Here is a 57671-nt window from a genome sequence, read left to right as displayed (position 1 = left end):
AGCAGGAAGAGCAGGCTGGCGCTCCACACCGCGACCTTGTTGACCCACAGCAAAAAACGGAAGCCGTAGATGCACACCGTCAGTACCAGAATCGCGAACAGACCGTAGGCCAGGCCCAGGGTCAGGTCGGTTTCCGGCAGACCGATCAGGCGTTTCGCCCCACCGATCAACGCATCACCCGAACTCCACACCGACAGCGAGAAAAAGGCGATGGCGGTCAGCAATGACAGGAACGAACCGACGATCCGTCCGTGTACGCCAAAGTGCGCACCGGACGACACGGCGTTGTTGGTGCCGTTAAGCGGGCCGAACAGGCCCATGGGCGCAAGAATCAGCGAACCGAGCAGCACACCGGCCACAATCGCCGCGACGCCCGCCTGGAAAGACAGGCCAAACAGCACCGGAAAGCTGCCAAGCACGGCGGTGGCAAAGGTGTTGGCGCCACCGAAGATCATCCGGAACAGGTCCGTTGGGCCGGCGGTGCGCTCGTTGTCCGGGATCTGTTCGACCCCGTGGGTTTCAATCTGCGTAAGGCTTGGGTCGTTGTTGTTGTTATTCATGATCTGCTCCGATCATAAAGGCGCGCTCATCGTGTGTGAGCGTCACCTGTTTGGCTAAGGTGTGGGCAGCCCTTCCGGCATCGCGGATAAATGTTCGTGACAGGCCAGCCACAAGCCTTGTTGTTCTTGGCCAGACGCTTGTTTTTTGAAAACAATCGTCTCGCGTTCCTGGCTGAAGTGTTGCTCCCCTTGCATGCGCAGCTCGGTGGCCACGTCATGGATGAAAATCGCCACATCACCCTGCAGGCTGACGAAGGCGTTGCTCGAAGTGCACGACACCACCTCGAAGCCATCCTCGGCGCGCCAGCTGTCCCACATCGCCTGGTAGGCATCGCGCGACAGCAGGGGCTGTTCGAGGGTGTAGAACACGAAGCTGGCATCAACGCTGAAGGCGCCGAAATAAGCTTCGCGATCATTGCGGGCAAAGGCGGCTACCAGGTCGGCGGCCGCTTTCAAAACCTGATCATGTTCAGTCATGGCCGGTCCTCAGCGATGGACGACGCCGGGCAGTACGCAGAGCATTTCGTACAGCAGGTTGGCGGCCAGCAGCGAGGTGTTGCCGGTGGTGTCGTAGGCGGGCGAGACTTCTACCAGATCGCACCCGATGAGGTCGAGGCCCTGGCAGCCACGGACGATTTCAATCGCCTGAATGGTCGTCAGGCCACCGATTTCCGGGGTGCCGGTGCCAGGCGCCCAGGCGGGGTCGATGCCGTCGATGTCGAAACTGAGGTACACCGGCCCGCCACCGACTTTCTCGCGAACCTCGGCCATCAGCGGCGCAAGGGATTTGTGCCAGCACTCTTCGGCCTGGACCACGCGGAAACCCTGGTTGCGGCTCCAGTTGAAGTCGTCGGCGGTGTAACCCTGGGCGCGCAGGCCGATTTGCACGACGCGGTCGGGGTCGATCAGGCCTTCCTCGACGGCGCGACGGAAAGTGGTGCCGTGGGCGATTTTCTCGCCGAACATGTGATCGTTGACATCGGCATGGGCGTCGATGTGCACCAGGCCTACCTTGCCGTGCTTTTTATGGATAGCACGCAGGATCGGCAGGGTGATGGTGTGGTCGCCGCCCAGGGTCAGCGGGATCACGTCGTGTTCAAGGATGTTGTCGTAGGCTTCTTCGATGATGCGTACGGCATCCAGCAGGTTGAAAGTGTTGATCGCCACGTCGCCGATGTCCGCCACCGACAGCGAGTCGAACGGGGCAGCGCCGGTGGCCATGTTGTACGGGCGTATCATCACCGATTCGGTGCGGATGTCGCGCGGTCCGAAGCGGGTGCCGGGGCGCAGCGAAGTACCAATGTCCAGCGGCACGCCTACGAAGGCAGCGTCCAGGCCGGCAGCGGTCGGTACATGGGGGAGTCGGAGCATGGTGGCGATGCCGCCGAAGCGCGGCATTTCGTTGCCGCCCAGTGGTTGGTGGAGAATCTTGTCCACGGGTAAGGCCTCATCGTCGTTGTTTTAGTTATGGCGGTGGCACAGGCCGGGAAGGCTCGGGCACCGTTGTGGGCCGATTCTGCGAAATGGTGCGGGGCGGAAGAATCGCTACGGGCAAATACTTAGTTCAGATTTTTCTAAACTAATGACGGGTGGGGCGATAGACTTCCCGCCAACGCAATCTGCGCTCCCACAGGTTCCGCGCTCGGACAGGAGCTCCCATGGCCAATGCTTTACCCGACCTGAAATTGTTGCGCATCTTCGTCAGCGTGGTCCGTCACCAGGGGTTCGCCAACGCCCAGCAGGAGTTGAACCTCTCGACTTCGGCGATCAGCACCTACATGAGCCAGCTCGAAGCCGCCCTGGGCCTGGTGCTGTGTCATCGGGGGCGTGGCGGTTTCAGCCTGACCAGCAAGGGCGAACTGTTTCATCAGGAAACCTTGCGCCTGCTTGGCGAACTCGAGGGCTTCGAACAATACGCGGCGGCCTTGAAAGGCGAATTGCGCGGCACCTTGAACCTGGGGGTGATCGATTCCACCGTTAGCGACAAGGCCTTGCCTTTCGCCGAAGCCATCGGCGCCTACAGTCAGGAACACCCGGCAGTGCATTTGCACCTCTCGGTCATGAGCCCGTATGAGCTGCAACTGGGGGTGCAGGACAACCGCCTGGACCTCGCCATCGGTGCTTTTTCCACGCGCATGAGCGGGCTGGTCTACATGCCGCTGTATCGCGAGCAGCACTGGTTGTATTGCAGCAACCGTCATCCGTTGTTCAACGAGCGGCGCATTCCGGAGCAGGTCATTACGCAGCAACGCATGGTCGGGCGTGGGTATTGGAGCCAGGCTGAACTGGCGCGTCACGGTTTCAAGCACAGCGCCGCCACGGTGGAAAGCATGGAGGCACAGTTGATTCTGGTGTTGTCCGGCGCTTACATCGGTTACCTGCCAGAGCACTATGCCCAGGCCTGGGCGGACAAGGGTGATCTACGCGTTCTGCTGCCGGCGACTTTCGGTTACCAGGCACCGTTCTCGATGATCATTCGCCGGGGGCGTAGTCGCGAACCATTGATCCAGACATTTCGCGACCTGCTCAAGGCGCAACTGAACCAGGCCGCTTGAGGAAGCAGAACGATGTCCAGACTCCAGTGCCCGCGCTGCCTGCGCCCGCAAACCCACTGCCTGTGTGCGTTGATCCCGAGCCTGGACAGCCGCACCCGGGTCTTGCTGCTGCAACACCCCAGCGAAGTGAATCACGCGTTGAACACCGCACGGCTGGCGGCGTTGGGATTGACCAATGCCGAGTTGATCGTCGGTGAGGTGTTCGAGGATTTGCCGCGGTTGTTGAACCCGCCGGGTTATCAGGCGCGATTGCTGTTTCCGGGTGACGGTGCACAGCCGATACGGGCCTACCGCGCGGGTGATCAGCCAATGCTGCTGGTGGTCCCGGACGGCACCTGGCGCAAGGCGCGCAAGATGCTGCACCTCAATCCGCCGCTGGCAGCGTTGCCCCGGGTGACGCTTGCCGAAGGCGGGGTGTCACGCTACCGGCTGCGCAAGGCGCCGGGGCCGGGGGCCTTGTCGACGGTGGAGGCGATTGTGCAGGCGTTGCAGGTGCTGGAAGCGCCGGGCGATTTTGCGCCGTTGCTCAAGCCGTTCGAGGCGTTGATCGAGGGGCAGATTGCGGCGATGGGGGAGGAGGTTTTTCAGCGTAATCATGGGCCGAAATAGTTGTTGTCAGTGCCGGACCCATCGCGGGCAAGTACTGACAACACACATCAACGCTCGCGCATCGCCTCGGTCCGCGCCTTCAACACCGGTTTCAACAGGTAATCGAGCACGCTCTTCTCGCCGGTAATGATGTCCACGGTCGCCACCATCCCCGGAATGATCAGCAGTGGTTTGACATCCCCGCCCAGGTGATTCTTGTCGGTACGTACCTGGATCAGATAGAAGCTGTTGCCCTTGTCATCGGTGATCGTATCCGCGCCGATCAACTCCAGCTTGGCGCTCAAGCCGCCGTAGATCGTGTAGTCATAGGCGGTGAACTTGACCATGGCTTTCTGTCCCGGGTGCAGGAAAGCCACATCCTGTGGACGCACCTTCGCTTCGATCAGCAGGTTGTCTTCGATCGGTACGATTTCCACCATGTCGCTGCCCGGCTGCACGACGCCGCCAATGGTATTGACCTTCAACAACTTGATGATCCCGTGCACGGGTGACACCACGGTGGTTCGGCTCACCCGGTCATCGATGGCGATGCTGGAGGCTGTTATTTTTGACAGGTCGGTGCGTTTCTCGTTGAGTTCCTTCGCCGCTTCGGAGCGGAAGGTTTGCTCCGACTCATCGATCTTGCTTTTAATTTCGGCAATGGCGGCTTCAGCCCGGGGAATCGCCAGTGTCGTGGCATTGAGGGAACCGCGAATTTCCACGGCGCTGCGTTTGAGTCGCAGGATTTCCACTGGTGATACCGCGCCGGTGCCGACCAGGGGCGCGGACATGTTCATTTCCTGTTGCAGCAAGGCCAGGCTGGAGCTGTATTGACCCTGCTTGGAACGAAATTCCGCCAGTTCCTGGGTTTTCTGCCGCAGTTGTTCGGTCAGCGTGCGCTGCTCGCTGGCCAGTCTGCGTTGCCGTTGTTCGTACAGCGAACGTTCGTCCTCGGCCACTTGTGGCGCCTTGTCGATCACTTCCTGGGACACCTTGAACGGCCGTCCTTCAGCCTCGGCGGACAGGCGTTCGACCTGCGCAGTCAGCGCGTAGCGGTCGGCCTCGCTTTCCCCCTTATTTGACAGAAAACGCGTATCGTCCAGGCGCAGCAAGGTGTCGCCCTTGTTCACCATCTGCCCTTCGCGTACGAAGATCTCGGTGACGATGCCGCCCTCGAGGTTTTGGATCACCTGAATCTTGCTCGAAGGAATCGCCTTGCCTTCGCCCATGGTGACTTCGTCCAGCACCGCGAACTTGGCCCAGACCACTGCACTGATGATCAACGCCGCCGCCAGCCACACGGTGATCCGCGACCAGCGTGGTGAATCCTGTAACGAAGCGCCGGCGGTTTCCGGCATGTACTCGCTTTCGGCGCTTTTGCTGAAGCTGTCGAAGTAACCGCGTGAACTTTGTGAAGATGCCATGGCGGCCTCCTAGACGGCCGCAGAGCCGACACGGCCCTTGCGCAGTGCGTCGATGACCGCTTCTTTCGGACCGTCGGCGACGATCCTCCCGTTGTCCAGCACCACCAGCCGATCCACCAGGCTGAGCATCGACGTGCGGTGCGTCACCAGCAGCAGGGTCTTGCCCTGGACCAGGCTCTGCATTTTTTGCCGCAGTACGTCTTCGCTGCTGTTGTCCATGGCGCTGGTCGGCTCGTCGAGAAGCATGATCGGCGGGTCGAGCAGCAGCGCTCGCGCCAGCAACACCGCCTGGCGCTGACCGCCGGACAGCAGCTGCCCACGCTCGCCCACCGGCCGGTCGAACCCTTGAGGATGCTGGCGTGCCAGCTCGGTCACACCGGTCAGTTCGGCCACTTCGAGCATGCGCGAATCGCTGATGTAGCGTGCGCCCAGCGTCAGGTTGTCGCGCAGGCTGCCAGCCAGCAGTGGCAGGTCGTGCGCCACATAACCGATTTGCTGGCGCAAGTCGGCGACATCCAGTTGCCGCAGGTCCAGGCCATCAAGCAGCAGTTGGCCTTCATTGGGTTCAAAAAAACCCATCACCAATCGACCCAGGGTACTTTTGCCCGAGCCGCTGCGGCCGATGATGCCCACTCGCTCACCGGGTTTGAGGCTGAAACTGATGTTGTTCAACGCCGGCGCGTTCTGGCCATTGTAGTGAAAGGTCACGCCGCTGACGTCCAGTGCGCCTTGCAGTTGCGTGCGCTCCAGTGGACGCTGCTTGACGTCACGCTCCTGGGGCAGGCCCATCAGCGCATCGGTGCTTTTCATGGTCAGTTGCGCCTGCTGATAGCGTGTGATCAACCCCGCGATCTGGCCCAGTGGTGCCAGCACGCGGCTGCCGAGCATGTACGAAGCCACCAGCGCACCGACGCTCATGTTGCCGGCGATGATGCTGTAGACGCCCGCAACGATGGTCGCCATCCCGGAGAATTGCTGGATGAACAACGTGCCGTTGGTGGCCAGCGCCGAGAGGTTGCGCGCATGGCTGTCGAGGCGGGTGAGGGCGCCGTGGGTGCTTTCCCACTTGTGCTGGCGTTCGCTTTCGGCGCTGCAGGCCTTGAGGGTTTCCAGGCCGCCGAGGGTTTCGATCAACAGGGCCTGGCGTTCGGCCCCCAGGGCAAGGCTTTTTTGCACGGTGTCTCGCAAGCGCGCCTGAATCACCATGGCAAACACAATGGTGATGGGGAAGGCGAACAAGGGGATCACCACCAGCCAGCCGCCTAGCAGGCCGATCACCGCGAGCATCAGCACCACGAAAGGCAGGTCGATCAGGCTGGTCAGGGTGACGGCGGTGAGGAATTCACGCAGGCCCTGGAAGTCATGGATGCTCTGGGCAAACCCACCGATGGTGGCCGGGCGCGCTTTCATGGACATGCCGGTGATGCGCTCGAACAGGGTCGCGGACAGGATCACGTCGGTTTTCTTGCCGGCGGTGTCCAGCAGGTGCGCGCGCACCACCCGCAACGCCAGCTCGAAACCGGTGCCGATCAGCAAGCCAATGGACAGCACCCACAGCGTTGAGGTGGCTTGGTTCGGCACCACTCGATCGTAGGTCTGCATGACGAACAGCGGCACCATCAAGCCCAGCAGGTTGATCAGGAAACTGGCGAGGATCGCGTCGCTGTACAGCCATTTCGACAGTTTGAGCGTGTCACGAAACCACGCCTCGACCCTCGGCACCAAGGGCGAGCGCAAGTCTTCGAGTTCGTGTCGTGGCCGGGCGAACAACGCCTGGCCGCTGTAGTCCTCCGTGAGTTCTTCGCGGCTGACCCATTGCTCGCCGCCGTCGGCTTCGCTGGGCAGGATCAGCAGGCGGCCATCCTCGCCAAAGCGGCGCAGGATGGCGGTGCGCCCGTTGTTGAGGATCAGCATCACCGGCAGGTTGAGCGGGGAAATATCTTCCAGGTCGCGGTTCAGCAGGCGCGCCTGCAAACTGGCCCGGGCCGCTGCACGAGGCAGCAGGTCCGGGCTCAGGCGTTGGTGTGCCATTGGCAGCCCGGCACTGAGGCTGGCGCGGCTGACGGTCGCGCCATGGAGTTTGCAGAGAATCAGCAGACCGTCCAGAAGGGGGTCATCGAAGCTCAGTCGCGGATCGACACCGGAGTTGCCCGGCTCCATGCTGGTCACAGGGATCGTTCCATTGCGTTATCTCAACTCAGGCAGACGGGCTTCACTCTTCACTTCGCTGCTGGCAATCGCATCGGCGGGCAGCACCACGCGTTGTTTGCTCAGCAACTCGCCCATGTTTGCCAGGACACGGTACATCGAGAACTCCTCGGTGTAGCGAACCTCGGTGTAGCGGCGGTTGGCATTGTAGAGCTCGTTTTCACTGTCGAGCACGTCGAGCAGGGTACGTTGGCCCAGGCCGAACTGATCCTGATAGGCCGCCCGCACGCGGGTGGTGGTCTCGGCATACTCACGAGCGGTCGGGGTCTGTTTGCGCGCGTTGAGCATGGCGTTCCAGGCCAGGCGAATGTTCTCGTTGAGCTGGCGCAGAGCGTTGTTGCGGATGTCCAGCGCCTGATTGATTTTGTGCGCGTCGGAGGCCAGTCGCGCCTTGTCGCTGCCGCCGCGGAACAGGTTGTAGTTCATCACGATGCCCACGCGCCACTCGTTGTCGTGGCCTTCTTCACCGGCGATGTTGTTGTTGGCACCCACCGCAGCCTCGGCGTCGAAGCGCGGGTAGAACGGCGACTTGGCGACTTCGTACTGGCTCTCGGCCGATTGCACGTCGGCCTGGGCCGATTTCAGGTACGGGTTGTTCTCCACCATGCTCTGCTGGGCGTCAGGAAGAGAGGGAGGCAGCTCTCCGCGGATCGACGGCGGCGCTTCCAGTTCGTCGGGCATGCGGCCGACGACGGCGTAGAAGTTCGCTTCCGCGTCGGCCAAATCGACTTCGGCGGTGTCGAGGTTGTTCTCGGCCAGTGCACGACGGGCGACGGATTGGTCGGCGTCGGCGTTGCTGCCGATGCCGCGCTGGGTGCGCAGGCCGATCTGGTCGTTGACCCGCAAGTGCGCCTGCAGGTTGTTCTTGGCCAGGGTCACCAGCTCGCGGCGCTTGAGTACTTCGAGGTAGACCTCGATGGTGCGCAGCGCCAGGTCCTGGGCCGTGCCTTGGGCGTAATAGGCCCGGGAGTTGACCACGCCCTTGGTGCGCTGGACTTCGTTCGACGTGTTGAAACCGTCGAACAACATCTGCCGCAGACGCAGCTCAGACTGGGTGTAGTTGAGAATTTCGGTGTGGTGATTGCCGAAGGCTCGGGTATTGGTGTTGTCGCTGTACCCGCGCCCGTACGAGGCATTCAGATCGACCGATGGGTAAAAACCGCCTTTGGCGACTTTCACGTCTTCATCCGCCGACAGACGGCTGTCGACCCGCGACGCCAGTTCCGGGTGAGTGGCGATGGTGCTCTGGATCGCCTCGGTGATCGTGATGGCTTGAGCCTGAGAGATGCAGGCCATGGCCAAAAGAATCGAACTGCAGAGCGGGGTCAACTGGCGCATGGGTACATCTCCCTGAATCCTAATGGTGCTTTATCAGTCGCCAAATATTTGACGGCATTTATGGGTAAAACCGTTTCATACTTGTAACATCAGAGCTAAGAACATTATTCTAAGAAGCTTAGAAGTTTTTTTCATAATTGTTATTCTAAAAAAAACTTATGCACTCCGAAAAATCCAGCACATTGTTCTCAGCGAAAACCCTTGATTTATGTGCGTTACGGAGCCTATCTACGGTTCAGATAAAGTTCCAACAACTTTTCGACATAGGGCGAAGAAGTGCTGGAGGGGAGGGAGGCGGGACGATTTTTGAGCGACGGTTTTTTGTCGTTCGGTGCTTCAAAATCGTTACGCATCGCTCGCAGGAGGGATGGATTCGCAATAGCACCCCAATGTGATTGATTGCATTGGGTTTTAGGCTGAGGCGCACATCCCGGACGCGAGCGAATCGCCTGGCGAGTTCGTCGCCGGGGCGGCGGCTTGCTGGATCAGGCCGCGGCCCGGCAGACGTTCCGCCGATGACATGCCCAAGCCACAAGCCGTTCTTCGCAAACAACAGGATGCCAACAGCCGTTGGCAGCGGAGGAAATGCATATGGCTACGCTCATCGGTATCGTCAGTAAGGTCATTGGTCAGGTGTTCGCCGAGTCCGGCGACGGCACTCGCCGCGCGCTGATCGAGGGGGATCGACTGTTTACCGGCGATCAACTGGTGACCGGGGCCGATGGCGCCGTGGCCGTGCATTTGCAAAATGGCCAGGAACTCACGCTTGGGCGTGGCAGCAGCCTGCAGATGAACACGCAGTTGCTGGCGGACCGCGTGCCGCATGTCGACACCAATGACGCGGGAACGCCGACCCAGGCGCAACTGACCGACGTCGAGCAAATCCAGAAAGCCATTGCGGCCGGCGATGACCCGACGCAAAGCGCAGAGGCCACGGCAGCAGGCCCTGGTGCTCCTGGCAACCCCGGGGGGGCGCCCTGGGCGGCGGCCATAGTTTTGTGATGCTGGAGGAAGTCGCCGGGCGGGTCGATCCGACCGTCGGTTTCCCTACGGCGGGCTTCAACGGCATTCCCGAGTTTCCCCGCGGACTACTGGCGGGTGATCCGGACAACGGCGGCCCGGATGCACCGATTGCCCCGATCGTGCCTGATGCTCCGGACAATCCCGTCACCCTTACGGGCTTGACCGTGGAGGGCGGCGAGCTGACGCTCAATGAAGCCAACCTGGAGAGCGGCACCCTCAACAATCCGGCAGCGTTGACCCAGAATGGCACGTTCTCGGTGTCCGCACCGGACGGGTTGAACAACCTCAGTGTCGGCGGGATCAACGTGGTCAGCAACGGCGTGATCGCCGGTTTTCCTCAGGTGATTACCACGCCGTTGGGCAACACCCTGACCGTGACCGGTTACAACCCGGCTACCGGCGTCGTGAGTTACAGCTACACCCTCAACGGCAACGAAACCCATTCGGCGGGTGACGGCCCGAATAACCTGAGCGAGCACTTTACCGTGGTCGCCAGCGACAGCGATGGTGATACCGCCACTGGCTCGCTCGACGTCAACATCACTGACGACGTGCCCAAGGCAATCGACGACAGTAACGCCGGTACGGCCACGTCGAATCACCTGACCCTGGAAGGCAATGTGCTGACCAACGACGTGCAGGGCGCGGACCGAGTACCGACCGGCCCGACAACTGGGCCGATCACCGCGGGTACGTTCGTCGGCACTTATGGCACCCTGGTCCTGAATGCCAACGGCACCTACACCTACACGCTCAACACCAGCGATCCGCAATTCCAGGCACTGCACGAAGGCGGCAGCGGCACGGAAACCTTTACCTATGTGCTCACCGATGCCGACGGAGACAGCAGCACGGCCAACCTGGTGCTGAACATTCAGAACCACGGCGTCAGCCTGGGTGGCCTGGACGTCACAGGCGGCGAGATCACCGTCTACGAGAAAAACCTCACCGAAGGCACCGACCCTGATGCGACGGCGCTGACCCAGACCGGCACCTTCACCGTCAATGCAGCCGATGGCCTGCAGAGCCTCACCGTGGGCGGCATCGCGGTGATCAGCGGCGGTGTTGCCGCAGGATTTCCGCAGACCATCGTGACTGACAGCGGTGCGCAATTCATTATCACCGGCTACGACCCGGCAACCGGGGTGGTGAGTTACAGCTACACCCTGAAGGACAACAGTGCTCACCCGAATGCCGATGGCACCAACAGCATTTCTGCGAGCTTCGACGTCGTTGCGACGGATACCGATGGCAGCACGGCCACCGGCCAGATCAACGTTAACATCGTCGACGACGTGCCCACCGCCCATGCGGACAAAGCGTCGGTCGGTGAGGGCGGGATCATTTCCGGCAACGTGCTGGACAACGATGTGCGCGGCGCCGATGGTCTGGCGGCGGGCGGTGGCGTGGTCGGCGTGCGGGCTGGTTCGGACACCTCGACGCCGGCCCACGGAGGCCTGGGCACCCAGATCAACGGCACCTACGGTTACCTGATCCTGGATGCTCAGGGCAATGCCGAGTACCACAGCTATCCAAACGCGGTGAACGGCTCCGGTGAGAGCGATACGTTCACCTACACCATCCGCGATGCCGATGGTGACGAGAGCACGACCACGATCACCGTCGACGTGATCAACAGTTGCCTGACCGTGGTGGGCACGGCTGAAACGACGGTCTTCGAGAAAGCCCTCGACCTCACCAAGGACGGCCAGGACCTGGCTCCAGGCACTGTCGAAGGCAGTCAGCCGGGGCACACGGGCGAAACCGCGACCGGGACCCTGGTCGGTACGGTGACCGGCGGCGCCGGTCACACCTATGCATTGGTGGGCAGTGCAACGGGCACTTACGGTGAGATTCTGATCAACCCGGACGGCACTTACACCTACACCCTGACCTCGCCGGCCAGCACTTCGCCGCAGGCGAACGACGGTCCCAACACCCTCTCTGAAACATTCACCTATCAGGTCACCGACTCCCAAGGCAACACGGTCACCAGCACCCTCACCGTCAACATTGTCGACGATGTACCGACCGCCCACGCGGACCAGGCGTGGGTCGGCGAGGGCGGCATCATTTCCGGCAACGTGCTGGACAACGATGTCAGCGGCGCCGATGGCTACGCCGCAGGTGGTGGCGTGGTCGGCGTACGGGCTGGCTCGGACACCTCGACACCGGCCCACGGCGGCCTTGGCACCCAAATCAATGGTACCTACGGCTACCTGATCCTCGATGCCCAGGGCAATGCCGAGTACCACAGCTATCCAAACGCGGTGAACGGCTCCGGTGAGAGCGATACCTTCACTTACACCATTCGTGATGCCGATGGTGACGAGAGCACGACCACGGTTACCGTCGACGTGATCAACAGTTGCCTCACCGTGGTGGGCACTGGCACCGCGACCGTCTACGAAAATGCACTGGACCTCACCAAGGACGGCCAGGACCTGGCACCGGGCACCGTCGAAGGCAGCCAGCCGGGGCACACGGGCGAAACTGCGACCGGCACCCTGGTCGGCACAGTCGTCGGCGGCGCCGGTCACACTTATACGCTGGTGGGCAGCGCGACTGGCACCTATGGCCAGATCCTGATCAACCCGGACGGGACCTACACTTACACCCTGACCTCGCCGACCAACACTGCGCCACACGCGAACGATGGCGCCAACACGGTCTCCGAAACCTTCACCTACCAAGTCACCGATTCCCAGGGGAATACGGTCACCAGCACCCTCACCGTCAACATCGTCGATGACGTGCCGACCGCTCATGCCGACAAGGCGTGGGTCGGCGAGGGCGGGATCATTTCCGGCAACGTGCTGGACAACGATGTCAGCGGCGCCGATGGCTACGCCGCCGGTGGTGGCGTGGTCGGCGTACGGGCTGGCTCGGACACCTCGACTCCGGTCAGTGGCGGGCTCGGCACCCAGATCAACGGCGCTTATGGGTATCTGATTCTTGATGCCCAAGGCAACGCGGAATACCACAGCTATCCAAACGCGGTGAACGGCTCCGGTGAGAGCGATACATTCACCTACACCATTCGCGATGCCGATGGTGACGAGAGCACCACGACCATTACCGTCGATGTGATCAACAGCTGCCTCACCGTGGTGAAAGGCAGCGAAGTGACCGTTTATGAAAATGCCCTCGACCTGACCAAAGATGGCCAGGACCTGGCACCGGGTACCGTCGAAGGCAGCCAACCGGGGCACACGGGCGAGACCGCGACGGGCACCCTCGTTGGAACCGTCACCGGTGGCGCCGGCCACACCTATGCATTGGTGGGCAGTGCAACGGGCACCTACGGTGAGATTCTGATCAACCCGAACGGGACCTACACCTACACCTTGACCTCGCCGGCCAGCACGACGCCGCACGCGGACAACGGTGCCAACACAGTGACTGAAACCTTCACTTATCAGGTCACGGATTCCCAAGGAAACACGGTCACCAGCACCATCACCGTCAACATTGTCGACGACGTTCCCACCGCCCATGCGGACAAGGCGTCAGTGGGCGAAGGTGGGATCATCTCCGGCAACGTGCTGGACAACGACGTCAGTGGCGCCGATGGCTACGCGGCGGGTGGTGGCGTGGTGGGCGTGCGTTTCGGTTCGGACACCTCGACTCCGGCCCACAGCGGTGTCGGTACCAAGATCAATGGCACCTACGGCTACCTGATCCTCGACGCAATGGGCAATGCCGAATACCACAGCAACCCGAACGCGGTGAACGGCTCCGGTGCAAGTGACACCTTCACCTACACCATCCGTGATGCCGATGGTGACGAGAGCACCACGACCGTCACCGTCGATGTGATCAACAGTTGCCTCACGGCTTCGGTCGATAACGAAATCACCGTCTACGAGAAGGCGCTGGACCTGAGCAAGGACGGCCAGGACCTGGCCGCCGGCACGGTGACCGGCAGCGACCCGGGCCACACCGGCGAAACCGCTTCCGGCACCCTGGTCGGTTCTGTCACCGGCGGCTCGGGGTCGATCACCTACACCCTGGTGGGCAATGACCACGGCACTTATGGCCAGATTCAGCTCAACCCCAACGGCACCTACACCTACACCCTGACGTCGCCAGCCAGCACCAACCCTTCGGCCAACAACGGCGCGAATACGCTGAGTGAAAGCTTCACCTACAAGGCAACTGATAACCTGGGCAACACCAGTATCAGCACGATCAAGGTCAACATCGTTGACGATGTGCCCAAGGCTGTCCCGGCCGAGCGCTCCGTGTCGGCGGCGGAGGTCGACACCAACCTGCTGCTGGTGATCGACGTGTCGGGCAGCATGAAGGACGCATCCGGCGTGGGTAACCTGTCTCGCCTGGACCTGGCCAAGCAGGCGCTCAATGCCTTGCTCGACAAGTACGACGATCTGGGGGACGTGAAGGTGCAGATCGTCACGTTCAACCACGACGCCTCGGACAAGACGCCAGTCTGGGTCGATGTGGCCGGTGCCAAGGCGATCATCGCCGGCCTGACAGCAGGCGGTAACACCAACTACGATGCCGCGGTTGCGACGGCCAAGGATGCGTTCGACACCAGTGGCAAACTCACCGGGGCACAGAACGTCAGTTACTTCTTTTCGGACGGTAAGCCCAACGAGGGCGATATTGGCAAGAACGACGAAGCGAACTGGAAATCGTTCCTCGAACACAATCACATCGAAAGCTACGCCATTGGCCTGGGCAGCGGTGTCAGCAATTCCAACCTCGATCCGCTGGCCTATGACGGCAGCGCCGGCGTCGGTCAGGGCAGCAACACCAATGCGACCGTCGTGACCGACCTCAACCAGCTCAACTCGGTGCTTTCGGGCACAGTGACCGGCGCGCCCGTCACCGGTTCGCTGCTGGGCGAGGGTGGTTCATTCGGCGCCGACGGTGGTTTCGTCAAGTCGATCACCGTTGATGGCACCACCTACACGTTCGACCCCAAAGGCAACAGCAACCAGGGTTCGCTGAATGTCAGTGGCGGTGCCAACCACGGCACCTTCAACACCACCAACAATACCCTGAGCATTGCCACCGGCGGCAAGGGCACCCTGGTGGTCAACCTCGACACCGGCGAATACACCTACACTTCGCAGACGGCCACGACCAAGGTCATCACAGAGAACATCAGCTACACCCTCAGCGACAACGACGGCGACCTGGCCAGTTCCACCCTGGTGGTCAAGGTGGTGCCGAACGCGCCACCGGTGGCGATGGCCGATCACGTCATCACCAACGTGCTGTCGGGCAATATCACATTGCCGGGTGACGCGCTGCTGGCCAACGACACCGATCCAAACGGCAATGCGCTGAGCGCCTCGCCGACCACGTTCAACACCGGTTGGGTCGCCAAGGGGGCGGACTTCACCGGCAGCAATCCGAACGTCAGCTTCACGAATGGCAATGTGCAATCCATTGCGCTTGCCCGCAGTGCCTTCGTCGCCAATGCCACCGCCATGACAGCGATGCTGGTGGTCAGCGGTGCACTGGGTGCCGTAAGCAATAACAACAGCAATGACGTTGACCGCATCACCGTCAACCTGAAACAGGGAGAGACGCTCAGCCTGGATCACAATCTGGCTGCCGGTCACGTGACGCTGGAATATTCGCTCAACGGAGTCGACTACCAGTTCATCGGCAATGGCCAGTCGATTACCGCCCAGGCTGATAGCACTTACCAGATCCGTGTCACCAACATCGACGACGGTGGCAAGTACGGCAAAGGTGCAGAAAACTACAAGCTGACCATGACGGTCGATTACTCAGGGGCCCATGACGTCACCCCGGACTACCACGGCACCTACACCGCCAACGACGGCCACGGCGGCAGTGATAGCGCCGCTGTGAGCATCTCCTACCAGGACGGTCACACGCTCACTGGCACCACCGGCGATGACGTGTTGGTGGCGGGTGCTGGCAGCAACGTGATCAACGCCGGCGACGGCAACGATGTGCTCACCGCAGGGGCCGGCAACAACGAACTGCACGGCGAGGCCGGCAACGACCTGCTGTACAGCGGCGCTGGAAACGACCTGCTCGACGGCGGCACCGGCATCGATACCGCGAGCTACGCCCACGCCACCGCCGGGGTCAAGGTCGATCTCAGCCTGCTGACCCCACAAAACACCGTGGGCGCCGGCATCGACAAGCTGACTGGCATCGAAAACCTGATCGGCTCCGATTACAACGACACACTGATTGGCGACCACGGCAACAACGTACTCGTTGGCGGCCTCGGTCACGACGTGCTTAACGGTGGCGGGGGCGATGACCTGCTGATCGGCGGCATGGGCAACAACACCCTGACCGGTGGTGCCGGTGCCGACACCTTCCAGTGGCTGCAGGGCAACAGCGGCCACGACGTGGTCACCGACTTCAACCCGGGCATCGACAAGCTCGACCTGTCGCAGTTGTTGCAAGGGGAAAACGGCACTGCGGCGTCGCTGGATGATTACCTGCACTTCAAGGTCACCGGCAGCGGCGATTCACTGGTCACCTCCATCGACGTCAGTGCCATGGCCGGCGCCGCGCCGAACCAGACCATCGACCTGGCCGGTGTGGACCTGGCCAGCCATTACGGCGTGACACCTGGTGCCGGTGGGGTGATCAACGGTGCGGACACGGCAACCATCATCAACGGCATGCTCAATGACCATTCGTTGAAGGTCGATACGGTGTGACCTGAGGCCGAGACGACAAAACCCGCCATCCCCGATATGGGGATGGCGGGTTTTTTGTGCCTGCAAAGGATCAGGTCAGCGTTTTCTGCCTGAGAATGTAGATCGTCACCAGCACTGCGCTGGTCAGCATGAAGCCGCGTGCCCAGGGCAGCGGCACCAGATAACAGGAGAGCAGAATGCTGAACCACATCAGGCCGATGGCGTAGACCTTGCCCTTGAGTGGAATGCCGTTGCCCTCCAGGTAATCACGAATCCACGGACCCAAGCGTGGATGCTCCACCAACCAGTGGTAAAAGCGGGGTGAACTGCGAGCGAAGCAGGCAGCGGCCAGCAACAGGAAGGGTGTGGTGGGCAACACCGGCAGGAAAATACCGATCACTCCCAGCGCCACGCTGAGCCAGCCGATGGCCAGCAGCACGTAGCGCAACATCAAGGGCCGGTTGCCTATGGGGTTGTCCACAGGCACAACCTTAGTGGTGGCGTGGCTTGAGGATCGCCGGTTTTTCGTCTGGCGCGTTGCACAGCAGGTACAGCGCCGTCAGGGCTTCCGGAATTTGAACGATCATGTCGTCCATCAGGTTGGCGTCCGCCGCGATGTCAGAGAACTCGGGCTGCTCGTCGAACAGGCCGGAGCCGACCATGATCGGCAGGAGCATTTCGCTGACTTCTTCTTCGGCGGTTTCGAACCAGGCCGCTTCGCGCAGGAACACGCCCTCCATGAAGCCGATGCACCAGCCGCGCAGGTCGGAGTCGTCCGGGTCGTCGCCCAGGTCCAGCTCGCAAGGCAGCTCGAACTCTTCGTCCGACGCCAGTTGGCGGGCAATGTGCGCCTTGAGGGCGAGCAGGGTGGATTCGATCGCTTCACGCTCGGTATCGTCCGCGTAGTGCGGCTCTTCGGCGAAGAGGGCATCGATCCACTCGCGGTCCGGAACCTGCTCGGAACAGATCGACAGCGCGGTGAGGTAGCCATGGGCGGCCACGTAGTCCAGCGCCTCGTCATGCAGTTCATCGGCGTCGAGGAAGACTTGCAGGCGGGTCAGTTGCTCAGCGAAGGACATTAAAGGGCTACCTTGGGAATTAAACAGATGCGGGAATTCTAGGCCTTCTTGAGCACACAGGCCAGCCGCGCGGTGTAATCGATCCGCAGAACACCGCCATCCCCCCTGTGGGAGCAGGCTTGCTCGCGAAGAGGGCGTGTCAGAAGACATCAACGTCGTCTGACCCACCGCATTCGCGAGCAAGCCCGCTCCCACAGGGGATCTCAGTGTATTTGAGTTCCAGTGTCTTCTCAGCGGCACCCTGCGCACGGAAGGCCTCGGGTATACTTGCGCGTTTTGTGATGCCCTGCCGGCGTTGCGGCTCAAATGTACAGCGTCATGCAATGCGCACTTACCATTTGCCAGTGCAGCGTTGTCGCTAGTGAACCAGCCTTGCAGGGATGTTTCGGTGATTTTTGGAGTTTTTATGCTCGAACAGGCTCAACGCGTCCTCAAGGACATCTTCGGCTACGACAGTTTCCGTGGCCGCCAGGGTGCAATCATTGAGCGCGTGGCCAGCGGCGGCGATGCCCTGGTACTGATGCCTACCGGGGGCGGCAAGTCCTTGTGCTTCCAGGTGCCGGCGCTGTTGCGCGAAGGCCTGGCGGTGGTGGTTTCTCCGCTGATCGCGCTGATGGACGACCAGGTCGCGACCCTTGAAGAACTGGGCGTTGCGGCGGCCTCGTTGAACTCCACGCTGAGCGCCGAGCAGCAACGCGACCTTGCCGAGCGGATCCGTCGTGGCGAAGTGAAAATGCTCTATCTGGCACCCGAACGCCTGGTCCAGCCGCGCATGCTGGCATTTCTGCAAAATCTCGATATCGCCCTGTTTGCCATCGATGAAGCCCACTGCGTTTCGCAATGGGGCCACGATTTCCGTCGCGAATACCTGCAACTGGGACAACTGGCGGAATTGTTTCCCCATGTTCCGCGCATCGCCCTCACCGCGACCGCCGACAAGCGAACCCGTGAAGAGATCGTCGAGCGCCTGCACCTGCAGAATGCCGAGCGTTTTCTCTCCAGTTTTGACCGCCCGAATATCTTTTACCGCATCGTGCCCAAGGAACAGCCGCGCAAGCAGTTGCTGGCGTTCCTCGCCGAACGGCGCAGCGATGCCGGCATCGTTTACTGCCTGTCGCGCAAGAAAGTCGACGAAGTGGCCGTGTTCCTCAGTGAACAGGGCTTTCCTGCGCTGCCGTATCACGCGGGGCTGGCCAACGAAACCCGTGCCGAGCACCAGCGGCGATTCCTCAATGAAGAAGGCCTGATCATGGTTGCCACGGTGGCGTTCGGCATGGGCATCGACAAGCCGAACGTGCGTTTCGTCGCACACCTGGATTTGCCCAAATCCCTTGAGTCCTACTACCAGGAAACCGGTCGCGGCGGCCGTGACGGTCTGCCGGCAGACGCGTGGATGGCCTACGGCCTGCAAGATGTGGTGATGCTCAAGCAAATGCTGCAAAACTCCGAAGGCGACGAACGCCACAAACGCCTGGAGCAGCACAAGCTCGATGCGATGCTGGCGCTCTGCGAGGAAACCCGCTGCCGTCGCCAGACGCTGCTGGCCTATTTCGACGAAGACATGCCCGAGCCGTGCGGCCACTGCGACAATTGCGTCGATGGCGTACAGACCTGGGATGCCACTGAACCGGCTCGCCAGGCGCTCTCGGCCATCTACCGCACCGGCCAGCGCTACGGCGTCGGCCATCTGGTGGATGTGTTGCTGGGCAAGGACAACGAAAAAATCCGCAGTTTTGGTCACCAGCATCTGTCGGTCTATGGGGTGGGCAAGGCGATGGGCGAGAGCGAATGGCGCTCGCTGTTCCGGCAACTGGTGGCGCGGGGTTTGGCCGACATCGACCTGGAGGGCTACGGTGGACTGCGCCTGAGTGATACCTGCCGGCCGCTGCTCAAGGGCGAAGTCACCCTGGAACTGCGTCGCGACCTCAAACCACAGACCACGGCGAAAAGCAGCAAGAGCCAGGCGAGCCAGTTGGTGCGCGGGGAGGAGCGCGAGCAATGGGAAGCCTTGCGCGCCCTGCGTCGCAAGCTTGCCGAAGAGCACGGCGTGCCGCCTTACGTCATCTTCCCCGATTCGACCCTGCTGGAAATGCTGCGCAGTCAGCCGACTTCGCTGGCGGAAATGGCCCGGGTCAGTGGCGTCGGTGCTCGCAAACTGGAGCGTTACGGCGAGGCGTTCCTCGAAGTGCTTGGCGGTCAGGTCGAGGCACCGAAGGCGGTGGCCGACGTTCGCCACGAATTGATCACGCTGGCACGCGCCGGCATGACCCCGTTGCAGATTGCCGGCCAACTGCAATGCTCGGAAAAGAATGTCTACACCATGCTCGCCGACGCCATCGGCCAGCAGCAGTTGTCGCTGGAGCAGGCGCTGGATTTGCCGGAAGAACTGATGGGTGAAGTGCAGGATGCATTCCTCGACGGTGAAGGCGAACTGCCGTCGGTTGCGCAGGTCGCTGAACTGTTTGCCGGGCGGGTGCCTGAAGGGGTGTTGTACTGCGTCCGGGCTGCGCTGCAATCGGAATTCGAGATCTGACGCGCAAAACTTGATCTCGGTCTATTGATGTAACGATTCAGTGCAGAGCAAACCTTGCCTCGAGTCGAAGGCCATGCTTAGCTGACTAATAATTAGTTTTATCGATTTCAGTCTAACCATGAGTGTTTTATGCCGTTAACCGAACAACACCGCTTTGGCATGCAATTGGCTCAGATGTCTCGCGGCTGGCGTGCCGAACTGGATCGCCGGCTGGCCGGCCTGGGTTTGTCGCAGGCGCGCTGGCTGGTGCTGCTGCACCTGGCGCGTTTCGAAGCAGCACCTACCCAAAGGGAGCTGGCGCAAAGTGTCGGCGTCGAAGGGCCAACCCTGGCACGCCTGCTCGATAGCCTGGAAGGTCAGGGCCTGGTGCAGCGCCAATCGGTGGTGGAAGACCGCCGGGCAAAGAAAATCGTACTGTGTGCGCCGGCTCGCCCTTTGATCGAACAAATCGAAACCATTGCCACCCAACTTCGCCACGAAGTTTTTCAAGGTGTCGATGAGGCGGATCTGAAGGTGTGCATGCGGGTTCACGGGCACATCCTGGCGAATCTGGAAAAATTATGAGGCACAAACGAATCTCGGCTTTTTGAGAACCCCCGCTGAGCAGACTATAAAGAACTAGTAGGCAATATCGTGTTCGTACCGGATATGCGAACACGCGTGGTTGTGTTCTGTTATCTAAGGGATGCTCATGCTTGAGAGTCGGCACGTAGTACTGCGAGGGTTCGCCAGGTGTTTGCTGGCCGTTGGATTAGTGGCTTACTCGGCATGGGCGTCCGCGCTGGGGCTGGGGGAAATCACCGTGCATTCGGCGCTTGATCAGCCGTTTCGCGCCGATATCGCCCTGGAAGATGCAGCAGGACTGGAGGAGAGCGACCTGTCGGTCAGTCTGGCGACAGCGGATGAATTCAGTCGTGCCGGCGTCGAGCGCGTGTTCTTCCTCAATGACCTCAAATTCACCCCAATCCTGCGCGGCAATCGCCACCTGATCCGCGTGAGTTCCAGCAAGGCCGTCACTGAACCCTTTCTCGATTTCCTCGTCCAGGTCAATCAGCCCAATGGACGTGTGCTGCGCGAATACACGGTGCTGATCGATCCACCGGGCACGCCGGGCATCGTACCGGTTGCCGATGAGCCGGACACCCGCACGGCGAATTCTCCGTTTCCAAGTGTCACGCCGGCTGCCGCTGCGCCCCCTGCGGCGAAGAAACCTGCCACAGCCACGCAGCCTGCTTCGCCTGCCGCTGCGGTTGCCGATGAATCCGCCGAGCAGTTGGCCGCCAGCGTGCTGAGCAACCAGCAGCTGCAAAAAAACGTCGACGAACTGAACGCCAGGCTGCAAGCCCAGGACGAACAGATTGCGGCACAGAAAAAACAGATCACCGAACTGCAAACCCGTCTGGCGGAAGTCCAGACGGCACCAGCGGCCGCTCCGCAACAGGCAATACCGGCGCCGGTCGCGGTTGAAGAGCCCGAAGGCATCAACTGGCTGCTGGTTGTCGGTTTGCTGGCATTGATCGCCTCGTTGCTGCTGGTGGCGTTCGTTCGGCGTCAACGCCAGCAAGCTCGGGCGGTGCCCGAAGACTCACCCGCATCGGCGTCGCGCCATGAACCGGTGCTTGAGCCGGTCTTTGAACCGGTGCAACAGTCTTCTCTGTCGAAACCTGAACAAGACCATCACGACGAATCGCCCACCGGCGATGTGTTGGAAGGTGTGGGCCTTTATCTGACTTACGGTCGTTTTGCCGAAGCGGCCGCCCTGTTGCGCGATGCGCTGGCCAAGGAACCCCAGCGCACGGATCTGGCCATGCAATTGCTGGACGTTCTCGGTAAGCAGGGTGACGAACCCGCCTACAACGCCCAGGAAAAAAGCCTACGCGAGGCGGGGTTCGATCCACTGCAACTCCGGGACATGCGAACCCGTTTTCCTAAACTGAGCAAGCCCGCGCCGGTTACAGCGATACCCGTCGTCGCGGCCGCCGCCCCCGTCGTGACTCCCACGATCGAAAACAACGCTGGCGATGAGTTTCAGTTGAACCTCGATGAGCTGTCGATGGATTCAAACTGGGATCTGGTCAGCCCCTTCGAAGGCAGTGAAATGGCGGAAAAACCAACGGATCCGGCATTTGCATCGAACCTGCATGTGTTGCCATTCGAGATGCCGGGAGAACCGACGCGGGATGAGCCCGAGCTGGAGTGGATTGCCGAACCGGATGCCCAGACGCTGGACGATGACTTTCTCAATGAGTTCGCTGATCCCGGTCAGTCGCTTGAGCTTGAAGCGCTGGAGCTGGAACCGTCGGGGACGAGCAACGCGGACAAACTGGAACAGGCGCAGACCTGCATCGATGAGGGTGATCTGGACAGCGCCATTGACCTGCTTAACCAGTTGCTTGAAGACGCTGATGAACCACTCAAGCAAACCGCACGTACGTTGTTGGCCGGTATCCGCTGAGCCTCTATCATGACGGCGCCCTTTGGCTCAGGAATCTGCCCCGTCATGAATACGCAAAAACCCGAAATTGTCATCACCTACTGCACGCAATGCCAATGGCTGTTGCGTGCCGCCTGGTTGGCGCAGGAACTGCTCAGCACCTTTGGCGACGATCTGGGCAAGGTGTCGCTGGTGCCAGGCACCGGCGGAGTGTTCCACGTTTTCTGCAATGGCGTGCAGATTTGGGAGCGCAAGGCGGACGGTGGTTTCCCCGAGGCCAAGGTGCTCAAGCAGCGGGTCCGTGATCAGATCGATCCGGACCGCGACCTCGGGCACAACGATCGCGCTCAGTGAGAGGCGGCTTCGGCAACCATCACTTTTTTGCCGGGTCCGCCTGACAATCTGGCAGACACCACAATGGCGACGATGATCAAGGCGCCACCAATCAGCATGCGCAGCGTCGGATTTTCGTTGAACAATAGCCAGGCCACGGTAATGCCGTAAACCGGCTCCATGGCGAACACTACTGCGGCGGTCCTGGCCTTGATGACGGCGAGGCTGGCGACGAACAGGCTGTGGGCCAGGCCCGTGCAGAACACCCCGAGCAGGGCAATCCACAGCCAGTCGAGCGCGCGGACTTCGATCAGTTGAGGCGCGGCCACCGGCAACAGGCATACCGCAACCACCACGTTCTGGCACAGCGCTGCCTGTACCGGGGCTATTTTTGTGGAGCTGGCACGGTTGGTCAGCGACAGCAGTGAAAACAGCAAGCCGGACCCCACCGACCAGAGCAGCCCGATGGTGGCGCCACTGGCGAGGTCGAAGTCCGGTGTCACCAGCACCAGTCCGACACTCACCAGCACCACCAGGATGATTTCATTGGCACGAATGCGCTCGCGGAAAATCAGCCCTTCGAGGATGACGGTGAACGCCGGGAAACTGGCAAAACCCAGGGTGGCAATGGCGACACCGGCGACTTTCACGGAAATGAAAAAACTCACCCAATGGCCGGCCAGCAGCAGGCCACCGAGCAGCAGGCGGCACCAATCCGAAGCGTTGAGCTTGTGCCAGCGCCTTTGGCTGGCCAGGCGTGAGAATACGCCGAGGGCGAGCACGGCGAAGGCTGCACGGCCAAAAACGATGATGGCGGGGGAGGCGGCGGCGAGTTTACCGAGCACGCCGGTCAGGCCAAACATCAGGGCACCGATATGCAGGGCGCCAAGGGCGGTACGGGGAGTCATTGCAATCCTTGGAGAACGTTGAGCCACGCTGACGGGCATCGTCAGTGGCTCCATTAAAGCGCATCGCCTCCCGCGCGGTCTGTCGCCAGGCTAGCGAGTTTTGTCGCTGGCCTCTCGTCGCAGTTTTCCTGGTGAGGTGCCAAATTCGCGAAGCACGGCTGCGCAAAATGCACTTTGTGAACTGTAGCCTGCCCGGACGGCAATCTCGCCAATGGGCAATGCCGAGGTGCGTAACAGCCGCACCGCCATATGCAGGCGTCGACTGCGGATGTAGTCCATCGGCGTCTGGCCGCATTCGGCAACGAACCGCGCGTGCAGCCGTGCAGTGGACAGGCCGCAGATACGCGCCAGATCAGCCACTTGCAGTGGGTAGGCTGCACACTGGTCAATGTGGGCATTGAATTCGGCGTAGGGCAGTCGGCGTCCGCCGCCTGTCTCGGGTACGACCCCGTTGAGACTGGCCAGCAGCAATACGGCGCCCTGTTGCGCAATGACCGGGTCGTTGACCGGGCTGTTCGCCAGCCAGTTGACCAGGTTGTCTTGTGCAGTATTCAGTGGCAGGCGCCCGGGATGGTCGAGCAGGTGCCGGCTGGCGTCGGCATGATCGCCAAGGTTTTGTGTCACCCACCCGTCACTCGGCACATCCAGCACCAGGCAGCGGCTACCGTTGGGGCTGCCACAGGCATGGTGGAAGCCGGAAGGAACCACCACGAAACTCTGCTGGACCACTTGGCTGCCACGCCCGTCGACTTCGAAATCCAGTGCGCCCGACAATCCGAACACCAGTTGCGCGTGGTCATGGCTGTGGACGATCTGGTCATGGGTGTATTGGCGCAGTGTGAGCAGCGGTCTCATCGCGGGTCTCCCAAATAAGGCTGACAGTTTACACCGCGCTCGCCCTGGCGCGTTGTCACAGGACTGACTCGCGCCTGTCATGGGCGATTAACCCGCTCGGCGCAAGCTTGCAAAAACAATCGCAGAGGGTTGCCCATGACCAGCGCCGAGCTCGCCAAACCCAGTCGTAAGCAACGTGTGCGAACCTTGTGGATTTCCGATGTGCACCTGGGCACCCGGGATTGCCAGGCCGAACACTTGTCGCAGTTTCTCAAGGGCTACCACGCCGACAGAATCTACCTGGTCGGCGACATCATCGATGGCTGGAAGCTGCGCGGCGGCATGTACTGGCCCCAGGCGCACACCAATGTGATCCGCCGCCTGTTGACCATGAGCAAGCGCGGTACCGAAGTGATCTACGTCACCGGCAACCACGATGAATTCCTGCGGCGCTATTCCAAGCTGATTCTTGGCAACATCCAGTTGGTGGACGAAGCGATACACGTGACTGCAGACGGTCGCCACCTGCTGGTGATCCACGGCGATCAGTTCGACGTAATCACCCGTTATCACCGCTGGCTGGCCTTCCTCGGTGACTCGGCCTACGAGTTCACCCTGACCCTCAACCGGTGGCTCAACCACTGGCGCGCTCGTTACGGTTACGGTTACTGGTCGTTGTCGGCGTACCTCAAGCACAAGGTCAAAACGGCGGTCAGCTTTATCAGCGACTTCGAAGAAGCCATCGCCCACGAATGTGTCAAACGGGAGTTGCACGGGGTGGTGTGCGGCCACATTCACCACGCCGAGATACGCAAGGTTGGCGAGGTGGATTACCTCAACTGCGGTGACTGGGTGGAATCCTGCACAGCACTGATCGAGCACTGGGATGGCTCGATCGAGCTTTATCGGCTGGCGGATGCCCAGGCGCGAGAGGCGGAATTGAAGGCCCTGAAAATCCCGGAACCTGCCTGACCTCCTGTAGGAGCGGGCTTGCCCGCGATGAATTCCCTCGGTCCATCAGGCCGGCGCATGCTCGGCCATCGCCGCCTTGTAGATCGACTGCTTGGGCTGGGTAAACAGGCGTTGCATCATCGGTTCGAAGAAACTCAATGGCAGCGTGTCGTAAGCCGGGTCAAATGCCGCCGCATCGTATTTGGCACAAAACTCGATGGTCGCCTGGTACTGCGGATGGTCGCTGAATTGCTCGCGTAGATGCCGGTCCATGCCCAGGTGATGAAAGAAGTAGTAGCCCTGGAAGATTCCGTGCTTCTCCACCATCCACAGGTTTTCGGCACTGACGAAAGGCTTGAGAATCGCTGCTGCGATGTCCGGGTGATTATAGGAGCCCAAGGTGTCGCCGATGTCGTGGAGCAGGGCGCACACCACATATTCCTCATCGCGACCGTCGCGCCACGCACGGCTGGCGGTTTGCAGGGAATGGGTCAGGCGATCCACCGGAAAACCGCCAAAATCACCCTCGAGCAGTTTCAGGTGCGCCATGATCCGTGTCGGCAATTGTCTGGCGTAGGCACTGAAATCTGCGGCGATGATCGCCCAGTCCTCTTGCGTGCCATCCTGCATGTGGGTGAAGCGGGCATTGGCATTCATCGCTCATCCTCTTGTTCTGTACGAGGGGGGCAGCCTCGGGCCTAGAACGGCACGCGGCCCAGGACCATGTCGCGGTACATGACGAAATCGCCGAGCAGGCTGTAAAAAGGGTGCTGAAAGGTCGCTGGCCGGTTCTTCTCAAAAAAGAAATGCCCGACCCAGGCGAAACTGTAGCCTGCCAGCGGGAGCGCCAGCAGCCACAGCCACGCGCCTTTGCCAATGCTCAGGGCCACGATCAGGATGACCAGCGTCGTGCCGATAAAATGCAGTCGTCGGCAAGTGCTGTTGCTGTGCTCACTCAGGTAATACGGGTAAAACTCAGCAAAGCTGTTGAAACGCCTGATATTTTCCACGACCGCGATCTCTGTGTTTATTGTTATGACTGCAAGTTGTTCTGCGGGGAGCTTATTTGAGTCTAGAGTGATCATTGGCGTCAGCCAGTGACAATGGGCGCCACTTTAGTATCCTTCGGAAATTGGCCGTAAGATGCGGCTCTTCATGTAAGTAAACGCCATGAGCGAAAGAACGACTTCTGCAAGCTGGGCGATGGGGATTGTCAAGGCACTGGAAATGGACGGTCTGGATTGCCGGGCGTTGTTCAAGCAGCTGGGGCTCGACTACGCGTTACTGGAAGATCCGGACGCGCGCTTCCCGCAGGATTCCATGACACGGTTGTGGCAGCGCGCCGTCGAGCTGTCCGGCAATCCGGCCATTGGCCTCAACATGGGCAAGGTGGTGAGACCGGCCTCCTTCCATGTAGCCGGTTATGCCTTGATGTCCAGCCAGACCCTGGCCGATGGCTTCAAGCGGCTGGTGCGCTATCAGCGCATCATTGCCGAAAGTGCCGACCTGAGTTTTCGTCTTCTGGATGAAGGTTATGCGCTGATCCTGACCGTGCACGGCGATCATCTGCCACCGACCCGACAAAGCGCCGAGGCTTCGCTGGCTTGTGCGCTGGCCTTGTGCGGCTGGTTGAGCGGACGCACGCTGCATCCGCACAAAGTGCTGATCCAGGGTGAGGAACCCGTCGATCTCGAACCCTATAAACAAGCCTTCCATGCCCCGTTGGTGTTCAACGCGCCGTATGACGCGCTGATTTTCGAGCGCGCTGACATGGAAGCGCCGCTGCCAACCGCCAACGAGGCGATGGCGCTGCTGCATGATCGCTTTGCCGGGGAATATCTGGCGCGGTTCTCCGAGAGTCGGGTGACCCATAAGGCTCGCCAGGTGTTATGTCGCCTGCTGCCCCAGGGCGAACCCAAGCGCGATGCAGTGGCGCAGACCCTGCACCTGTCGCAACGCACCTTGCAGCGACGATTGCAGGAAGAAGGCACCAGTTTCCAGACCCTGCTCGATGACACCCGTCGCGAACTGGCCGAGCAATACCTGGCGCAACCGACCATGACCCTGCTGGAAATCGCCTACCTGCTGGGGTTCGCCGACCCGAGCAATTTTTTCCGCGCTTTCCGTCGCTGGTTCGATGCCACCCCCGGCGAGTACCGGGTGCGGCTGTTGGAAGCGCCTAACCGGGTCAGTGACGCCAGAACGCCGGAATACACAATACGAACACCGTAATGATCTCCAGTCGGCCCAGTAGCATGCCGAACGAGAGGATCCACTTGGCGGCATCCGGCAGGCTGGCGAAGTTGCCCGCCGGGCCGATGGTTTCACCCAGCCCCGGGCCGACGCCGGACACGGTGCTTGCCGCCCCCGTCAAGGCGGTCATCCAGTCGACGCCCAGCAACGACAGTAGCAGTGCAATAACGCAGATGGTGATGGCGAAGAAGAAGGAAAACGTCAGGATCGAGCGCACGATTTCTTCGTCGAGTCGGTGACCGTTGTACTTCTGCTTGATCACTGCGCGCGGGTGTATCAGCTGGTTAAGGTTGGCCTTGAGCAGGATGTAGGCGACCTGGAAGCGGAAGATCTTGATCCCGCCCGCCGTCGAGCCGGAACAGCCGCCGACAAAACCCAGATAGAAGAACAGCATCAGGGAGAAATTGCCCCAGAGGCTGTAGTCCCCCAGCGCAAAACCGGTGGTGGTCACCACCGAGGTCACGTTCAGCGCCACATGGCGCAACGCATCCAGCCAGTGTAATTGGGTGGTCCACCAGTACCAGGTGCCGAGCACCAACCAGGTCACCAGCAACATGCCGAGCAGGCCCTGTACTTGCTGGTCCTTGAGCAGAGCCTTGCGGTTACCGCGCAGGGTCGCCACGTACAGGGTGAACGGCAGGCTGCCCAGAATCATGATGACGATGGCCACCCAGTGCACCGCCGGTTGTGTCCACTTGGCCAGGGACAGGTCGGAGGTGGAGAAGCCCCCGGTTGAAATCGCCGACATCGCATGGTTGATCGCGTCGAACGGACTCATGCCGGCCCACCAGAAGGCCAGGCTGCCGAGAATGGTGATACCGACGTACGCCGCCACGATCAGGCGCGCGACCATGTGCGAGCGGGGCATGACCTTTTCCGAGCGGTCCGACGATTCGGTCTGGAACAGGCGCATGCCACCAATGCGCAGCAATGGCAGGATCGCAACCGCCATGCCGATAAAACCGATGCCGCCTATCCAGTGCAGCAGCGAGCGCCACATCAGGATGCCCGGAGACATGCTGTCCAGGTGGTTGAGCACCGTGGAGCCGGTCGCCGTGATCCCGGACATGCTTTCGAAGAACGAGTCGGTGTAGCTGATGTGCTGGGTCAGCAGGAACGGCAGTGCAGCGAAAATGCACACCACCAGCCAACTGCTGACCGTCAGCAGGTACATGTCCCGCGGACGCAGGTGCACATGCTCGGGGCGACCGGGGATCACCAGCGCCAGGCCGGCCAGGAAGGTGATCATGCTGGACCAGAGGAACGAGGGCATGTCGCTGGTGCGGTCGAAAATGATCAAGGTGGCCATGGGCACCACCATGGCGATTGCCAACGTGATCAGGAAGAGGCCGATGATGAAACCAATGGTTCGTAAGGTCGGCAACGCCATGAAGTCCGCTCGGGCTGAAAGGGGGAAGGGCGCCATTCTACCCATGGGGCAGGGCATGTAAACCGGCACTGCCGGACGCTTACCGCTAGAATAGCCGGACAATTTTTTCAGGAGGTGGCCGATGCAGGCTCTCGACGCTTTGCTCAACCGTGTTTCTGTTCCGCGTTTGCTCGATCCGGCTCCGACCGCAGCGCAGCGTGAAGTGCTGTTCAACGCGGCGATGCGCGCTCCGGACCACGGTCACTTGCAGCCTTGGCGCTTCCTCACCGTCGAAGGCGCAGCACGGGAGCAGATGGGCGAATTGCTGGCCGAAGCGGCGCAACTGCAGGACAGCGAAGTGTCGGAGGCGGCGTTGGACAAGGCCCGTAACGGGCCGTTGCGCGCGCCACTGGTGGTCGTGGTGATCGCGCGGTTGCAGGATCACGTGAAATACCCGAAGTCCGAACAACGGCTGGCGGCAGGTTGCGCAGCCCACGGGATTTTGCTGGCGGCCTATGCGCAGGGGATTGGCGCCGTGTGGCGCACTGGTGAACTGGCCTACTCGCCGCACGTGGCCAAGGGCCTGGGTCTGACTGAAGGCGAGGAGGTGATTGCCTTCCTGTACCTCGGCACGCCGCAGAAAGACCCGCGTGTAGCGGAGAAAGAAGACCTGACGAAGTTTGTCAGCGCGTGGTCGGGTCAGTAATTGACAGAACTACCCACCCTGTGGGAGCGTGCTTGCCCGCGATAGCGGTCTTTCAGTTTAAAAATTTGGTGACTGACACGCAGCTATCGCGGGCAAGCCCGCTCCCACAAGTGGGGCAAGTACGACCAAGTTACGGCTGCGCCACCACCCCCGGCACCAGCGGCAACTCCAGCGTGGCCACAAACCCGCCCTGCGGATGATTGGCCAGCGCCAGGCTGCCGCCATGCCGTTCCGCCGCACGCCGGGCGATCGCCAACCCCAGGCCATGGCCCGCTGCGGTCTGCCCGGGCGCCCGGTAAAACGGTTCGCCCAGCTGACTCAAATGCTCGTTGTCCACACCAGGACCATGGTCGCGCACCTGAACCACGATTCGTTCGCCTTGACGCCGAGCCTGCACTTCGATCGGTTGACCGACCGGGTTGAAGCGTTGGGCGTTGCGCAACAGGTTATCCACCGCGCGTTCGATCATGGTCGGCCAGCCCCTGAGGCTGAGGTTTTCCTCGGCGTCCAGGTCGACGGTCTGCTCCGGCGAGCCCAGTTGCGCGTCCTTCTGCAGGGTGCTCAACAACGCATTGAGATCGACCTCTTCAGCGCTGGCGTTGTCGGCATCGACCCGCGCCAGCACCAGGATCTCGCTGATCAGTGCTTCCAATCGATCACACTCGCGGGTCAGGCGCGGTGACAGTTTTTCGCGCTCCTGCGGGCTGGCTCGCTCGGCCAGCGCCAGCGCAATGCGCAATCGTGCCAGCGGTGAGCGCAGTTCATGGGACACGTCACGCAGGAGCTGTCGCTGACTGCCAATCAGGCTTTGCAAGCGTGCGCCCATGCGATTGAAATCGTTGGCCAGTACGCCGAACTCATCGCGACGATTGGCCAGTTTCACCAGGCTGTTCTGTTGGTAAGTGGTTTGTCCCAGGTCATGCACCGCGCCACGCAGGCGACTCAGCGGGCGAGTGATGGACAAGGTCACGAGCAGGCTGAACAGCGTCAGCACCACCAGTGCGATGCCCAGGGCGCTCAGTGGCCAGAGCAGGCTTTCGCGGTGCCAGGCGTCCAGTTCCGGGTGGGGAATTCGGTAGATCAGCAGATAGGTGTCGCCGGTCTTGGTGCTGGTGTACTCATCGGTCACGCGGCGCCAAGGCAGGCGTTTGTCGTCGTTGTTCTGGCGCGCTTCGAAGGCGGCGGCACGGCGCGGGAAGGTGCCCCGCACCACCGGATCACCGCTTTCGTTGAACACCTGGACATCGATGTGATACTGGCGTTTGCGCTGTTCGAGGATGTCCTGGGCTGCGTCTTCACCCTGCGCCTCGTAGGTCTGCGTCCATTCCTCGGCCAGGGTGTTGAGGCCCGGATGACGGCTGAGGATCCAGGCGTCCTGGTTAAGCATGTGCCCGAGCAGGATCGACAGCCCGGCAACCAGGGCGATGGCCAGCCAGAAGCTGGCCAGGATACGCCAGAACAATGAACGCACGGAAATCTCCAGGCAGACGACGATGGATGTGGCCCCGCCATTCACTGTAGGAGCGAGCTTGCTCGCGATAGCGTACTGTCAGTTGACCTATTTGCAGACTGACACACCGCCATCGCGAGCAAGCTCGCTCCTACAGGTTTCCGGTGTTGCCATAAACACCCGGGAGCAGCAAAAACAAACCCGGCGGTATCAACCGCCGGGTTCGGGGTTAACGCATTATTGCGCTTTTTGCGGTTGTTGCGCTTTCCAGGCCTTGAACTCGGCCCATTCAGCTTGGCGCTCCGCTCGCTTTTTCTGGATTTCGTCGAATTTCTTCTGTTGATCCGGTTTCAGCAGCGCCCGTACATCGGACTCGGCTTTCTTGTGGTTGGCCGCCATCTCGTCTTTCATGGCTTTCTGGTCCGCTGGCGAGAGTTTCTCCAGGTACTTGTCGACCACTTGCTTACGCTCGTGCATCTGCTCGCCCATGATCTTGCGGATCTGCTCGCGCTGTTCGCGGCTCAGGTCCAGTTGGCTGTAAGGGCCTTTACCGCGCATCTCGTGCATCTGGCCGCCGTGGCGAGGGCCGTCCAGCGGGCCACCCATGGGGCCAGCACCTTCAGGCATGGCCATGGCAACGGTGGGCAGGGCAGCTGCGAACATCAGGGCGATAAGAGTCTTGCGCATGGTGAATCTCCTTGTCTCGTTCCCGGTACGTTCCGGATGAGTTCAGATTACGGAGTTCAAGGTCAGCGGCGGTCAGCGCAACGTAAAGCTTGGGTAAAGACGATTTCGTCGCGTGCTGACACATCAGCAGCCGTGCGTGAGCCCGGCTGCCGCAAAAGGTCAGAGACTGTAGTAATAACCGCGGCTGCGCAGGGCGACGATGCGGGGGCGGCCGTCAGGGTGGGGGCCGATTTTCTTGCGCAGGTTGCTCACGTGCATGTCCAGGCTGCGATCGTACAGGGTCAGTTTGCGGCCGAGGGCGATTTGCGCCAGTTCCTGCTTGTCCAGCGGTTCACCGGGCTGCTTGAGCAAGGCTTCCAGCAAGCGACTTTCGGAGACGGTCAGGCTGAACTCCTGTTCATCGATGCTGACCACGCCACGCACCGGGCTGAAACACAGGTCGCCCAGTTCAAGCTGGCTGGATACCGCTGCCGGATGACTGCGACGCAGCACGGCGCGCAGGCGGGCGGTCAGTTCCCGGGGGTCGCAGGGTTTGGCCAGGTAGTCGTCGGCGCCCAGTTCCAGGCCGAGGATGCGGTCCAGCGGTTCGCCTCGGGCCGACAGCATCAACACCGGCAGATCCGGGTGGTCGCCGCGCAGTTGCTTGAGCAACTCAAGACCGCTGCCGTCCGGGAGCATCACATCCAGCACCACGGCCGCCGGGGAGGTTTCGGCCAGTGCCCGGCGGGCGCTCTGGCCATCGTGGCAGGCACGCACCTGGAACCCTTCCTGGCTCAGCCAACTGACCAGCAGCTCACACAGCTCCTGGTCATCATCAATCAGTAACAGCTCGCTCATGACTCACTCAATTTAGCCATTGTCGACGTTTTCGACTTGCACCACTGGCGAAGATACCGCAGAGCAGGGCCAAAAGCGCAACTCCCGCACCGATCACAAACCATTGCTGCTGATCTGTGAGGAAACGTTGCAACGGACTGCTGGCCTGGGTCTCCTTGAGTTGCAGCTTCAATCGCTGGTTCTCCTGGCGCAAGCGCGCCAGTTGCGCGCTTTCACGTTCGGCATCGACATTTTGCAGTTGTTTGCTCAGTTCTTCCCGCTGCGCCTCGCTAGCCTTCAAGCGTTGCTGCAACTCGGTGATCTGGGCGCCGGCGCTCAAGGACAGCGGCGTCGAATGGCTGCCCTCGGTGGTTTCCTCACCGTGGGCGGGCGCGACAATCGACAACGTGACCAACAGCAGACACAACGGACCTTTGCGCATGGCAACTCCTGAATTCCAATCGAGTATTGGGCAGGTTGTCGGCAGGCAAACGAGAATAATGAGCGATTGAGAGCGCGATGAACCGCGAAGGTTCATCGCGAGCCAGGACTTTAAGGCAGGACTTGCTTGAATGGCTTGACCGAAACGTTGGCGTAGACGCCGGCAGCGATGTACGGGTCGGCATCGGCCCAGGCCTGGGCAGCGCTCAGGGAATCGAACTCGGCGACGATCAGGCTGCCGGTGAAACCCGCTGCGCCGGGATCATTGCTGTCGACCGCAGGGTGCGGGCCGGCCAATACGATACGGCCTTCGCCCTTGAGCACTTGCAGACGCTCGAGGTGCGCGGGGCGCGCGGCCAGGCGGGCTTCCAGGGAGTTGGCGACGTCTGTGGCAATGATTGCGTAAAGCATGTCAGTCCTCGGTTTTTGGCGTGGTGGTATCGGTGTCGTGCAGGTGGCGCGACAGGTAGATGCCCTGGGCAACCAGGAACAGCACCGTCATGCCCAGGCTGCCGAAGACCTTGAAGTCGACCCAGTAGTCCTGGAAGGTGAACGCGACAAACAGGTTGGCGGCGCCGCAGAACAGGAAGAAGGCGATCCAGGCAATGTTCAGGCGTGTCCAGACAAGGTCCGGCAACGTCAGCGCGTGACCCATGATGCGCTTGATCAGCAACTGATTGCCGATGAAGTGACTGCCAATGAACGCCAGGGCAAACAGCCAGTTCACCACCGGGGCTTTCCATTTCAGGAAGGTCTCGCTATGGAAGGCCAGGGTCAGGCTGCCGAAGACCAGGCAGGCGATGAGCGTCAGCCATTGGCTTTTTTCCAGCTTGCGCTGTTTGATGAACAGGGCGCCATAGACCACAAGGGAGCTGATGATGAGCATCGCGGTGGCGCTGTAGATACCGCCTACAGTGACCTGGTGACCGGCGATGTCGACAACCCGAGGGTCTATTTTGAATACGATGAAAAACAGCAGGAGCGGGATGAAATCGATGAATTGTTTCACAGTGGCAGCCAGAAGCAGGATGTGGCGGCATAATAACAAACATATGGGCGCGCGATAGCGCCAGCTGATTTGAGGTCATGTATCCCCGTGAATGTCGATTTGCACTGCCACAGCACCGCCTCCGATGGTGCGCTCGCGCCCGCCGCCCTGGTGGCGCGCGCGCATGAGAAGGGCGTGCAGGTCCTGGCCTTGACCGATCATGACACCGTCGAAGGCCTTGAAGAGGCGCGCAGCGCGGCGACGGCACTGGGGATGCAACTGATCAATGGTGTGGAGTTGTCCTGCACCTGGGGCGGCGCGACCATCCACGTATTGGGTTACGCATTTGACCCAGACGCGCCGCCGTTGGTCGAGGCAATAGCCCGATTGCACGATGGGCGTTGGCTACGGTCTGAAGAAATAAGCCGCAAGCTGGCGCTCAAGGGCATGCCGGGGGCGCTGGACGGCGCCCGTGCCATCCAGCAGGAACTGGGCGACAGCGGCAATGCGCCGGCCCGTCCGCATTTTGCCGACTGGATGGTGCGAGAAGGGTTCGTCAAGGATCGCGCCGAAGCGTTTCGCAAATGGCTGGGCGCGGGCAAGCTGGGGGACGTCAAGCAACACTGGCCGGCCCTGGAGGAAACCGTGGAAACCCTGCGTGCATCCAATGCCTGGGTCAGCCTGGCACATCCCTGGCACTATGATTTCACGCGTAGCAAGCGTCGTCGGCTGATTTCTGACTATATTCAAGCGGGAGGCCAGGCGCTCGAAGTAGTCAATGGTCATCAGCCCGCCGAGCAAGTGGGCAGCCTTGCCATCCTGGCTCGGGAGTTTGGTCTGCTGGTCAGTGCCGGCAGTGATTTTCATGGCCCTGGAGGCTGGTCCGAGATCGGCGAATACCGCCCGCTCCCGGAGGATCTGCCACCACTGTGGTGTCGATTCAAACATGACCCAATTATTACCGTCGTCTGAACAGGTAGAGAATGTGAGTCAATTTTTCCAGATTCATCCGGAAAACCCGCAAGCGCGTCTGATCAAACAGGCTGTCGAGATCATCCGCAAGGGCGGGGTGGTGATTTATCCCACCGACTCGTCCTACGCCATTGGTTGCCAGATCGGGGACAAGGTGGCCGTGGAACGCGTACGCCGCCTGCGTGGGCTGGACGACAAGCACAACTTCGCGCTGATCTGCAGCGACCTGTCGCAGCTGGGGCTGTTCGCCAAGATCGACACCGGGACCTTCCGTATCCTCAAGGCGCATCTGCCGGGGCCCTACACGTTTATCCTCAACGCCACCCGCGAAGTCCCACGGCTATTGCTGCATCCGAAAAAACGCACCATCGGCCTGCGGGTGCCCAGTCATCCCATTGCCCTGGCGCTGCTGGCCGAGCTCGGCGAGCCGCTGATGAGCGTCACGCTGATCATGCCCGGCGACACCGATCCGCTGAGCGATCCGTACGAGATGCGCCAGTTGCTGGAGCATCAGGTAGACCTGATCATCGACGGCGGTTTTGGCGGGATCAAGGCGTCCACCGTGATCAACCTCGCCGATGGCGAGCCGGAAGTGATCCGCGTCGGTTGCGGCGACCCTTCGCCGTTCATGGCCGAGGCCTAGATGTCGGCCGTGGAACCCGCTGTCGACAGTCAGGCCGGCGCCCAGCAGGAACTGCCCTTTGCCATGGTCTATGGGCAGGCGGTGCTGGAAATGCCCCTGGACCTGTACATCCCGCCCGATGCGCTCGAAGTGTTTCTCGAAGCCTTCGAAGGCCCGCTCGATTTGCTGCTGTACCTGATCCGCAAGCAGAACATCAACATCCTTGACATCCCGGTGGCGGAAATCACCCGCCAGTACATGGGTTACGTCGAGTTGATGCAGTCGGTCCGCCTGGAACTGGCCGCCGAGTATCTGGTGATGGCCGCGATGCTGGCCGAGATCAAGTCGCGGATGTTGCTGCCTCGGGCGGAGACTGTCGAAGACGAAGAAGACGATCCGCGCGCCGAGTTGATCCGCCGCTTGCAGGAGTACGAGCGCTTCAAGAACGCGGCCGAAGGCATCGACGGCCTCAGCCGTGTCGGTCGAGACGTGGTGGTGCCAAAACTGGATGCCCCGGAGGCCCGGGCCCGTAAGTTGTTGCCGGATGTCAGCCTGGAAGAGCTGCTGATGTCGATGGCCGAGGTGCTGCGCCGCGGCGACATGTTCGAAAGCCATCAGGTCAGCCGCGAGGCCCTGTCTACTCGCGAGCGCATGAGCGATGTGCTGGAGCGGCTCAAGGGCGGCGGTTTCGTGCCGTTTATCGAGCTGTTCACTGCCGAGGAAGGACGCCTGGGAGTGGTGGTGACTTTCATGGCGATCCTCGAACTGGTCAAGGAATCCTTGGTCGAGCTGGTGCAGAATGAGCCGTTCGCGGCGATTCACGTGCGAGCCCGAGCCGAATAACGAGTTGAATCATGAACCTGACTGAACCCCGCGAGCTGGCGCCACTGCTTGAAGCCTTTCTGTTGGCCTCGGGAAAACCGCAATCGCTTGAACGCCTCTACGAACTGTTTGAGGAAGGCGAACGGCCGGAGCCCCCGGTGTTCAAGAAAGCGCTGACATTGCTGGCCAAGTCCTGCGACGGTCGTGCTTTTGAACTGAAGGAAGTCGCTTCCGGTTATCGGCTGCAGATACGCGAAAAATTCTCGCCGTGGGTGGGGCGCTTGTGGGAAGAGCGGCCGCAACGCTATTCCCGCGCCATGCTGGAGACCATGGCGCTGATTGCCTATCGTCAGCCCATTACCCGTGGCGAAATCGAAGACGTGCGGGGCGTGGCGGTCAATAGTCATATCGTCAAGACGCTGCTGGAGCGCGAGTGGATCCGCATCGTCGGCTACCGCGACGTGCCAGGCAAACCGGCGATGTTCGCCACGACCAAGGCGTTTCTCGACCATTTCAACCTGAAGAACCTCGACGATTTACCGCCGCTCGCGGACTTGCGTGAGCTGGAGCCGGACCCGGTCCTGGACTTTGATGACGCACCGGTGCCTGCCGGATTGCAGGAACTGGCCGATGCAAGTGCCGAGCCGGAAGAACCCAAGGAAGAAACCAGTTTCCACACGCTGTTGCTGGAGTTGGACAGCATGGAAGAGGGGCTCAAGACCGATTTCGACGATATGTTGCGTGATGGCGATTCGGGAGAGATGCCGGAGGTTGGGGCCGAAGCCGAACCCGAACCCGAACCCAAGCCCGAGCAAGAAGACGATGTGCTTGGCGTGGCCGAGGCACGGGAAAAACTCCTGGCCGCCGTCGCCGCCCTCGAACAGACACCGCCCGAACCGGAGCCCGAACTGAGCGAAGAAGAAGCCGAGGCCCGTGCCCTGGCCGAAGCGATCGAAGCCGAACGTCGCGAATTCGAGGATTGACGCGGTTGAACTGACTATGGAAATCCCTGTGGGAGCGGGCTTGCCCGCGAAGACGGCGTGTCAGGCGACATTACCTGAACTGATACACCGCTTTCGCGGGCAAGCCCGCTCCCACAATGGAATTACAGTGATAGTGAGATTTATACGCCCCACCACCGGTCGCCCCACCACCGGCAAATTCTCTCCATCAACTAGTCTTTGATGCGCAAACGCCCTCATGCGCGTATGATTCGCGACCCTCAGGCGATCCCTTCGCCGATTCAGACCACACCGGGAGGTGCCCAGATGAGTATCAACGATCAGCAAGACGACCAGCCAATCGGCCCAGCAGGCGAAAAACTGCAGAAAGTCCTCGCCCGTATCGGCGTCGGCTCGCGCCGTGACGTGGAAGCGTGGATCAGCCACGGCCGGATCAAGGTCAACGGCAAAGACGCCACCCTTGGCCAGCGTGTCGATATGCACGACGCCATCAGCATCGATGGCAAGGTGATCAAGCGTGAAGAGGCCGCCGAGTCGGTCCGCCGCGTGATCATGTACAACAAACCCGATGGCGAAATCTGCACACGCGTCGACCCGGAAGGTCGCCCTACGGTGTTCGACAAACTGCCAAAGCCCAAAGAAGGGCGCTGGATCAACATCGGCCGCCTGGACATCAACACCACTGGTCTCTTGATGTTCACCACCGACGGTGAGTTGGCCAACCGCCTGATGCATCCATCCTTCGAGATGGACCGTGAATACGCTGTGCGTGTGCGTGGTGAAGTCGACGACGAGATGATCGAGCGACTGAAAGCGGGCGTCATTCTCGAAGACGGTCCGGCCAAATTTACCGACATCAAGCAAGCACCCGGTGGGGAAGGTTTCAACCACTGGTACCACTGCGTGGTGATGGAAGGCCGCAACCGCGAAGTCCGTCGCCTGTGGGAATCCCAGGGCCTTGTGGTCAGCCGTCTGAAGCGCGTGCGTTTCGGCCCGGTGTTCCTCAATTCCGATCTGCCGATGGGGCGCTGGCGCGAAATGAGCCAGTACGAAGTCGACATCCTCAGCTCTGAAGTGGGCCTGACGCCGGTAGCGATGCCGCAGATGAACGCCAAGAGCAAGGACAAGCTGGAGCGGATGCAGCGCAAATCGTCGCGGCCAATGGCGCGCACGGATCGTGTGCGCACCCTGCGCCCGGCGGCAGACGCACCGGCTTCCCCACGCGTGGCTCGCGAGCCGCAGATTGAGGGCGAGCGCAGGCCGGCCGCCCGCCAGGACGGTGAGCGCGCGCCACGCCCGCCACGTCCGGCCAAGGGCCGTACCGAGCGCGGCGAAGGTCGCGGTACGCCGGTGGCTGATCGTCCGGTCGAAACCAAGCGTCCGGCCAAACCGGCCGCCAAGCGTCCGGGCATCAAGCTGGTCGACGGTGATGCGCCTGCGGGCAAGCGTCGCGGCGCGCCGACGGGTGTGAAGAAGCGGTAAGCGATAAGCGGTAAGCTGCAAGTTAAAAACGCTATCCTTTGGGGTGGCGTTTTTTTTGGTTTGCCTTTCAGGGTGTGTTGGCTGGACTGGCCTCATCGCTCCCACATGTTTACCGCAGCCCCCTGTGGGAGCGGGCTTGCCCGCGATGGGGCCATTGGCAACACCACACATCCCTGCCCAGACATCCCCGGCAACAAGCCGCCGACCCCTCGGCGTCTGGCACGGCGCGGTCAGCGGTGTACAATGCGCCCCGTTTTACCTGTGACCTCCTGCGCAGCAGCGCAATCCTCAAGGCTACCCGCTTTGTTCACTCCGCCACGTCACGAGCGTGTCGGGTTCGATTTCGTCACAGATAAAAACAAAACAGGTGACGCATGACCGCTGTAGATAATCTGAATTCAGGCGAGCTGAAACGCGGCCTGAAGAATCGTCATATTCAACTGATCGCCCTCGGTGGCGCGATTGGTACCGGCCTGTTCCTCGGCTCGGCCGGTGTCCTCAAGTCCGCTGGCCCGTCGATGATTCTCGGCTACGCCATCTGTGGCTTCATTGCCTTCATGATCATGCGCCAGCTCGGCGAGATGATCGTCGAAGAGCCCGTGGCCGGCTCCTTCAGCCACTTCGCCCACAAATACTGGGGCGGATTCGCCGGCTTTCTGTCGGGCTGGAACTGCTGGATCCTGTACATCCTGGTGGGTATGTCTGAGTTGACCGCGGTCGGCAAATACATTCATTACTGGGCGCCGCACATCCCGACCTGGGTGACGGCCGCCAGCTTCTTTGTGCTGATCAACCTGATCAACCTGGCCAACGTCAAAGTGTTCGGTGAAGCCGAGTTCTGGTTTGCGATCATCAAGGTCGTGGCGATCATCGGCATGATTGCCCTGGGCAGCTACTTGCTGGTCAGCGGTCATGGCGGCCCGCAGGCCTCCGTGACCAACCTGTGGTCCCATGGCGGTTTTTTCCCCAATGGCGTCGGAGGCCTGGTGATGGCCATGGCGATCATCATGTTCTCCTTCGGCGGCCTGGAAATGCTCGGTTTTACTGCCGCCGAAGCTGACAAACCGAAAACGGTGATCCCCAAAGCCATCAACCAGGTGATCTACCGGATTCTGATTTTCTATATCGGGGCCTTGGTCATCCTGCTGTCGCTGACACCTTGGGACAGTCTGCTGGCGACGCTGAACGCTTCGGGCGACTCCTACAGCGGTAGCCCGTTCGTGCAGGTGTTCTCGATGCTGGGCAGCAACACTGCTGCGCATATCCTCAACTTCGTCGTGCTGACCGCTGCGCTGTCGGTGTACAACAGCGGCACTTACTGCAACAGCCGCATGCTTCTGGGCATGGCGGAGCAGGGCGATGCGCCCAAGGCATTGGCGAAGATCGACAAGCGTGGCGTGCCGGTGCGCTCGATCCTGGCGTCGGCCGCAGTGACCTTGATCGCGGTCTTGCTCAACTACCTGATTCCGCAAAACGCGTTGGAATTGTTGATGTCGCTGGTGGTCGCTACGCTGGTCATCAACTGGGCGATGATCAGCTACTCGCACTTCAAGTTCCGCCAGCACATGAACAGGACCGGCCAGACGCCGCTGTTCAAGGCGCTGTGGTATCCCTACGGCAACTTCATCTGCCTGGCGTTCGTGGTGTTCATCCTGGGTGTGATGCTGCTGATCCCGGGCATCCAGATTTCCGTATATGCGATCCCGGTGTGGGTGGTGTTCATGGGGATCTGCTATTGGATCAAGAACAAGCGCAGTGCGGCACGTGAGTTGGCGGGAGCCAGGTAAACTTCCCTAGACCTCACGGTCCCCTGTAGGAGCGAGCTTGCTCGCGATTCGATATGCCAGACAAAGGCTGGGTGACTGACACTCCGCTATCGCGAGCATGCTCGCTCCTACACGAGTCACAGGTCCAGAATAGGGACGCCATTGCATGCTGGTGATTTCCAACACCGTACAACTGCCGGATCATGAGATCGAGTTGACCGCCATCCGCGCCCAAGGCGCCGGTGGGCAGAACGTCAACAAGGTCTCCAGCGCCGTGCACCTGCGCTTCGACATCCCGGCTTCGTCTTTGCCCGAGTTCTACAAGGAACGCTTGCTGGCGTTGCGTGACAGTCGCATCACCAGCGACGGCGTTTTGATCATCAAGGCCCAGCAGTACCGCACGCAGGAAGCCAATCGTGCCGATGCACTGGAACGGCTGGTCGAGTTGATCCAGAGCGCCACCAAGGTTGAAAAAAAACGCCGTCCAACCAAGCCCACATTGGGCTCGAAAACCCGACGGCTCGAATCCAAGAGCAAGCGCGGCAGTATCAAGGCGGGTCGCGGCAAGGTCGACTTCTAGCGCGTCGAACGTTCTTCGCGGTGTTTTTCATCCAGTTGCTTCGGCATTTGCCGGTACAGGTAAACACTGAGGACCAAGCCCGTCAGGGCGGCGAGTGCGGCGAACAGGAAGATCGAGGCGAAGCCAAAACCGGCAGCAATCGCGCCCGCCAGCGGTCCGGTGATGCCCAGCGACAGGTCGATGAACAGTGAGTAGGCGCCCACCGCTGCGCCACGACTGGAAGCCGGCACCAGGTTGACAGCTTCCACGCCAAGGGCCGGGAACACCAGCGAAAAACCGAAACCACTCAATGCCGCCCCGGCCAGCGCCCAATGGGCATCCGGCGCGAGCCAGAGCAGCAACAGGCCCAGAGTTTCCACCGAAAGGCAGGCAATCGCCACGCGAAAGCCCCCGAGCCGGTTGATCAGGTTGCCGAACAGCAACCGCGCTCCGATGAAGCTGGCACCGAAAAGGCTCAGGCACAGCACCGCGTTATCCCAATGCTGGGTGGCGTAATACAACGTGATGAAGGTGGCGATGGTGCCGAAGCCGATCGAGCCCAGCGCGAGGCCGCAGCCGTGCGGCAGTACTCGACCCAACACGTGCATGAACGGCAAGCGTTCTCCGGCGACGATCGGTGCAGCCGTTTTCGGCCAGGCCAGCGCCAGCCCCAGCACCGCCAGCAGCACGATGCTCACGCCCATGCTCCACAAGCCCAGGCCATTGACCAGAAATACCCCCAACGGTGCGCCGACTGCCAGCGCGCCATAACTGGCGATACCGTTCCAGGAGATCACTTTGGCCGTATTTGCCGCGCCAACCCGGCCAATGCCCCAGCCGATCGACCCCGAGCCCACCAGGCTTTCCGCGCTGCCGAGCACCAGACGGCCGATCAACAGGCTGATCAGGCTGAGCATCGGCAGGCTCTGGGTCCAGGCCGAAATCAACATGAACACGCCGCTCAAGCCGCAACCCGCCAGGCCATACATCACCGCGAGTTTGCTGCCCTTGATGTCGATGATTTTGCCGGCGTACGGACGGCTGAGCAGGGTGGCCAGGTATTGCACGCTGATCACCAGCCCTGCGATCACCGCGCTGAAGCCCAGATCGTTGTGGACGTAGCCGGGCAATACGGCCAGGGGAATGCCGATATTGAGATAGCCGATGAACGTAAAGAGGACGATGGAAACGACTTGCAGCGTGACCGCCAGGGGGCGCTGGTTTTCAGACATGGGGCAAAGGTCCACGGGAAAGCAGAATAGATAGGCTGCTTATGATAGCGGTGCAAGCGCCTATCAGGCGTGGAAAAGTAAAACTATTTGCCGGACGGAAGCGTCAGGGTTGGGTGGGAGCGACCAGTTGGGTCGTGACCAGTGCGGCCAGCGCATTTTCTTCGCTGCCGAAACGGGCGAGCAGGGCGGCCTGTTTTTCCGGGGAGAGGCGGTTCCAGATCTCGATCATCTTTTCAGCGGTGCCAATCAGTACGCTGGCTTGCTCTTCGGAAAATTCATCGGTCATGGGGGAGGGCTCAAGGTTCAGGCAGTGTGGAAAGCGCATGTTAGCGCTTTCCACACGGTCTGTACGGCGGGTGTTTCAGTCTTCGCTGTCGGCCTTGCGGCTGTCAGTGGCTTCTTTCGGCTCGGGCTGTTGGGCGCCGGCTTGTTGCGGGGTCGTCTGCTCAGGTTCGTGCAGGCTTGGGAAGGGGAGATTGGGAATCTCGTGCATGGTTGCGCTCCTCGCTAAGTCTGTTGGTAGATCTGGTAGATCCGCGCTTTCAAAAAAGCTTGGGCAGGATACAGCAGGAGAAATGACAAATAGACTTTTATATCTGTTTGTTTCGACGGGTGGGGTTGTCTAGACAGGTCGGTGGGAGGTACTGATCCCCTGCAGGAGCGAGCATGCTCGCTCCTGCAGGGGTTGCGGCGTTTGTGGGTTACTTACACACGTCCGCAATCGCTTCCGCCAGCAGATCCAGGCGCGTCGCGTCGATGCCGGCCACGTTTGCCCGACCGGTGCCGACCATGTACACGCTGTGGCGGTCACGCAGTTGCTTGACCTGCTCGGGTAACAACCCGGTGTATGAAAACATGCCGCGCTGCACGCCAATGTGCGCAAAACGCTCGCGCAAGCCATGGGGCTCGAGCGCCTCGACCAGGCCGCTGCGCAATTGTGCGATGCGCAAACGCATGCCTTCGACTTCATCGGTCCACAGGCTTTTGAGCTCGGGATCGCCCAGGATCGTTGCCACCACGGCCGCGCCATGATCCGGGGGTGTCGACCACAGGTTGCGGGCGATGTTGGCGAGTTGGCTGCGGATATCCAGCAGTTTGTCGGTGCTCTTGGCGCAGACGATCAACGCGCCGGTGCGGTCGCGGTACAGACCGAAATTCTTCGAGCAGGAACTGGTGATGAGCACTTCCGGCAGTTCGGCGGCAAACAAGCGGGTCGACCAGGCGTCCTGTTCCAGGCCATCGCCAAAGCCCTGGTAAGCGAAGTCGATCAGCGGCACCAGATCGCGACGACGCACCACTTCCAGCACACGACGCCATTGCTCGTGACTCAGGTCGAAACCGGTGGGGTTGTGGCAGCAGGCGTGCAGCAACACCACGTCGCCGATTGGCGCCTGGTTCAGCGCAGCCAGCATCGCCTCCACGTCGAGGCGGTTATCACTGCCCACGTAGGGGTAGTGGTTCACCTTGACCCCGGCCGTGGTGAAAATGGTTTCGTGGATCGGCCAGGTTGGGTTGCTCAGCCAAACGCCGCGACCCGGCAGGCATTGGGCGATGAAGTCCGCGCTCAGGCGCAATGCGCCGGTGCCGCCGGGGGTCTGGGTAGCGCCAACCCTTTGTTCGGCGATCAGCGCAGAGTCGGCGCCGAGCACGAGCGCATTGATCGCCTTGCCGAACGCCGGCTCGCCATGCCCGCCGATGTAGGTCTTGGTGGTCTGGCGATCCACCAGGCGTTGCTCGGCGAGTTTCACGGACGCGAGGATCGGCGTCAGGCCCTGGGCATCCTTGTATACGCCAACGCCCAGGTCGAATTTGCGCGGGTTCGGGTCCTGCGCGTAAGCCTCCATCAGGCCCAGGATCGGGTCGCCGGGTACTCGACCGATGGCGTCGAAATGCATTATTTACGGCCCTCGGCATCCTTGGCCACGTCGTCGGTGCGCGCGGCCATGATGAAGTCGTTGCGGTGCAGGCCCTTGATGGAGTGGCTCCACCAGGTCACGGTGACTTTGCCCCATTCGGTCAGCAGGCCCGGGTGGTGGCCCTCGGCCTCGGAGATTTCACCGACGGCATTGGTGAAGGCCAGCGCGTGCTTGAAGTTCTTGAACAGGTAGACCTTTTCCAGCTGCATGATGCCGTCGCGAACTTCGATGTTCCAGTCAGGGATCTGCTTGATTAGTACCGGCAGTTCTTCGTCGCTGACCTGTGGTGCGTCGGCGCGGCACGCTTCGCAATGGGCTTGGTTCAAAGTGGACATGATGTGTTCCTGAAATCGAATGTTTGGGAAGTCGGGGTCATCGTTACCAGGGGATGGCTTTACGCTAAAGCAAAGCGTCGCTCGGTAACAGACACACTTGTTGCGAAAAGTCGCGGGTCACGCAGCTTTCGGCGGAAATTTCGGGGCGTGCAGGCCCAGTTGCATACCTTGCTTGACCATACCCATGATGTCTTCGTGGGCGAGGTCGAACAGGCGCTTTAGATCGGGCAGGACAAAGTACAAGGGTTGCAGGATGTCGATGCGATACGGCGTGCGCATGCATTCCAGCGGATCGAATGCCTGGTGCTCGGGTTCGTCCGAGAGGCAGTAAACGGTTTCCTTCGGCGAGGAGAGAATGCCGCCGCCGTAGATGCGCAGTCCTTGGGGCGTATCCATCAGGCCGAACTCGATGGTCATCCAGTACAGGCGCGCCAGGTACACGCGTTCTTCCTTCGAAGCTTGCAGGCCAAGTTTGCCGTAGGTGTGGGTGAATTCAGCGAACCATGGGTTGGTCAACAGCGGGCAGTGGCCAAAAATCTCGTGGAAAATGTCAGGCTCTTGCAGGTAGTCCAGCTCTTCGCGCGTACGGATGAACGTCGCCACCGGAAACTGCTTGTTGGCCAGCAATTCGAAAAAGGTCTGGAACGGAATCAGCGCCGGCACGCGTGCCACTTGCCAGCCGGTGGTTTCACCCAGGACCTTGTTGATTTCACTCAGCTGCGGGATACGGTCGTGGGGCAGGCCGAGTTGTTCGATGCCGTCCAGGTACTCCTGGCACGCACGGCCCTCGATCACTTTCAGTTGGCGGGTGATCAGCGTGTTCCACACCGCGTGCTCTTCGCTGGTGTAGTGGATAAAACCTTGCGCATCGGGCTCACGGGCCACGTATTGCGTCTGCTTCATGCTGTTCTCCAGGGGAATACGTTCTTGTTATGGCGGCTATGGATTCAGAAATAGCGCATGCATTGCGCCATTGCAGTACGGGGAGGCCATTGCTTGCGAAGTGTTGAGCGGGTTTTTGTAAAGTTTTCGTTACGATGTCGCTGTCATTGAGCTCCGCTTCGATTTTGGTGGGTTGAATAGCGGATCGAGTGTCACGTAATCTTTACGACTAAATGACCCCCTGCGCAGAAAATTCCTCTCACGGGGCGTCGGTCACTCGAGATCCGAGGCTCCCCATGCGTATCAAAGTCCACTGTCAGAACCGCATCGGCATCCTGCGCGACATCCTCAACCTGCTGGTGGAGTACGGCATCAACGTGGCTCGCGGTGAGGTGGGTGGCGAGCATGGCAACGCGATCTATCTGCATTGCCCCAATCTGATCAATCTCCAGTTCCAGGCATTGCGTCCGAAGTTCGAGTCGATTGCCGGGGTCTTTGGCGTCAAGCGTGTAGGGCTGATGCCCAGCGAGCGTCGGCACATGGAACTCAATGCCTTGTTGGGTGCGCTGGAGTTTCCGGTGTTATCGATTGATATGGGCGGATCTATCGTCGCGGCTAACCGCGCGGCGGCGCAGTTGCTTGGAGTGCGGGTGGACGAGGTGCCGGGCATTCCGTTGTCGCGTTATGCCGAGGACTTCGACTTGCCGGAACTGGTGCGCGCCAACAAATCGCGGATCAACGGGCTGCGCGTCAAGGTCAAGGGCGATGTGTTCCTGGCTGACATCGCGCCTTTGCAATCGGAACACGACGACAGCGAAGCCATGGCGGGGGCCGTGTTGACGTTGCACCGTGCCGACCGGGTGGGCGAGCGCATCTATAACGTGCGCAAGCAGGAACTGCGCGGCTTCGACAGCATCTTCCAAAGCTCGAAGGTCATGGCTGCCGTGGTGCGCGAAGCCCGGCGCATGGCGCCGTTGGATGCGCCGCTATTGATAGAGGGCGAAACCGGCACCGGCAAGGAGTTGCTGGCACGTGCCTGTCACCTCGCCAGTCCGCGCGGGCAGTCGCCATTGATGGCGCTCAATTGCGCGGGGCTGCCAGAATCCATGGCCGAAACCGAGTTGTTCGGCTACGGCCCCGGCGCGTTCGAAGGCGCGCGTGCCGAGGGCAAGCTTGGCCTGCTGGAGTTGACGGCCGGCGGAACCCTGTTTCTCGATGGGGTGGCAGAAATGAGCCCGCGCCTGCAGGTGAAATTGCTGCGCTTCCTGCAGGAAGGATGCTTCCGACGTGTCGGCAGCGATGAAGAGGTGTACCTGGATGTGCGGGTGATCTGTGCGACCCAGGTCGACCTCTCGGAATTGTGTGCCCGTGGCGAGTTCCGCCAGGATCTGTATCACCGCTTGAATGTGCTGTCGCTGCACATTCCGCCCCTGCGCGAATGCCTAGACGGTTTGCCGCCGCTGGTGGAGCATTTCCTCGACCAAGCCAGCCGGCAGATCGGCTGCCCTTTACCGAAACTGGCATCGTCTGCCATGGAAAGACTCACTCACTATCATTGGCCGGGTAACGTTCGCCAGTTGGAAAACGTGTTGTTCCAGGCGGTCTCGCTGTGCGAGGGCGGGACGGTCAAGGCCGAACATATTCGCCTGCCGGATTATGGCGCGCGTCAGCCGCTTGGCGATTTTTCGTTGGAGGGCGGTTTGGATGCGATTGTCGGTCGGTTCGAAAAGGCGGTGCTGGAGTGTCTTTACGCCGAATACCCCAGCAGCCGCCAACTCGGCAAACGGTTGGGGGTTTCGCACACCACCATCGCCAATAAGTTGCGCGCGTACGACGTACAAGTAGACCAAATCCTCCCAGAGCCTTGAGCCCGGCGGTCAGCACCTCAACCGAGGGGGTGGTATGGGATTTGCTAGTTCGGGGTTCCTGTCAGCTTTTTCATGTCTGGCGGCGACTTTTTGACTAGGCAACGCTGCGGTTTGCGCTGTGTACGTGAGGTTCAGGATGCAAAAGAAAATTGCTGTGGTGCAGTCGAACTATATCCCCTGGAAGGGCTATTTCGATCTGATCCGCAGTGTCGATGCATTCGTCCTCTATGACGACGTCCAGTACACCCGCAGTGACTGGCGTAACCGCAACCAGATCAAGACCGCTCAGGGCGAGCATTGGTTGAGCATCCCGGTCAAAAAGAAAGGGCTTCTCGGTCAGTTGATCAATGAAGTGCAGATCAGTGATCCGGGATGGGCCGCAGCGCACTGGAAGACCATCGAGCAGAGCTATCGGCGTGCAGCATGCTTCTCTCGAATGGAGTCGCCAATCCGCGCCCTCTACGAGCAGGCGGCTGACCTGACCCACCTGAGCGCCATCAACCACCTGTTCATCGCAGGCTTGTGCCCTCTGCTGGACATTCAAACACCGCTCTACCGCTCCGAGGACCTGGGCGGCGTGGAGGGCAGGAACGAACGCCTGATCCATTTATGCGGGGCCCTCGGTGCCAACGAATACCTCTCGGGACCTGCGGCCAGTCATTACCTCGACGAAGCGGCGTTCGCCGCCCATGGAATCACCGTGGCGTACATGAGTTATGCAGGCTATCCCGAATATCCGCAGGTGTACGGCGACTTTCAGCATGCGCTCAGTGTGATCGACCTGCTGTTCAATACCGGCGCGGATGCATCGGCTTATCTGAAGAAAGGGGTGGCCTGAGCAATCGTTGCCAGTCCCCCTGTTTGATTTGATTTGGAGATTGCACCCGATGTCGAACCTAGCGCAGCTAGACGCTCCCTCGCTCGAACAGGCACTGGCGCGTCTGCGGCTGATGTATGCCAAACCCGAACATCCATACTATTTCCTGGCGCCTGCCTACCGGGAGACGTCGTCGGGTGTCGTCACGCTGCATTATCTCTGCCATATGCTCAACCTCAGCGGGCGCGAGGCTTACATCTGCGGCAACGATGTGGTCAATCCGGACCTGAAGACGCCCGTGCTGACCTCGGCGATTGCCCAGCGCCATGTGGCGATGGGCAAGGTGCCGATTGCGGTGTATCCCGAGGTGTTCCCGGGTAACCCGCTCAACTGTTCGGTCGTGGCCCGATTTCTGCTGAACTTTGAGGGCTTTCTCACCGCAAAAGGCATGGATGCCGCCCCCAGCGACTTGATTTTCTATTACGCCGCTCGCCTCGCCGAGCACCGGGGTGACCCGGACGGCGACCTGTTGTGCGTGCCGGCCATCGACGTCGAAATGTTTTCGCCAACCGCCCCTGACACCGTGCGCAAGGGCGCGTACCTGTACCAGAACCGTCACCCGCTCGAGAAAATCGACTACTCGCAACTGCCCGCGGATATCGAGCTTCTGAGCATGGCCAATCCCCGGACCCTGCCTGAGCTGGCCAAGCTGCTGCGTCAGGCCGAAGTGATGTACAGCTATGAGTGGTCGATGACGTGCGTGATGGCGGCGATGTGTGGGTGTCCGGTGATCTTCATGCCAGGGCATGGCATCGACCAGCAGGTGCTCGATACCAGTTTCTTCGGCAGTACCGGCTTTGCCATGTTCGATCAACCGCAGCCATTGGCCATCGCCCGGTCAACCCTGGGTGATGCCTTGCATCGTTACGTCGAGCGCACGGCGTCTTTCTGGCAGCAACTCGATGTGTTTATTGCCAAGACCCAGGCCAGCGCCGCCCGCCAGGCGGAGGGTAACCGCCTGGGGATGCTCGACTGGTTGCGCCAGCGCTACCCGCTCGCGCCGCAATTGCGCCTGATCAATGAGCGGTTGGCGAGCCCGACAGCGCCGAGCTTCACCGTACTGGTTCGCGATGATGGCGATCAGTTTGCCTTGGCTCGTAGCCTGGACAGCCTGGATGAGCAACTGTACCCGCGTGTGCATGTCTGCGTGATGGGCAGCGCTGATCCGGGGCGTGCCAATGTTCAATGGCTGGCCTGTGATCCGGGGAAACCGGCGGCCGCAATCAATGGCTGGGTCGAAAACACCCAGGGCGACTGGTTGCTGCTGATCGACGCGGGGGAGGAGATCATCGCCCCTGGGTTGCTGGTGACGGCCTTGAATTTGCTCGAAGCGTCCGACAGTTGCCTGGCGGTTTACGCCGACGAGGCATTGCGTGTCGGTGGCGGGGTGGTCGACATCGCGTTGCGCCCGGATCTGAACCTGGACATGCTGTTGGCGTTTCCGGCCAGCTTGTCCCGTCATTGGCTTTATCGTCGCGAGGCGCTGGTGCGCCTGCACGGGTTTGACAACTTCAGTGGTGGCGCCTTTGAACTGGCCTACCAACTGCGCCTGATCGGCGAGCAGGGTGTGGCCAGCATCGGCCATGTCAGCGAGCCGCTGCTGACCGCCAACGAGGTGCGCAAATCCGCTTGTGCCGACGAGCGCGCGGTCATCGAGGCGCATCTTCACGGGCGTGGGTATGGGCAGGCGCGTGCCATCGCGCTGGAAAACGAGCCGGGCCGCTATCGTATCGACTACGGTCAGGCACGACAGGCCTCGGTCAGTATCCTGATTTACCTGCAGGGGCAGTTGGCGAACTTCCAGCGTTGCCTGGAAAGTCTGTTTGCGCACACCGACTCCGTGGACTACGAAATCCTGCTGATCGAGCCGGGCAGCGAGGAACCCGCTTTATTGGAGTGGCTCGGGCTGATCGAGCAGATGGGGGGAAATCGCATCCAGGTGTTGCGATTCATGCCGGGCCAGCCTCGTGCAGCGATGTGCAATGCGGCGGCGCAGGAGGCGCGTGGCGAGTATCTGGTCTGGCTCGATGCACACAGCGCTGTGCTCGATGCCGAGTGGCTGCCAGCTTTGCTCAATCATGCCCAGCGTCCGGAAGTCGGTGCCGTGGGCGGCAGGTTGCAGGACAGCCGCGATCGCATCGTTCAGGCCGGCCTTGTGCTGGGTTTGGGCGGGACGCTCGGGAAAGCATTTGAAGGCTTGTCGTCCGAGGCGCCGGGTTACATGGGGCGTCTTCGCCTTGAGCAGAACTGCTCGGCAGTTGGCGGCGAATGCCTGATGGTGCGTCGGGCGCTGTTCCTGGAGGCAGGCGGTTTCGATATCGATTCGTCTCAGGCCCCCTGGACAGCGGTCGACCTGTGCCTGAGGTTGCAGCAGGCTGGCTACCTGAACGTCTGGACGCCCTATGCGCGACTGTTGCTGGACCCGGTACCCGTCGCCTCAGCCAGTAGCGACCAAGAGGACGCATTGTTCGCGCGATGGTTGCCGCAGTTGGCCCATGACCCGTCCTACAATGCCAATTTTTCGCTTCGCTCAGGCGAGGCCTTTGTGCTGGAAACCAATGACCTGATCTGGCAAATGCCGAAAGGCAGCGTGCCGAGGGTGCTGGCCTGTGTCACCGACCAGCAGGCGCCGGGGCACTCGCGACTGGCTCAGCCGCTCAAGGCCTTGCTGGAGGCAGGGGAAGTCGACGGGGCTGCCGTTTCGAGTCTGTTGTCAGCCGTGGAAATCGAGCGCCTGGCGCCGACCAGTGTGGTGTTGCAACGGCCTCTGGATGATGCCGGGCTGGCCACTTTGCGGCGCTTGAGGGCGTTTTCCAAGGCGTTCATCGTCTACGATCTGGACGGTTACTTGCCGCACATGGAGTTGAACGGCGATTACTCCTCCGATGAACTGCTCGAACGGATGCGTTTAGGGCTGATGCAGGCCGATCGGGTACTGGTCGGCACGCCTGCGCTGGCCGAACTGCTGCAGGGTGAGCACGACGATATCCGCGTGGTGGAGAGCCTGCTGCCCGCTCCGTGGGGACGGATACAAAGCCAGCGGGGCGTGGCGTCCAAGCCGCGCCTGGGCTGGCTGGGTGGGAAGGACTCGCAACTGCTCGCCGATGTGCTGCCTGCGCTGGCGGGCGAAGTCGAGTGGGTGGTGCTCGGCGACTGTCCCGAGTCCATGCGACCGTTTTTGAAGGAGCTGCACCCGGCCGTCGAGCAGCGTCAGTTGGCGGTGGCCATGGCCGCACTGAATCTTGACCTGGCGCTGGTGCCCATGGAAGAAACCCTGAACAATACATGTTCCGGTGATCTGCGAGTGCTGCAACATGCCGCCTGTGGGCATCCGATCATTTGCAGTCGAGTGCAGGGTTTTGTCGGGGGTGAGGTCCTGCCGCTTTCACGGGTGAGCAACCAGGCGCAGGACTGGATTCGGGCGATTCGCCTGCATCTGGAAGATCGTGCCGCCTCGGCGACGCTGGGCGAGGCCTTGCAGTCGACCGTGCGTGCACAGTGGCTGCTCGAGGGGGAGCGTCTGGAGGCCTGGCGACGAGCCTGGCTGGCCGATTGATGCATACTGATTATTATTTTTGCCGCTCAGCGGAGTGCCAGTGACATGAGCAACGACCTTGATACATTCATCGCCGCCTACAGCGACAGCTTTGGCTATGCGTATGACAACAACATCATTTTGAACTGGTACCCTCGGCGTATCATGGCGTTATGCACCAAAGAGCAAAGCCTGCTGGAACTCGGTATTGGCCATGGATTCAGCACCAATCGTTTCTCGCAGTTCTTTGGTGAGCACACGGTGATCGATGGTTCCGCCTCGGTGATCGATCAGTTCAAGGCACAGTACCCGGACAATACGGCCGAGATCGTCGAAAGTTACTTCGAGACATTCGACACCGACAAGCGATTCGACCTGATCGTCATGGGGTTTGTGCTTGAGCATGTCGACGATCCGCAGGCTGTCCTGCAAAAGTTCAAGCACTACCTGGCCCCGGGCGGGCGTTGTTTCGTGCTCGTGCCCAATGGTGAGTCCCTGCATCGGCGGTTCGGTCATGCCGCCGGGCTGCTCGGCGACATGATGGCGCTGGGGCAGGGTGATCTGGAGTTGGGTCATGTGCGCAGCTATTCGCTTCAGAGCCTGACCTCTGAACTGGAATCCGCCGGATACCAAGTGGTGCGCAAGGAGGGGGTATTTCTCAAGCCATTCACTACCGGGCAATTGAAGGCATTGGACTTGAGTGCCGACGTGGTGGCAGCCATGTGCACCGTGGGCATCGACTATCCGGAGCTCAGTTGTGCGTTGATGCTTGAAGCGACCGTTGCCCCGTCATGAAAAGCCTGGTCATCGGAAGCACGTCAGTCATCGGCAGGGCGGTCGCCCGCGAGTTGTCACGTCTTGGGCAGGTCAAGTTGGCGGGGCGTCGGGATGCCGATGTCACGTTTGACTTGAGCAGTCAGGAACCTTGCGATTGCGACGAGCGCTTTGACCTGGTTGTACTCGCTGCTGCCGATTTCGGCGGCGGCCAACCGGACGATCTGGTCCGTGCCGAACTGGTCAACAGCGTGGGAGCATTGGCTGCCTGCCGCCTTGCCGAACAATGCGGAGCGCGGCATTTCATCCTGTTGTCATCGCATTCGGCCTGCTATCAGCCAACGGATCCCTACTTTGGCATCTATTCGCTGTCCAAGCGCCATGCCGAAGAAGTGGCGAGCCTTTATTGCCAGGCGCGGGGCATGGCGTTGACGGTGCTGCGCATCAGTCAAGTCTATGACAGCGAGGGGCTGTGCCAGCCTCATCAGCCTTTGCTCTACGCCATTGCCGACAAGGCCCGGGAGGGCCAAACCGTCGAGTTGTATGGCAGCAATGATGCAAGGCGTAACTACCTGCATTTGAATGATCTGGCCGAGATCTGCGCCCGGTTGGCGGAGCAAGGTATCCCTGGTTTTTACAACTGCGGACACCCTGAAAGCCTTCATCTTTCCGAGATTGTCCAGGCTGCATTCGATGCGGTTGGCAAGCCATTGGATCTCCGCTTCCTGGTGGAAAAAAGTGATATTCCCGATCTGCCACTCTTTGAGGGTGCGGGTGAGTTGTTCGAGTGCATTGGATTCACCCCGCGAATCGGTGTTCGCCGGGGCTTCGAGCTGATGAGAGCACACCGGGAGAATCTATTATGAAGACCGTCATGGTGACGGGCGTAGGCGCCATCATGGGCTACGGCCTGCTTAAGTCGCTGCGTGCGGCGGACCCCTCCGTTCGCCTGGTTGGCACCGATATCTACGAAGACGCTGTGGGGCGCGGCTGGAGCGATGTGTTCGAGCAGGCGCCGTTGACCTCTGCGCCGGAGTACGGCCAATGGTTGGGCAATACGCTGGCCCAGCACCAGGTTGACCTGCTGATTCCGGGGATTGAACAGGACATTCACTGGCTGTCGGACAACCGGGCGTTGCTGGCCACCTTCGACTGCCGGGTCGTGCTCAATAGCCAGAACCTGATTGAGCTCTCCAGGGATAAATGGGCGATGGACCAGGCGCTGGTGGCGTTGGGAGACCCTAGCCGTATTCCAACGCTGCTGACCGGGAATTTTCACTCGCTCAAGGCCGCCTTGGGCTTGCCGTTCCTCCTCAAGCCACGCAGAAGCTACGCCTCCAAGGGGTTGGTCTGGGTTCGCGAAGAGCGCGACTTTACGCCCCATGCGGCACTGCTCGGTGAGCACCTCATGGCGCAGCCGATCATTGGCAGCGCCGCCGATGAGTTCACCGTGGCTGCGTTTGGCGATGGAGAGGGGGATGCTGGCCCGATCATCACCTTCCGCCGCCGTCTGGCCTCGGACGGTTCCACCGCCAAGGCCTGGGTGGAGCAGCATGATTCGCTGGACCAGACGGTCATCAGGCTGTGCCAGGCGTTCAAGCCGGCAGGGCCGACCAATCTGCAGTTCCGCCGTGGCAGTGACGGCACTTGGCGTCTGCTCGAAATCAATCCCCGCATTTCCTCGACCAGCTCGATCCGTCGCGCATTTGGCTACAACGAGGCCGCCATGTGCCTGGACCATTACCTCGATGGCAAGACGCTGGCCCAGCCAGTGATCCGCAGTGGTTTTGCTGTTCGTTTTATAGAGGACTTCATTGTCTATGATCGGGATCATTTCTGATGTACACGGCAACTACAGCGCCCTTCGGACCGTGCTTGCGAAGCTCGATGAGCTGGGCGTGTCGCGGATTATCTGTCTGGGCGATACGGCCGGTTATTACAGTCAGGTCAACGAGTGTTGCGATGTCCTGCGCGAACGAAATATTTTGTCCGTGATGGGCAATCATGACTGGTATCTGGCCAGGCATGAGCGTTGTCCGCGCTCCAATAGCGCCAATGCCTGCCTTGACTATCAGCAGGGCGTTGTCACTGCGCAAAATCTGGCGTGGCTGGGATCGCTCGTGGAGCGCTCGATCCAGGACGACTTGAGCATCGTCCATGGCGGCTGGAACGACCCTCTGGATGAGTATGTGCGGCCGTCCACCGAGTATTTCTTGCCCTTGGCTGGTCGGTTTTTCGCTTCAGGCCATACCCACGTCCAGTGTTTGTGGAAGGGTGACAGCAAGATCTACTGCAATCCTGGCTCGGTCGGCCAGCCGCGTGATGGTGATGCCCGGGCAGGTTTCGCGACCTGGGACGGTGAAGCGTTCGATCTGCATCGGATTGAATACGATATTGGTGAAACACAGCAGGCGATGAAGAAGGCCGGCTTCACTCCGTACTTCTATGAGAATCTTGATAAGGGCACTCAGATAGGTGGCCGAATCAGCACACTTTGAGACGTTGTGTCTTGCGCCACTAATTACTATGCCCACCCAGGGAAGTTCGCAATGAGCAAAGAAAAGATATTCTTCAACCGGCCTCACATGACTGGCAAGGAGCTGAATTACATCGCCCAGGCCAAGTTCGGTAACATGCTTGCCGGTGATGGTCCATTCACCAAGCATTGTCACCGCTGGCTGGAGTCCAATACTGGTTGCAACAAGGCATTGCTCACGCACTCGTGTACTGCGGCACTGGAGATGGCGGCCCTCCTGCTGGACATTCAGCCGGGCGACGAAGTCATCCTGCCTTCCTTTACCTTCGTTTCCACGGCCAATGCTTTTGTGTTGCGTGGCGCGGTGCCGGTTTTCGTCGACATTCGTCCCGATACCCTGAACCTGGACGAGCGCCTGATCGAGGCGGCCATCACGCCACGGACCAAAGTGATCGTACCGGTGCATTACGCGGGTGTGGCCTGCGAGATGGACGCCATCCTGGCGATTGCGCGCAAGTACGGGTTGGCGGTGGTCGAGGATGCCGCGCAAGGCGTGATGTCGACCTACAAGGGGCGCGCCCTGGGCAGTATCGGCGACCTTGGCGCCTTCAGTTTTCACGAAACCAAGAACGTCATTTCGGGAGAGGGTGGGGCATTGCTCGTCAACGATCCCGAGCTGGCATTGCGAGCCGAGATCATCCGCGAGAAAGGCACCGATCGCAGCCGGTTCTTTCGCGGCGAGGTCGACAAATACACCTGGCAAGAGGTCGGCTCCTCGTTTCTGCCCGGCGAACTGATAGCCGCTTTCCTCTGGGCGCAGTTGGAAGAAGCTCAAGCCATTACCAATAGCCGCCTGGCGATCTGGGAGCACTATCATGCGGCCCTGGCGGAATTCGAACGCGATGGCTTGCTGCGTCGCCCGATAGTGCCTGAAGGTTGTCAGCACAACGCGCACATGTACTACGTATTGCTCGCCCCGGGTATTGATCGTCAACGAGTGCTCGACGAGTTGAAGAAACAGGCCATCTATGCCGTGTTTCATTACGTGCCGCTGCATTCTTCGCCTGCCGGGAAGCGTTATGGCCGTGTGCATGGCTCCATGGAAGTGACCGATGGATATTCCGAGCGCTTGCTGCGATTGCCTCTATGGCTTGGTTTGTCCGGGGAGCAACAGAACCAGGTCGTGGGTGTTCTGCGCAGTGCGCTGGCAAGGGTCTGACGGTCCTTGCCTCTTACCGGCATGACACCGCCGGTTTTTCGTCTTCGTTAGATTCCCCTGTCTCCCCCTGATCCCTTCAACCCCTTTGTTTAGCGGCTCCAACGCCGCTGAAACAAAGTTGGTCTGCAAATTGCTTGAGGCTCAGTAATACAGCAGTGGGCGGCAAACGCCCGGCATGCAGAGGAAAGAGTGTGGACAAGTACCTTTATGTGGCAATGACCGGCGCCAGCCAGAATGCACTGGCGCAGAAGGCTCACGCGAACAACCTGGCGAACATCTCCACCAATGGTTTCCAGCGGGACCTGGAGCAGGCCCGTTCGATGCCGGTGTTCGGTGACGTCTTTCCGGCGCGTGCGTTTGCCATGTCAGAGCGTCCCGCCACCGACTTCTCCGCCGGTTCGTTGGTGCAGACCGGTCGCGATCTCGACGTCGCGGTGCAGGGCAATGGCTGGCTCGCCGTTCAGACCCCCGATGGCGGTGAAAGCTACGTGCGCACCGGCAGCCTGAACATTGACGCCCTGGGCGTATTGCGCGCTGGCAACGGCATGCCGGTCCTGGGCAATGGCGGACCGATTTCCGTGCCGCCCGAGCAGCAGGTTGAAATTGGCGAGGACGGGACCGTCAGCATTCGAGCGATGGGCGAAGGTCCACGCGTGATGGCCGAGGTCGACCGCATCAAGCTGGTCAACCCGGACTTCAAGAACATGACCAAGGGCCTGGACGGTTCCATCCACACCAAGGACGGGCAGCCGGCGCAAGCCGATGCCAACGTCAAACTGGTGTCCGGGTTCCTTGAGTCGAGCAACGTCAACGCCGTGGAAGAAATGACTTCGGTGCTGGCGCTGGCCAAGCAGTTCGAGCTGCACGTCAAGATGATGAACACCGCCAAAGAAGACGACCAGGCCATGGCTCGGGTCTTGCAGATCAGCTAATTATCAGAACGTCGCGCCGTAAAACAGGCGCACGAGGAGAATCGAATGCTTCCGGCTCTATGGGTTGCCAAAACAGGTCTGTCCGCCCAGGACACCAACCTGACCACCATTTCCAACAACCTGGCGAACGTGTCGACCACGGGCTTCAAACGTGACCGTGCCGAGTTCCAGGACCTGCTGTATCAGATCAAGCGCCAGCCAGGTGCCCAATCGACCCAGGACAGCGAATTGCCGTCCGGTCTGCAACTGGGTACCGGTGTGCGGATCGTCGGCACCCAGAAGAACTTCAACGCCGGTAGC

Annotated in this window: 53 protein-coding genes (2 of these 53 running past the window's edge); 28 read left to right on the top strand and 25 right to left on the bottom strand. The window is 60.8% G+C overall.

Features of this window, described 5'->3' with window-relative positions:
• The 3 genes in view from AB4N64_RS17945 to speB are tightly spaced (at most 54 nt apart) and all read right to left on the bottom strand, a layout consistent with a single transcriptional unit that may run on beyond the window.
• A protein-coding gene (locus AB4N64_RS17945; protein WP_460117226.1) for a purine-cytosine permease family protein crosses the window boundary here: on the bottom strand, positions 1–560 show its beginning. 946 nt of this gene lie to the left of the window's left edge; only the first 560 of its 1506 coding nucleotides appear in the window; it begins with the start codon at positions 558–560; its stop codon lies off the left edge, out of view.
• A gap of 54 nt (positions 561–614) precedes the next feature.
• Positions 615–1037, bottom strand: a complete 423-nt coding sequence (locus AB4N64_RS17940) for a YybH family protein (protein WP_460117225.1) — start codon at positions 1035–1037, stop codon at positions 615–617.
• A 9-nt stretch (positions 1038–1046) separates the two neighbouring features.
• A complete protein-coding gene (gene speB, locus AB4N64_RS17935; RefSeq protein WP_460117224.1) occupies positions 1047–1997 on the bottom strand; it encodes an agmatinase in 951 nt (316 codons plus the stop codon).
• Between the two features lie 221 nt (positions 1998–2218).
• On the opposite strand from speB, the gene AB4N64_RS17930 reads away from it, so the two are divergent.
• Complete coding sequence (locus tag AB4N64_RS17930; protein WP_460117223.1) at positions 2219–3115, top strand: LysR family transcriptional regulator; 897 nt, start codon at positions 2219–2221, stop codon at positions 3113–3115.
• A 12-nt stretch (positions 3116–3127) separates the two neighbouring features.
• Positions 3128–3724 (top strand): tRNA-uridine aminocarboxypropyltransferase, encoded by a 597-nt coding sequence (locus tag AB4N64_RS17925; RefSeq protein ID WP_460117222.1) that lies wholly within the window; start codon positions 3128–3130, stop codon positions 3722–3724.
• 47 nt (positions 3725–3771) lie between these two features.
• On the opposite strand, the gene AB4N64_RS17920 is transcribed toward AB4N64_RS17925, so the two are convergent.
• The 3 genes from AB4N64_RS17920 to AB4N64_RS17910 are packed head-to-tail and all read right to left on the bottom strand — an operon-like array spanning position 3772 to position 8673.
• Positions 3772–5127 carry an HlyD family type I secretion periplasmic adaptor subunit gene (locus AB4N64_RS17920; protein ID WP_460117221.1) on the bottom strand — a complete coding sequence of 452 codons (1356 nt, stop codon included), beginning with the start codon at positions 5125–5127 and terminating at the stop codon, positions 3772–3774.
• A 9-nt stretch (positions 5128–5136) separates the two neighbouring features.
• Complete coding sequence (locus AB4N64_RS17915; RefSeq protein ID WP_460117220.1) at positions 5137–7296, bottom strand: type I secretion system permease/ATPase; 2160 nt, start codon at positions 7294–7296, stop codon at positions 5137–5139.
• An 18-nt stretch (positions 7297–7314) separates the two neighbouring features.
• Positions 7315–8673, bottom strand: a complete 1359-nt coding sequence (locus AB4N64_RS17910) for a TolC family outer membrane protein (RefSeq protein ID WP_460117219.1) — start codon at positions 8671–8673, stop codon at positions 7315–7317.
• 591 nt (positions 8674–9264) lie between these two features.
• Here AB4N64_RS17910 and AB4N64_RS17905 point away from each other — a divergent pair.
• Positions 9265–9675 carry a retention module-containing protein gene (locus AB4N64_RS17905; protein ID WP_460117218.1) on the top strand — a complete coding sequence of 137 codons (411 nt, stop codon included), beginning with the start codon at positions 9265–9267 and terminating at the stop codon, positions 9673–9675.
• Positions 9675–16379, top strand: coding sequence for an Ig-like domain-containing protein (locus tag AB4N64_RS17900; RefSeq protein WP_460117217.1), 6705 nt, complete (start codon positions 9675–9677; stop codon positions 16377–16379). The genes AB4N64_RS17905 and AB4N64_RS17900 overlap by 1 nt, the downstream gene beginning before the upstream one ends.
• Positions 16380–16449: 70 nt before the next feature.
• Here the strand turns inward: AB4N64_RS17900 and AB4N64_RS17895 are convergent, their stop codons facing one another.
• On the bottom strand, positions 16450–16809 hold the full coding sequence (locus AB4N64_RS17895; protein WP_460126794.1) for a YbaN family protein: 360 nt from the start codon (positions 16807–16809) through the stop codon (positions 16450–16452).
• A gap of 40 nt (positions 16810–16849) precedes the next feature.
• Positions 16850–17437 carry a UPF0149 family protein gene (locus AB4N64_RS17890; RefSeq protein ID WP_192302196.1) on the bottom strand — a complete coding sequence of 196 codons (588 nt, stop codon included), beginning with the start codon at positions 17435–17437 and terminating at the stop codon, positions 16850–16852.
• A gap of 406 nt (positions 17438–17843) precedes the next feature.
• On the opposite strand from AB4N64_RS17890, the gene recQ reads away from it, so the two are divergent.
• From recQ to AB4N64_RS17870, 4 genes are all read left to right on the top strand, one after another.
• On the top strand, positions 17844–19970 hold the full coding sequence (recQ, locus tag AB4N64_RS17885; RefSeq protein ID WP_460117216.1) for a DNA helicase RecQ: 2127 nt from the start codon (positions 17844–17846) through the stop codon (positions 19968–19970).
• A gap of 129 nt (positions 19971–20099) precedes the next feature.
• Positions 20100–20534, top strand: a complete 435-nt coding sequence (locus AB4N64_RS17880) for a MarR family transcriptional regulator (protein WP_460117215.1) — start codon at positions 20100–20102, stop codon at positions 20532–20534.
• A 127-nt stretch (positions 20535–20661) separates the two neighbouring features.
• Positions 20662–22425, top strand: coding sequence for a FimV/HubP family polar landmark protein (locus AB4N64_RS17875; protein WP_460117214.1), 1764 nt, complete (start codon positions 20662–20664; stop codon positions 22423–22425).
• Between the two features lie 45 nt (positions 22426–22470).
• Positions 22471–22758, top strand: a complete 288-nt coding sequence (locus tag AB4N64_RS17870; protein WP_460117213.1) for an Rdx family protein — start codon at positions 22471–22473, stop codon at positions 22756–22758.
• On the opposite strand, the gene AB4N64_RS17865 is transcribed toward AB4N64_RS17870, so the two are convergent.
• Together AB4N64_RS17865 and AB4N64_RS17860 are read right to left on the bottom strand one after the other, a co-directional pair.
• Entirely contained in the window at positions 22752–23645 is an 894-nt protein-coding gene (locus AB4N64_RS17865) for a DMT family transporter (protein ID WP_460117212.1), read from the bottom strand. The genes AB4N64_RS17870 and AB4N64_RS17865 overlap by 7 nt on opposite strands.
• A 90-nt stretch (positions 23646–23735) precedes the next feature.
• Positions 23736–24500, bottom strand: a complete 765-nt coding sequence (locus AB4N64_RS17860; protein ID WP_460117211.1) for a helix-turn-helix transcriptional regulator — start codon at positions 24498–24500, stop codon at positions 23736–23738.
• Between the two features lie 135 nt (positions 24501–24635).
• Here AB4N64_RS17860 and AB4N64_RS17855 point away from each other — a divergent pair, with 135 nt between their 5' ends.
• The gene (locus AB4N64_RS17855; RefSeq protein ID WP_460117210.1) at positions 24636–25451 is read left to right on the top strand and encodes a UDP-2,3-diacylglucosamine diphosphatase; all 816 of its coding nucleotides are present in this window, start codon (positions 24636–24638) and stop codon (positions 25449–25451) included.
• A 45-nt stretch (positions 25452–25496) separates the two neighbouring features.
• Here the strand turns inward: AB4N64_RS17855 and AB4N64_RS17850 are convergent, their stop codons facing one another.
• Positions 25497–26087 carry an HD domain-containing protein gene (locus tag AB4N64_RS17850; protein ID WP_460117209.1) on the bottom strand — a complete coding sequence of 197 codons (591 nt, stop codon included), beginning with the start codon at positions 26085–26087 and terminating at the stop codon, positions 25497–25499.
• 41 nt (positions 26088–26128) lie between these two features.
• Positions 26129–26440: an Mpo1-like protein gene (locus AB4N64_RS17845; RefSeq protein WP_460126792.1), complete on the bottom strand. Its 312-nt coding sequence runs from the start codon at positions 26438–26440 to the stop codon at positions 26129–26131.
• A 160-nt stretch (positions 26441–26600) separates the two neighbouring features.
• Here AB4N64_RS17845 and AB4N64_RS17840 point away from each other — a divergent pair, with 160 nt between their 5' ends.
• Positions 26601–27662 (top strand): AraC family transcriptional regulator, encoded by a 1062-nt coding sequence (locus tag AB4N64_RS17840; RefSeq protein ID WP_460117208.1) that lies wholly within the window; start codon positions 26601–26603, stop codon positions 27660–27662.
• On the opposite strand, the gene AB4N64_RS17835 is transcribed toward AB4N64_RS17840, so the two are convergent.
• Entirely contained in the window at positions 27619–29073 is a 1455-nt protein-coding gene (locus AB4N64_RS17835; RefSeq protein ID WP_460117207.1) for a TrkH family potassium uptake protein, read from the bottom strand. The two genes, AB4N64_RS17840 and AB4N64_RS17835, sit on opposite strands and share 44 nt — an antisense overlap.
• A 121-nt stretch (positions 29074–29194) precedes the next feature.
• Between AB4N64_RS17835 and AB4N64_RS17830 the strand changes: the two genes are divergently transcribed.
• Complete coding sequence (locus tag AB4N64_RS17830; protein ID WP_460117206.1) at positions 29195–29758, top strand: NAD(P)H nitroreductase; 564 nt, start codon at positions 29195–29197, stop codon at positions 29756–29758.
• A gap of 130 nt (positions 29759–29888) precedes the next feature.
• On the opposite strand, the gene AB4N64_RS17825 is transcribed toward AB4N64_RS17830, so the two are convergent.
• From AB4N64_RS17825 to AB4N64_RS17800, 6 genes are all read right to left on the bottom strand, one after another.
• Entirely contained in the window at positions 29889–31229 is a 1341-nt protein-coding gene (locus AB4N64_RS17825; RefSeq protein WP_460117205.1) for a sensor histidine kinase, read from the bottom strand.
• Between the two features lie 216 nt (positions 31230–31445).
• Positions 31446–31895 (bottom strand): Spy/CpxP family protein refolding chaperone, encoded by a 450-nt coding sequence (locus tag AB4N64_RS17820; protein WP_460117204.1) that lies wholly within the window; start codon positions 31893–31895, stop codon positions 31446–31448.
• Between the two features lie 159 nt (positions 31896–32054).
• Positions 32055–32732, bottom strand: coding sequence for a response regulator transcription factor (locus tag AB4N64_RS17815; protein ID WP_460117203.1), 678 nt, complete (start codon positions 32730–32732; stop codon positions 32055–32057).
• A 7-nt stretch (positions 32733–32739) separates the two neighbouring features.
• Positions 32740–33153: a translation initiation factor 2 gene (locus AB4N64_RS17810; protein WP_460117202.1), complete on the bottom strand. Its 414-nt coding sequence runs from the start codon at positions 33151–33153 to the stop codon at positions 32740–32742.
• Positions 33154–33263: 110 nt separating this feature from the next.
• Positions 33264–33563, bottom strand: a complete 300-nt coding sequence (locus AB4N64_RS17805) for a YciI family protein (RefSeq protein ID WP_008156126.1) — start codon at positions 33561–33563, stop codon at positions 33264–33266.
• A 1-nt stretch (position 33564) separates the two neighbouring features.
• Positions 33565–34161, bottom strand: a complete 597-nt coding sequence (locus tag AB4N64_RS17800; protein ID WP_460117201.1) for a septation protein A — start codon at positions 34159–34161, stop codon at positions 33565–33567.
• Positions 34162–34248: 87 nt separating this feature from the next.
• Between AB4N64_RS17800 and AB4N64_RS17795 the strand changes: the two genes are divergently transcribed.
• From AB4N64_RS17795 to arfB, 7 genes are all read left to right on the top strand, one after another.
• Complete coding sequence (locus tag AB4N64_RS17795; protein WP_460117200.1) at positions 34249–35112, top strand: PHP domain-containing protein; 864 nt, start codon at positions 34249–34251, stop codon at positions 35110–35112.
• Positions 35113–35125: 13 nt separating this feature from the next.
• Positions 35126–35755, top strand: a complete 630-nt coding sequence (locus AB4N64_RS17790; protein WP_460117198.1) for an L-threonylcarbamoyladenylate synthase — start codon at positions 35126–35128, stop codon at positions 35753–35755.
• Positions 35756–36577 (top strand): segregation and condensation protein A, encoded by an 822-nt coding sequence (locus tag AB4N64_RS17785; RefSeq protein ID WP_460117197.1) that lies wholly within the window; start codon positions 35756–35758, stop codon positions 36575–36577.
• A gap of 11 nt (positions 36578–36588) precedes the next feature.
• Entirely contained in the window at positions 36589–37539 is a 951-nt protein-coding gene (gene scpB / locus AB4N64_RS17780; RefSeq protein ID WP_460117196.1) for an SMC-Scp complex subunit ScpB, read from the top strand.
• Positions 37540–37824: 285 nt separating this feature from the next.
• Complete coding sequence (rluB, locus tag AB4N64_RS17775; protein WP_460117195.1) at positions 37825–39000, top strand: 23S rRNA pseudouridine(2605) synthase RluB; 1176 nt, start codon at positions 37825–37827, stop codon at positions 38998–39000.
• Positions 39001–39374: 374 nt separating this feature from the next.
• Positions 39375–40787, top strand: a complete 1413-nt coding sequence (locus AB4N64_RS17770; protein ID WP_460117194.1) for an amino acid permease — start codon at positions 39375–39377, stop codon at positions 40785–40787.
• A gap of 145 nt (positions 40788–40932) precedes the next feature.
• Positions 40933–41346, top strand: a complete 414-nt coding sequence (arfB, locus tag AB4N64_RS17765; protein WP_460117193.1) for an alternative ribosome rescue aminoacyl-tRNA hydrolase ArfB — start codon at positions 40933–40935, stop codon at positions 41344–41346.
• Here the strand turns inward: arfB and AB4N64_RS17760 are convergent.
• The 6 genes from AB4N64_RS17760 to phhA form a co-directional block, all read right to left on the bottom strand.
• On the bottom strand, positions 41343–42557 hold the full coding sequence (locus AB4N64_RS17760; protein WP_460117192.1) for an MFS transporter: 1215 nt from the start codon (positions 42555–42557) through the stop codon (positions 41343–41345). The two genes, arfB and AB4N64_RS17760, sit on opposite strands and share 4 nt — an antisense overlap.
• 103 nt (positions 42558–42660) lie before the next feature.
• Entirely contained in the window at positions 42661–42843 is a 183-nt protein-coding gene (locus tag AB4N64_RS17755) for a hypothetical protein (RefSeq protein ID WP_460117191.1), read from the bottom strand.
• Between the two features lie 75 nt (positions 42844–42918).
• Positions 42919–43050 (bottom strand): hypothetical protein, encoded by a 132-nt coding sequence (locus AB4N64_RS17750; RefSeq protein ID WP_368557644.1) that lies wholly within the window; start codon positions 43048–43050, stop codon positions 42919–42921.
• 208 nt (positions 43051–43258) lie between these two features.
• Positions 43259–44452, bottom strand: coding sequence for an amino acid aminotransferase (locus AB4N64_RS17745; RefSeq protein WP_460117190.1), 1194 nt, complete (start codon positions 44450–44452; stop codon positions 43259–43261).
• Complete coding sequence (locus tag AB4N64_RS17740; protein ID WP_460117189.1) at positions 44452–44808, bottom strand: 4a-hydroxytetrahydrobiopterin dehydratase; 357 nt, start codon at positions 44806–44808, stop codon at positions 44452–44454. Before AB4N64_RS17740 ends, AB4N64_RS17745 begins: the two co-directional genes overlap by 1 nt.
• A gap of 117 nt (positions 44809–44925) precedes the next feature.
• Complete coding sequence (phhA, locus tag AB4N64_RS17735; RefSeq protein ID WP_460117188.1) at positions 44926–45711, bottom strand: phenylalanine 4-monooxygenase; 786 nt, start codon at positions 45709–45711, stop codon at positions 44926–44928.
• A 275-nt stretch (positions 45712–45986) separates the two neighbouring features.
• Between phhA and AB4N64_RS17730 the strand changes: the two genes are divergently transcribed.
• From AB4N64_RS17730 to flgG, 10 genes are all read left to right on the top strand, one after another.
• On the top strand, positions 45987–47558 hold the full coding sequence (locus AB4N64_RS17730) for a sigma-54-dependent transcriptional regulator (RefSeq protein ID WP_460117186.1): 1572 nt from the start codon (positions 45987–45989) through the stop codon (positions 47556–47558).
• Positions 47559–47694: 136 nt separating this feature from the next.
• Positions 47695–48396, top strand: a complete 702-nt coding sequence (locus AB4N64_RS17725; protein WP_460117184.1) for a WbqC family protein — start codon at positions 47695–47697, stop codon at positions 48394–48396.
• Between the two features lie 49 nt (positions 48397–48445).
• Entirely contained in the window at positions 48446–51991 is a 3546-nt protein-coding gene (locus AB4N64_RS17720) for a glycosyltransferase (RefSeq protein WP_460117182.1), read from the top strand.
• Positions 51992–52036: 45 nt separating this feature from the next.
• Positions 52037–52765, top strand: a complete 729-nt coding sequence (locus AB4N64_RS17715; RefSeq protein WP_460117181.1) for a class I SAM-dependent methyltransferase — start codon at positions 52037–52039, stop codon at positions 52763–52765.
• The gene (locus tag AB4N64_RS17710) at positions 52762–53610 is read left to right on the top strand and encodes an NAD-dependent epimerase/dehydratase family protein (protein WP_460117180.1); all 849 of its coding nucleotides are present in this window, start codon (positions 52762–52764) and stop codon (positions 53608–53610) included. The genes AB4N64_RS17715 and AB4N64_RS17710 overlap by 4 nt, the downstream gene beginning before the upstream one ends.
• Positions 53607–54584: an ATP-grasp domain-containing protein gene (locus tag AB4N64_RS17705; protein WP_460117179.1), complete on the top strand. Its 978-nt coding sequence runs from the start codon at positions 53607–53609 to the stop codon at positions 54582–54584. The genes AB4N64_RS17710 and AB4N64_RS17705 overlap by 4 nt, the downstream gene beginning before the upstream one ends.
• Complete coding sequence (locus AB4N64_RS17700) at positions 54565–55242, top strand: metallophosphoesterase family protein (protein ID WP_460117178.1); 678 nt, start codon at positions 54565–54567, stop codon at positions 55240–55242. Before AB4N64_RS17705 ends, AB4N64_RS17700 begins: the two co-directional genes overlap by 20 nt.
• A 51-nt stretch (positions 55243–55293) precedes the next feature.
• Positions 55294–56439, top strand: a complete 1146-nt coding sequence (gene rffA, locus AB4N64_RS17695; protein WP_460117177.1) for a dTDP-4-amino-4,6-dideoxygalactose transaminase — start codon at positions 55294–55296, stop codon at positions 56437–56439.
• A 191-nt stretch (positions 56440–56630) separates the two neighbouring features.
• Positions 56631–57371, top strand: a complete 741-nt coding sequence (locus AB4N64_RS17690) for a flagellar basal body rod protein FlgF (RefSeq protein ID WP_460117176.1) — start codon at positions 56631–56633, stop codon at positions 57369–57371.
• A gap of 45 nt (positions 57372–57416) precedes the next feature.
• On the top strand, positions 57417–57671 hold the start of the coding sequence (gene flgG / locus AB4N64_RS17685) for a flagellar basal-body rod protein FlgG (RefSeq protein WP_008030483.1). The gene runs 531 nt beyond the window's last position; only the first 255 of its 786 coding nucleotides appear in the window; it begins with the start codon at positions 57417–57419; the stop codon falls past the right edge of the window.

This window comes from Pseudomonas sp. S2_C03 (genome assembly GCF_054668405.1).
The sequence above is the reverse complement of the archived record's forward strand: the minus strand, read 5'-3'. Positions and strand labels throughout refer to the sequence as shown.

Bases quoted from the DNA above. Each gene is read 5' to 3' on its own strand.
- AB4N64_RS17895 (WP_460126794.1), bottom strand. From the start codon at position 16,809: ATGTTGCGCTACGTGCTGCTGGCCATCGGCTGGCTCAGCGTGGCGCTG.
- AB4N64_RS17860 (WP_460117211.1), bottom strand. From the start codon at position 24,500: ATGAGACCGCTGCTCACACTGCGCCAATACACCCATGACCAGATCGTC.
- AB4N64_RS17810 (WP_460117202.1), bottom strand. From the start codon at position 33,153: ATGCGCAAAGGTCCGTTGTGTCTGCTGTTGGTCACGTTGTCGATTGTC.
- AB4N64_RS17925 (WP_460117222.1), top strand. From the start codon at position 3,128: ATGTCCAGACTCCAGTGCCCGCGCTGCCTGCGCCCGCAAACCCACTGC.
- AB4N64_RS17880 (WP_460117215.1), top strand. From the start codon at position 20,100: ATGCCGTTAACCGAACAACACCGCTTTGGCATGCAATTGGCTCAGATG.
- rluB (WP_460117195.1), top strand. From the start codon at position 37,825: ATGAGTATCAACGATCAGCAAGACGACCAGCCAATCGGCCCAGCAGGC.
- AB4N64_RS17740 (WP_460117189.1), bottom strand. From the start codon at position 44,808: ATGTCCACTTTGAACCAAGCCCATTGCGAAGCGTGCCGCGCCGACGCA.
- AB4N64_RS17730 (WP_460117186.1), top strand. From the start codon at position 45,987: ATGCGTATCAAAGTCCACTGTCAGAACCGCATCGGCATCCTGCGCGAC.
- AB4N64_RS17750 (WP_368557644.1), bottom strand. From the start codon at position 43,050: ATGCACGAGATTCCCAATCTCCCCTTCCCAAGCCTGCACGAACCTGAG.
- AB4N64_RS17835 (WP_460117207.1), bottom strand. From the start codon at position 29,073: ATGGCGTTGCCGACCTTACGAACCATTGGTTTCATCATCGGCCTCTTC.
- phhA (WP_460117188.1), bottom strand. From the start codon at position 45,711: ATGAAGCAGACGCAATACGTGGCCCGTGAGCCCGATGCGCAAGGTTTT.
- AB4N64_RS17900 (WP_460117217.1), top strand. From the start codon at position 9,675: ATGCTGGAGGAAGTCGCCGGGCGGGTCGATCCGACCGTCGGTTTCCCT.
- AB4N64_RS17910 (WP_460117219.1), bottom strand. From the start codon at position 8,673: ATGCGCCAGTTGACCCCGCTCTGCAGTTCGATTCTTTTGGCCATGGCC.
- recQ (WP_460117216.1), top strand. From the start codon at position 17,844: ATGCTCGAACAGGCTCAACGCGTCCTCAAGGACATCTTCGGCTACGAC.
- AB4N64_RS17875 (WP_460117214.1), top strand. From the start codon at position 20,662: ATGCTTGAGAGTCGGCACGTAGTACTGCGAGGGTTCGCCAGGTGTTTG.
- AB4N64_RS17855 (WP_460117210.1), top strand. From the start codon at position 24,636: ATGACCAGCGCCGAGCTCGCCAAACCCAGTCGTAAGCAACGTGTGCGA.
- AB4N64_RS17920 (WP_460117221.1), bottom strand. From the start codon at position 5,127: ATGGCATCTTCACAAAGTTCACGCGGTTACTTCGACAGCTTCAGCAAA.
- AB4N64_RS17820 (WP_460117204.1), bottom strand. From the start codon at position 31,895: ATGCGCAAGACTCTTATCGCCCTGATGTTCGCAGCTGCCCTGCCCACC.
- AB4N64_RS17715 (WP_460117181.1), top strand. From the start codon at position 52,037: ATGAGCAACGACCTTGATACATTCATCGCCGCCTACAGCGACAGCTTT.
- AB4N64_RS17940 (WP_460117225.1), bottom strand. From the start codon at position 1,037: ATGACTGAACATGATCAGGTTTTGAAAGCGGCCGCCGACCTGGTAGCC.
- AB4N64_RS17700 (WP_460117178.1), top strand. From the start codon at position 54,565: ATGATCGGGATCATTTCTGATGTACACGGCAACTACAGCGCCCTTCGG.
- AB4N64_RS17905 (WP_460117218.1), top strand. From the start codon at position 9,265: ATGGCTACGCTCATCGGTATCGTCAGTAAGGTCATTGGTCAGGTGTTC.
- AB4N64_RS17760 (WP_460117192.1), bottom strand. From the start codon at position 42,557: ATGTCTGAAAACCAGCGCCCCCTGGCGGTCACGCTGCAAGTCGTTTCC.
- scpB (WP_460117196.1), top strand. From the start codon at position 36,589: ATGAACCTGACTGAACCCCGCGAGCTGGCGCCACTGCTTGAAGCCTTT.
- AB4N64_RS17840 (WP_460117208.1), top strand. From the start codon at position 26,601: ATGAGCGAAAGAACGACTTCTGCAAGCTGGGCGATGGGGATTGTCAAG.
- AB4N64_RS17770 (WP_460117194.1), top strand. From the start codon at position 39,375: ATGACCGCTGTAGATAATCTGAATTCAGGCGAGCTGAAACGCGGCCTG.
- AB4N64_RS17890 (WP_192302196.1), bottom strand. From the start codon at position 17,437: ATGTCCTTCGCTGAGCAACTGACCCGCCTGCAAGTCTTCCTCGACGCC.
- AB4N64_RS17830 (WP_460117206.1), top strand. From the start codon at position 29,195: ATGCAGGCTCTCGACGCTTTGCTCAACCGTGTTTCTGTTCCGCGTTTG.
- AB4N64_RS17705 (WP_460117179.1), top strand. From the start codon at position 53,607: ATGAAGACCGTCATGGTGACGGGCGTAGGCGCCATCATGGGCTACGGC.
- AB4N64_RS17930 (WP_460117223.1), top strand. From the start codon at position 2,219: ATGGCCAATGCTTTACCCGACCTGAAATTGTTGCGCATCTTCGTCAGC.
- AB4N64_RS17745 (WP_460117190.1), bottom strand. From the start codon at position 44,452: ATGCATTTCGACGCCATCGGTCGAGTACCCGGCGACCCGATCCTGGGC.
- AB4N64_RS17720 (WP_460117182.1), top strand. From the start codon at position 48,446: ATGTCGAACCTAGCGCAGCTAGACGCTCCCTCGCTCGAACAGGCACTG.
- AB4N64_RS17865 (WP_460117212.1), bottom strand. From the start codon at position 23,645: ATGACTCCCCGTACCGCCCTTGGCGCCCTGCATATCGGTGCCCTGATG.
- rffA (WP_460117177.1), top strand. From the start codon at position 55,294: ATGAGCAAAGAAAAGATATTCTTCAACCGGCCTCACATGACTGGCAAG.
- AB4N64_RS17710 (WP_460117180.1), top strand. From the start codon at position 52,762: ATGAAAAGCCTGGTCATCGGAAGCACGTCAGTCATCGGCAGGGCGGTC.
- AB4N64_RS17850 (WP_460117209.1), bottom strand. From the start codon at position 26,087: ATGAATGCCAATGCCCGCTTCACCCACATGCAGGATGGCACGCAAGAG.
- arfB (WP_460117193.1), top strand. From the start codon at position 40,933: ATGCTGGTGATTTCCAACACCGTACAACTGCCGGATCATGAGATCGAG.
- AB4N64_RS17870 (WP_460117213.1), top strand. From the start codon at position 22,471: ATGAATACGCAAAAACCCGAAATTGTCATCACCTACTGCACGCAATGC.
- AB4N64_RS17785 (WP_460117197.1), top strand. From the start codon at position 35,756: ATGTCGGCCGTGGAACCCGCTGTCGACAGTCAGGCCGGCGCCCAGCAG.
- AB4N64_RS17805 (WP_008156126.1), bottom strand. From the start codon at position 33,563: ATGCTTTACGCAATCATTGCCACAGACGTCGCCAACTCCCTGGAAGCC.
- AB4N64_RS17815 (WP_460117203.1), bottom strand. From the start codon at position 32,732: ATGAGCGAGCTGTTACTGATTGATGATGACCAGGAGCTGTGTGAGCTG.
- AB4N64_RS17755 (WP_460117191.1), bottom strand. From the start codon at position 42,843: ATGACCGATGAATTTTCCGAAGAGCAAGCCAGCGTACTGATTGGCACC.
- AB4N64_RS17725 (WP_460117184.1), top strand. From the start codon at position 47,695: ATGCAAAAGAAAATTGCTGTGGTGCAGTCGAACTATATCCCCTGGAAG.